At 32.6% G+C, this 40,519-nt stretch carries 40 protein-coding genes, 1 pseudogene and 1 riboswitch (1 of these 42 running past the window's edge); of the genes and pseudogenes, 11 read left to right on the forward strand and 30 right to left on the reverse strand.

The window, feature by feature from the left end; genetic code table 11:
* Window positions 1-147, reverse strand: partial view of a MerR family transcriptional regulator gene (locus tag ACODH8_RS05535; RefSeq protein WP_332466026.1) — the beginning only. Its footprint begins 339 nt before the window's first position; the window shows 147 of its 486 coding nt (coding positions 1-147); the start codon lies at window positions 145-147; its stop codon lies beyond the left edge, outside the window.
* A gap of 87 nt (window positions 148-234) precedes the next feature.
* Between ACODH8_RS05535 and ACODH8_RS05540 the strand changes: the two genes are divergently transcribed.
* A complete protein-coding gene (locus tag ACODH8_RS05540; protein WP_332466027.1) occupies window positions 235-969 on the forward strand; it encodes an SDR family oxidoreductase in 735 nt (244 codons plus the stop codon).
* A 37-nt stretch (window positions 970-1,006) separates the two neighbouring features.
* Here ACODH8_RS05540 and ACODH8_RS05545 read toward each other — a convergent pair whose 3' ends face one another.
* Both ACODH8_RS05545 and mgsA read right to left on the reverse strand, forming a co-directional pair.
* Entirely contained in the window at window positions 1,007-1,531 is a 525-nt protein-coding gene (locus ACODH8_RS05545) for a folate family ECF transporter S component (protein ID WP_332466028.1), read from the reverse strand.
* A gap of 39 nt (window positions 1,532-1,570) precedes the next feature.
* Window positions 1,571-1,675, reverse strand: a riboswitch (THF riboswitch).
* Window positions 1,676-1,736: 61 nt separating this feature from the next.
* Complete coding sequence (gene mgsA / locus ACODH8_RS05550; RefSeq protein ID WP_332466029.1) at window positions 1,737-2,114, reverse strand: methylglyoxal synthase; 378 nt, start codon at window positions 2,112-2,114, stop codon at window positions 1,737-1,739.
* A gap of 118 nt (window positions 2,115-2,232) precedes the next feature.
* On the opposite strand from mgsA, the gene ACODH8_RS05555 reads away from it, so the two are divergent.
* On the forward strand, window positions 2,233-3,339 hold the full coding sequence (locus ACODH8_RS05555; protein WP_420517614.1) for an ABC transporter ATP-binding protein: 1,107 nt from the start codon (window positions 2,233-2,235) through the stop codon (window positions 3,337-3,339).
* 72 nt (window positions 3,340-3,411) lie between these two features.
* Here the strand turns inward: ACODH8_RS05555 and ACODH8_RS05560 are convergent, their stop codons facing one another.
* The 6 genes from ACODH8_RS05560 to ACODH8_RS05585 all read right to left on the reverse strand — a co-directional run bounded on the left by ACODH8_RS05560 (window position 3,412) and on the right by ACODH8_RS05585 (window position 8,867).
* Window positions 3,412-3,981 (reverse strand): hypothetical protein, encoded by a 570-nt coding sequence (locus ACODH8_RS05560; protein ID WP_332466031.1) that lies wholly within the window; start codon window positions 3,979-3,981, stop codon window positions 3,412-3,414.
* Window positions 3,982-4,059: 78 nt separating this feature from the next.
* Complete coding sequence (rsmA, locus tag ACODH8_RS05565) at window positions 4,060-4,944, reverse strand: 16S rRNA (adenine(1518)-N(6)/adenine(1519)-N(6))-dimethyltransferase RsmA (protein WP_332466032.1); 885 nt, start codon at window positions 4,942-4,944, stop codon at window positions 4,060-4,062.
* The gene (gene rnmV / locus ACODH8_RS05570; RefSeq protein WP_332466033.1) at window positions 4,931-5,515 is read right to left on the reverse strand and encodes a ribonuclease M5; all 585 of its coding nucleotides are present in this window, start codon (window positions 5,513-5,515) and stop codon (window positions 4,931-4,933) included. The genes rsmA and rnmV overlap by 14 nt, the downstream gene beginning before the upstream one ends.
* A complete protein-coding gene (locus tag ACODH8_RS05575; RefSeq protein WP_332466034.1) occupies window positions 5,512-6,285 on the reverse strand; it encodes a TatD family hydrolase in 774 nt (257 codons plus the stop codon). Before ACODH8_RS05575 ends, rnmV begins: the two co-directional genes overlap by 4 nt.
* Before the next feature lie 77 nt (window positions 6,286-6,362).
* A complete protein-coding gene (metG, locus tag ACODH8_RS05580; RefSeq protein WP_332466035.1) occupies window positions 6,363-8,369 on the reverse strand; it encodes a methionine--tRNA ligase in 2,007 nt (668 codons plus the stop codon).
* A 228-nt stretch (window positions 8,370-8,597) separates the two neighbouring features.
* Window positions 8,598-8,867 (reverse strand): GNAT family N-acetyltransferase, encoded by a 270-nt coding sequence (locus ACODH8_RS05585; RefSeq protein WP_332466036.1) that lies wholly within the window; start codon window positions 8,865-8,867, stop codon window positions 8,598-8,600.
* A 142-nt stretch (window positions 8,868-9,009) separates the two neighbouring features.
* On the opposite strand from ACODH8_RS05585, the gene ACODH8_RS05590 reads away from it, so the two are divergent.
* From ACODH8_RS05590 to ACODH8_RS05600, 3 genes are all read left to right on the forward strand, one after another.
* Complete coding sequence (locus tag ACODH8_RS05590; protein ID WP_332466037.1) at window positions 9,010-10,356, forward strand: Nramp family divalent metal transporter; 1,347 nt, start codon at window positions 9,010-9,012, stop codon at window positions 10,354-10,356.
* Between the two features lie 95 nt (window positions 10,357-10,451).
* Window positions 10,452-10,988 (forward strand): hypothetical protein, encoded by a 537-nt coding sequence (locus tag ACODH8_RS05595; protein WP_332466038.1) that lies wholly within the window; start codon window positions 10,452-10,454, stop codon window positions 10,986-10,988.
* A 132-nt stretch (window positions 10,989-11,120) separates the two neighbouring features.
* The gene (locus ACODH8_RS05600) at window positions 11,121-11,972 is read left to right on the forward strand and encodes an AraC family transcriptional regulator (protein WP_332466039.1); all 852 of its coding nucleotides are present in this window, start codon (window positions 11,121-11,123) and stop codon (window positions 11,970-11,972) included.
* 55 nt (window positions 11,973-12,027) lie between these two features.
* Here the strand turns inward: ACODH8_RS05600 and ACODH8_RS05605 are convergent, their stop codons facing one another.
* The 8 genes and pseudogenes from ACODH8_RS05605 to treP all read right to left on the reverse strand — a co-directional run bounded on the left by ACODH8_RS05605 (window position 12,028) and on the right by treP (window position 21,530).
* Entirely contained in the window at window positions 12,028-12,873 is an 846-nt protein-coding gene (locus tag ACODH8_RS05605; protein WP_332466040.1) for a MurR/RpiR family transcriptional regulator, read from the reverse strand.
* A gap of 69 nt (window positions 12,874-12,942) precedes the next feature.
* Complete coding sequence (locus ACODH8_RS05610; RefSeq protein WP_332466041.1) at window positions 12,943-13,578, reverse strand: HAD family phosphatase; 636 nt, start codon at window positions 13,576-13,578, stop codon at window positions 12,943-12,945.
* A 2-nt stretch (window positions 13,579-13,580) separates the two neighbouring features.
* Window positions 13,581-15,011, reverse strand: a complete 1,431-nt coding sequence (locus tag ACODH8_RS05615) for a PTS transporter subunit EIIC (RefSeq protein ID WP_332466042.1) — start codon at window positions 15,009-15,011, stop codon at window positions 13,581-13,583.
* A 33-nt stretch (window positions 15,012-15,044) separates the two neighbouring features.
* Entirely contained in the window at window positions 15,045-15,932 is an 888-nt protein-coding gene (murQ, locus tag ACODH8_RS05620) for an N-acetylmuramic acid 6-phosphate etherase (protein WP_332466043.1), read from the reverse strand.
* Window positions 15,932-16,996 carry a DUF871 domain-containing protein gene (locus ACODH8_RS05625; RefSeq protein WP_332466044.1) on the reverse strand — a complete coding sequence of 355 codons (1,065 nt, stop codon included), beginning with the start codon at window positions 16,994-16,996 and terminating at the stop codon, window positions 15,932-15,934. Before ACODH8_RS05625 ends, murQ begins: the two co-directional genes overlap by 1 nt.
* A gap of 151 nt (window positions 16,997-17,147) precedes the next feature.
* Window positions 17,148-17,798: an HD domain-containing protein gene (locus ACODH8_RS05630; protein WP_332466045.1), complete on the reverse strand. Its 651-nt coding sequence runs from the start codon at window positions 17,796-17,798 to the stop codon at window positions 17,148-17,150.
* Between the two features lie 86 nt (window positions 17,799-17,884).
* Window positions 17,885-19,507 (reverse strand): alpha,alpha-phosphotrehalase, encoded by a 1,623-nt coding sequence (gene treC, locus ACODH8_RS05635; RefSeq protein WP_332466046.1) that lies wholly within the window; start codon window positions 19,505-19,507, stop codon window positions 17,885-17,887.
* A 55-nt stretch (window positions 19,508-19,562) separates the two neighbouring features.
* Window positions 19,563-21,530: pseudogene (gene treP / locus ACODH8_RS05640) on the reverse strand (PTS system trehalose-specific EIIBC component).
* Between the two features lie 182 nt (window positions 21,531-21,712).
* On the opposite strand from treP, the gene treR reads away from it, so the two are divergent.
* On the forward strand, window positions 21,713-22,429 hold the full coding sequence (treR, locus tag ACODH8_RS05645) for a trehalose operon repressor (protein WP_332466048.1): 717 nt from the start codon (window positions 21,713-21,715) through the stop codon (window positions 22,427-22,429).
* 100 nt (window positions 22,430-22,529) lie between these two features.
* Here the strand turns inward: treR and ACODH8_RS05650 are convergent, their stop codons facing one another.
* The 5 genes from ACODH8_RS05650 to ACODH8_RS05670 form a co-directional block, all read right to left on the reverse strand.
* On the reverse strand, window positions 22,530-24,284 hold the full coding sequence (locus ACODH8_RS05650; protein ID WP_332466049.1) for a flavocytochrome c: 1,755 nt from the start codon (window positions 24,282-24,284) through the stop codon (window positions 22,530-22,532).
* A 197-nt stretch (window positions 24,285-24,481) separates the two neighbouring features.
* Entirely contained in the window at window positions 24,482-25,450 is a 969-nt protein-coding gene (locus ACODH8_RS05655; RefSeq protein ID WP_332466050.1) for a siderophore ABC transporter substrate-binding protein, read from the reverse strand.
* Between the two features lie 19 nt (window positions 25,451-25,469).
* Window positions 25,470-26,225, reverse strand: a complete 756-nt coding sequence (locus ACODH8_RS05660; protein WP_332466051.1) for an ABC transporter ATP-binding protein — start codon at window positions 26,223-26,225, stop codon at window positions 25,470-25,472.
* The gene (locus tag ACODH8_RS05665) at window positions 26,225-27,184 is read right to left on the reverse strand and encodes an iron chelate uptake ABC transporter family permease subunit (protein ID WP_332466052.1); all 960 of its coding nucleotides are present in this window, start codon (window positions 27,182-27,184) and stop codon (window positions 26,225-26,227) included. Before ACODH8_RS05665 ends, ACODH8_RS05660 begins: the two co-directional genes overlap by 1 nt.
* Window positions 27,181-28,131 carry an ABC transporter permease gene (locus ACODH8_RS05670; RefSeq protein WP_332466053.1) on the reverse strand — a complete coding sequence of 317 codons (951 nt, stop codon included), beginning with the start codon at window positions 28,129-28,131 and terminating at the stop codon, window positions 27,181-27,183. Before ACODH8_RS05670 ends, ACODH8_RS05665 begins: the two co-directional genes overlap by 4 nt.
* A gap of 161 nt (window positions 28,132-28,292) precedes the next feature.
* Between ACODH8_RS05670 and ACODH8_RS05675 the strand changes: the two genes are divergently transcribed.
* From ACODH8_RS05675 to ACODH8_RS05685, 3 genes are all read left to right on the forward strand, one after another.
* Window positions 28,293-28,757 carry a YueI family protein gene (locus tag ACODH8_RS05675; RefSeq protein ID WP_332466054.1) on the forward strand — a complete coding sequence of 155 codons (465 nt, stop codon included), beginning with the start codon at window positions 28,293-28,295 and terminating at the stop codon, window positions 28,755-28,757.
* Between the two features lie 119 nt (window positions 28,758-28,876).
* Entirely contained in the window at window positions 28,877-29,857 is a 981-nt protein-coding gene (locus ACODH8_RS05680) for a serine hydrolase domain-containing protein (protein ID WP_332525819.1), read from the forward strand.
* Window positions 29,858-29,885: 28 nt separating this feature from the next.
* Window positions 29,886-30,269: a hypothetical protein gene (locus ACODH8_RS05685; RefSeq protein ID WP_332466056.1), complete on the forward strand. Its 384-nt coding sequence runs from the start codon at window positions 29,886-29,888 to the stop codon at window positions 30,267-30,269.
* Window positions 30,270-30,353: 84 nt separating this feature from the next.
* Here ACODH8_RS05685 and ACODH8_RS05690 read toward each other — a convergent pair whose 3' ends face one another.
* Window positions 30,354-30,947 (reverse strand): recombinase family protein, encoded by a 594-nt coding sequence (locus ACODH8_RS05690; RefSeq protein ID WP_332466057.1) that lies wholly within the window; start codon window positions 30,945-30,947, stop codon window positions 30,354-30,356.
* Between the two features lie 231 nt (window positions 30,948-31,178).
* On the opposite strand from ACODH8_RS05690, the gene ACODH8_RS05695 reads away from it, so the two are divergent.
* Window positions 31,179-32,666: a helix-turn-helix domain-containing protein gene (locus ACODH8_RS05695; protein ID WP_332466058.1), complete on the forward strand. Its 1,488-nt coding sequence runs from the start codon at window positions 31,179-31,181 to the stop codon at window positions 32,664-32,666.
* 116 nt (window positions 32,667-32,782) lie between these two features.
* On the opposite strand, the gene ACODH8_RS05700 is transcribed toward ACODH8_RS05695, so the two are convergent.
* The 7 genes from ACODH8_RS05700 to ACODH8_RS05730 form a co-directional block, all read right to left on the reverse strand.
* Complete coding sequence (locus ACODH8_RS05700) at window positions 32,783-33,337, reverse strand: hypothetical protein (protein ID WP_332466059.1); 555 nt, start codon at window positions 33,335-33,337, stop codon at window positions 32,783-32,785.
* The gene (locus ACODH8_RS05705) at window positions 33,309-34,385 is read right to left on the reverse strand and encodes a DUF916 and DUF3324 domain-containing protein (RefSeq protein ID WP_332466060.1); all 1,077 of its coding nucleotides are present in this window, start codon (window positions 34,383-34,385) and stop codon (window positions 33,309-33,311) included. Before ACODH8_RS05705 ends, ACODH8_RS05700 begins: the two co-directional genes overlap by 29 nt.
* A 69-nt stretch (window positions 34,386-34,454) precedes the next feature.
* Window positions 34,455-35,267: a WxL domain-containing protein gene (locus tag ACODH8_RS05710; RefSeq protein ID WP_332466061.1), complete on the reverse strand. Its 813-nt coding sequence runs from the start codon at window positions 35,265-35,267 to the stop codon at window positions 34,455-34,457.
* Between the two features lie 11 nt (window positions 35,268-35,278).
* Window positions 35,279-36,115 (reverse strand): WxL domain-containing protein, encoded by an 837-nt coding sequence (locus tag ACODH8_RS05715; protein WP_332466062.1) that lies wholly within the window; start codon window positions 36,113-36,115, stop codon window positions 35,279-35,281.
* Between the two features lie 19 nt (window positions 36,116-36,134).
* Window positions 36,135-36,389, reverse strand: a complete 255-nt coding sequence (locus ACODH8_RS05720) for a hypothetical protein (protein ID WP_332466063.1) — start codon at window positions 36,387-36,389, stop codon at window positions 36,135-36,137.
* A 22-nt stretch (window positions 36,390-36,411) separates the two neighbouring features.
* A complete protein-coding gene (locus ACODH8_RS05725) occupies window positions 36,412-38,601 on the reverse strand; it encodes a MucBP domain-containing protein (protein WP_420517616.1) in 2,190 nt (729 codons plus the stop codon).
* A 140-nt stretch (window positions 38,602-38,741) separates the two neighbouring features.
* A complete protein-coding gene (locus ACODH8_RS05730) occupies window positions 38,742-39,299 on the reverse strand; it encodes a recombinase family protein (protein ID WP_332466065.1) in 558 nt (185 codons plus the stop codon).
* A 345-nt stretch (window positions 39,300-39,644) separates the two neighbouring features.
* Between ACODH8_RS05730 and ACODH8_RS05735 the strand changes: the two genes are divergently transcribed.
* The gene (locus ACODH8_RS05735) at window positions 39,645-40,223 is read left to right on the forward strand and encodes a recombinase family protein (protein WP_332466066.1); all 579 of its coding nucleotides are present in this window, start codon (window positions 39,645-39,647) and stop codon (window positions 40,221-40,223) included.
* The last annotated feature ends 296 nt before the right edge of the window (window positions 40,224-40,519 follow it).

Raw genomic sequence — 40,519 nt, forward strand, 5'->3', positions numbered from 1 at the left:
TTCTAGATACTTCAAATCATTTTCACTAAAAATCCTATGACCAGACTGATTTCTTTTAACAAATGGCAACAAACCAATCTTATCATAATACCTTAGTGTATCTGTACTAATTTGCGTGATATTTGACACTTGACCAATTGTATACATTTTTTTCACTCTTTCTCTTGCCTTGGAGTTAACTCCAAGGTGTATGCTCTTAATAGTTTCTATTAAATATAAGGATGTGTCTAAAAAATGTCAACTAAACCATTAGTCGTTGTCACAGGAGCTAGTTCAGGTTTTGGAGCTAAAACTGCTGAAATTTTTAATCAAAAAGGATTCCCTCTATTACTAATCGCCCGCCGTGGTGAAAAAGTTAAGTCTTTGCCATTAGATTTTAACAATGTAATTGTTGAAGAAGTCGATGTTACTGATGCAAAAGGATTAAATACGGCTATTAAAAGGGCAGAATCTGTCTATGGACCTACTGATTTATTAATAAATAATGCCGGCGTTATGCTACTAGGTGATATTACTACTCAAGATGAGCTTGAATGGCAAACTATGCTTCAAACTAATATTATCGGTGTCTTAAATGGAATGAAAGCTGTCCTACCACAAATGAAACAAAGACAAGGTGGTACGATTATTAATGTATCATCCATTGCTGGATTTAAAGCATTTGTGGATCATGCAGCTTACGCTGCTACAAAATTTGGTGTGCATGGTTTGACTGAAACCATTCGTCAAGAAGTTGCCGATTCAAATGTACGTGTCTCTTTAATCTCACCTGGTGCTGCTGAAACAGAACTCTTAACCCATGTGACCAATGAAAAATCTTTAACTGATTATTTAGGTTGGAAAGAAAGTATGGGTGGATTAACACTTGATCCTATTAAAGTTGCTGAATCTATTGATTTCATTTACAGTATGCCTCAAGAAGTTACTATTAGAGAAATTGCAATTGCTGCAACTAAACAACAAGCTTAAAAAAACTCCGTTGGAAAATAAACCAACGGAGTTTTTATTATATTTCAAATTTTAATAATTGTGCCTGAAACGCACGGATATTAACCATAGAATAAGTAACAACTACTTGAATCACACACATAAGACTTGATGAAATAATACGAGCTGGTAAGTAAGCAAATACTGCATTACCTTGCATCATATACAGCCATAAAGTATTAAGAGGTAAACTAATAATAAACGTAACAATAACATTTACTAATATGATTCTCGAGATTGTTAACTCTTTTTTATGATAAAAAGCACCATAAATTGCTCCTGCTAATAAAGCAGTTAATGTGAATCCAGGAAAATAAGCTCCTCCTGCTGGAAATAGTAACGCTCCAAAAAAATCACACAAAGCATTCCCCATACCGGCAATTAGTGGACCAAATAATATAGCCATTAGTACGACTGGTATAAAGAAAAAGCTGATTTTTACAAACGGTGTTGTAATTGAAATAAACTGTGACAGTATAATTCTGAGAGCCATCAGCACCCCCATTAAAGCAATTGACTTAGCAGTAAAACGTTGTTTCTCCATTCTAGCATCTCCTTTAATTTAGAGTTGCTACATCCAATATGCAGCGAATGCAGAAATAATGTCGCAAGTGCTCCACTAGCACTTTTCGTCCAACGAGCAACATCCCATCCCGTTAGCACTTTACGCATCATTTCCTACTCTGTTTTTTTGTTTTACACTAAGACTATATCATATTTTTTTATAATTACAATAAAGAGTGTTCCCGTCAATTTTTCGCCAAATTTTCTAACTCTTTTAATAACCACTCCGCTGTTTTTTTATTGGTCGCTAGTGGCACTTCATAGACGTCGCTTAGACGAATCAAAGCGTTCACATCTGGCTCATGTGGTTGCGCTGTTAAAGGATCTCTTAAAAAGATAATTAAGTCCATTTCTCCTTCTGCTACTTTAGCTCCAATTTGTTGGTCACCACCAAGTGGACCTGACTTAAATAAATGAATATTTAAACCAGTTGCTTCCATAATTTTAGTACCTGTCGTTCCTGTTGCAAATAATTGATGCTTTAATAGAAGTTTTTCATAATTCTTAACTAGATTTACTAAACTTTCTTTCCTTTGATCGTGAGCAATTAAAGCAATTTTCATTCTAATCTCTCCTTTTTGGGCATAGTGACATAAATGATTGGGCACTTTTAACATTGTAAGCGCATTACATCTTCCATTATACTGTACTTATCAAAAGAGAAGAAAGAAGGATTTAATCATGGTAGAAATCGCACTAAAAAGTATCCATAAAAAATATGACGGTAACCCTAACTACTCAGTAACAGATTTTAATTTAGATATCCAAGATAAAGAATTTATCGTATTCGTTGGACCATCTGGTTGTGGTAAATCTACAACTTTACGTATGATTGCTGGTCTTGAAGATATTTCTGAAGGTGAATTATGGATTGGAGACCGCATCGTAAACGACGTGGCGCCTAAAGACCGTGATATCGCCATGGTATTCCAGAACTACGCTTTATACCCACATATGACAGTTTACGATAATATGGCATTTGGTCTAAAACTTCGTAAATATGATAAAGCTGAAATCAAACAACGTGTTGATAACGCTGCTGAAATTTTAGGATTAACTGAATACTTACAACGTAAACCAGCTGCTTTATCTGGTGGACAAAGACAACGTGTAGCTTTAGGTCGTGCTATTGTACGTGACGCTAAAGTATTCTTAATGGATGAGCCTTTATCAAACTTAGATGCTAAACTTCGTGTTGCCATGCGTGCTGAGATCGCTAAACTTCACCGTCGTTTAGAAACTACTACAATTTACGTTACCCATGACCAAACTGAAGCTATGACTATGGCTGACAGAATCGTTATTATGAAAGACGGTTTTGTTCAACAAATTGGTTCTCCAAAAGAAGTATATGACACACCAAATAATGTTTTCGTAGCAAGCTTTATTGGATCTCCTGCGATGAACTTATTCAACGTAACATTAGGTGAAGATGGTTACATCACTGATGGTGATCACATGAGATTAGAAGTTCCAGAAGGTAAATTCAAAGTCTTAAAAGAAAAAGGCTATGCTGGTAAAAAAGTTGTCTTTGGTATTCGTCCTGAAGATATTCATAGTGAGCCAATCGTTAAAGATACTTCTCCACACAGTGTTGTAGATTCAGAAGTAGTTGTATCTGAATTACTTGGAGCTGAAACAATGCTTTATACTCGTACTGGAGAAACTGAATTTATTTCTAAAGTTGACGCTCGTTCTTCATATGTTCCTGGTGAACAAATTGAATTAGCATTTAACTTAAATAAAGGACACTTCTTCGACTTTGAAACTGAAGAAGCAATCCGCTAAAACATATTCCCTCTTTTCACGTTAAGTGAAAATTAAAAGAGTCTGACACCATCCTGTCAGACTCTTTTTTATTTATTTTTGTTTATGTGCTGCTAAGTAAACTGGAAACTTAAATTTCCAACCAATTTTTTGAGCAATAGAAAAGGCAATAGTGTAATCTATCAAACTATGAATAAAGCCGCCAACACCAACTAAAAGGAAGACTGTTACAAAAAATCCTGATGTATAACTTTCTGCCGATAATTTCCCTGTCATAAAGAACACTGTCACAACTAATGTTTCGCATAAAGCATGAATTAATCCAATGACTACATTAAAAGCAATCATTTTTTTAGGTGAATCTACTAATTCTGGGCGTTTACTTAAATAGAAACCACCGATAAAAGCAAAAATCACATGAGATAAAGCACGCATTCCAATAATAAATGGTAAAGTTAGGAAGAAACCAAAAGCTGTTCCTAATGCTACTAATACTGCTACCATCGGTGAAACAAACATAGCTAAAAATACAGGTACATGACTTGCTAATGTAAATGAAGCTGGCCCAATAACGACTTTAACTGGCATAACCATTGGAATCATAATACCTAAAGCAATAAGTAATGACGTATACGTTAAGGACTGAACTGATCTGTTTTTCATTTTATTCATCTCCAACATCTTTTGAAACTATGATAACGAATGCACAGATTTTTGTCAACGGACATTATTTAACTTCTTTTATTTTTTGTTCGTTAACAATTCGTTTGACAAATCTCCAAACTCTTGAATGCTTAATGTTTCTCCACGTCTTTTAGGATCAATGTTCGTTTTTTCTAAGGCATTTAATAACCATGCTTTCGTTGCTTCATCTTTCCCAAAATGATTCATTAAATTATTCCACAACGTTTTACGACGTTGAGTAAATGCTGATTTGGTTAATTTAAAGAAAAAGTCTTCATCTAACACTTTTACAATTGGCTCGCTTCTTTTAGTTAACTTAATAATGGCTGAATCAACATTTGGTTGCGGTACAAAAGCTGTTTTTGGGACGATAAACTCAAGGTTAGCTTCCATATAGTACTGCACAGCGATTGATAATGACCCATATGCTTTAGTACTTGGTTTCGCTGTAATTCTATCAGCGACTTCTTTTTGCATCATAACAGTCATAGAAGCAATATCTAATCCAGACATTAATAGGTGCATCATAATAGGTGTCGTAATGTAGTAGGGTAAATTAGCGACTACTTTTACATCGCCTTCAGTTGAAAAAACTTCTCCAGCAATTGTTTTAACATCTGCTTTTAAGATATCTTCATTTACAACCGTCACATTAGGATAAATACTTAATGTATCATCTAATACTTCAATTAAACGTTGATCAATTTCAAAAGCCAGTACTTCACCATTTGAACGAGCTAGATGTTCTGTTAAGGCACCAATCCCTGGACCGATTTCAATAATACGATCCGATTCATTTAAGTCAGCAGCTGCTGCAATATTTCTTAAAATATTTGGTTCTGTTAAAAAATTTTGTCCTAAACTTTTTTTGAACGAAAAGCCGTATTTTTTTAATATTTCTTTCGTCCGACTAGGTGTTGCGATATCTTTATACTCTGTCATAGTCTTCATCCTCTAAAATTTCTTTCATTGCTTGGGTAAATTTATCTTTATCAATTTGGAACATTTTTAATCTTTTTTGTAGTTGTTTGCCATTAGTATAACCAATATTTAACTTCTCACCAATAAGTTCTCTTCTTCGTTTCGCATGAGTCCCAGCTATCAACCCAAATCGTATTAAATCTTCTTGGGTTATTTCAGATGTAAAATCTTCAGTTGTTGGTGTTGAAACGTTTTTCAAAGCCTCTAAAATAGTTTCTTTATCCGCATGTTCCACACCTAAACTTCCTCCAGCTTTTTTAGGAACACCATTTTTGCGAGAAATAAAGGCATGTTTGGCAGTAGGAACTACTTCAGTTACTTGTTTCCTTATTTTCTCACCTGAAAAATCTGGATCCGTAAAAATAATAACACCACGTACTTCTTCAGCATGACTGATTTTGTTTAATGTTTCATCACTTAACGCTGAACCATTCGTTTCAATAGTGTCACAATCAATAAATTGTTGAAGCCGTTTGGTGTCATCTTTTCCTTCAACAACGATGATTTCTTCTATTCGTATTTTTTCTTTCATTGTTCACCTATTCTAAATAATCTATGAGCATTTTCTTGGGTTATCTTAGCAACTTCTTCAAATGGCAAGTTTCGAAGCTCTGCTATTTTCTCTACTACATACCTCGTATACCCTGGTTCATTTCTCTTACCTCGATAGGGCATTGGAGCTAGATAAGGAGCATCTGTCTCTACTAACATTTTGTCTAGTGGAACAAAACTCGCTGCTTCATGAACCTCAAAGGCCTTCTTAAAAGTAACAACACCACTAAATGATATGTGCATTCCTAAGTCTAAAAATCTTTTTGCCCACTCAGCATCTCCGCTAAAACTATGCATAATCCCGCCAATATCATGGATTTTTTCTTCTTTTAATATTTTGTAAGTATCTTCAATCGCGTCTCTTGTATGGATACTTATTGGTAAATTCATTTCTTTAGCAATAGCTATTTGCCTTCTAAAAACCTTATCTTGGACTTCTTTAGGATCTTCCATCCAGTAATAATCTAAGCCAATCTCACCTAAAGCTACCACTCGTTTATCTTCTAACTGAGCCTGTAATCTCTTTTCAACTTCTGGTGTGTAACTACCTGCTTCAGTTGGATGCCATCCTATAATACTATAAATATTTTCATATGTATGACTAAGTTCCAAAGACTTTTCAATAGTTGGCGTATCAAAGCCTACAACAGCCATTTCACTAACACCAAGTTCTTCTGCTCTTGCCATTATTTCTGGTATTTCATCTTTAAATTGCTCTACATTTAAATGAGTATGTGTATCAAATATCATTACCCTCACTCCAATCATTCCTAGTTTAACATAAAAGAAAACGACTGAAAGAGAAAACTATCTCTTCCAATCGTTTTTTAAGCAATAATTGAGCCGTTTTCTGCTCCTTTTGGTGCTTCAACTAAGTAAAGTGTTCCATCAGCGTTTTCAGCTGATAAAATCATCCCTTGGCTAATGTGTCCACGTAACTTACGAGGTTTCAAATTAGCAACGATAATCACTTTTTTACCAACTAATTCAGTTGGATCTGGATAAAATTCAGCAATTCCAGAAAGAATTTGTCTATGACCTTTATCTCCTGCATCTAAACGGAACTGTAATAATTTATCAGCACCCTTTACTTTGTCACATCCAATAACTTCTGCTACTTTTAACTCTACTTTATCGAAATCTTCATATTTAATTTCTTTTTCTTTTGAAGATACTAATTCTGTTTCTTCTGGATTCCAAGCTTCTTCTTCTTTTGGTGAAGCTGATTGAGCCATTTGCTCTTTAATATAAGCAACTTCTTCTTCCATATCAAGACGAGGGAAGATTGGTTTCCCTTTACTAATCACTTTAGACCCTTTAGGGAAATCTCCAAAACGAATATCAAGCATTGATAATGATGATTCTCCTAAACCTAATTGACGTAAAATTTCTTTTGGCGTTTCAGTCATAACAGGTTGTAGAAGAATAGCTGAGATACGTAAACTTTCAGCTAAATGAACCATTACACTGTTTAATTCAGCTACTCTTGCTGGATCTTTTGCTAACACCCATGGTTGAGTTTCATCAATATATTTATTAGCACGTGAAATCAATTTCCACACTTCACCTAATGCAATATTAAATTCCATTTTTTCCATAGCTTTATTGTATTTACCAATAATGTCTGCAGCAGTAGTTGATAACTCACTATCAAATTCTGTTACTTGTGACGCATACTCAGGTACATTACCGTCACAATATTTATTAATCATCGCAATCGTTCTATTTAGTAAGTTTCCTAAATCGTTTGCTAAATCATAATTAACACGAGCCACAAAATCTTCTGGTGTAAACACACCGTCTGATCCAAATGGAATAGCACGCATCAAGTAGTAACGTAGAGCGTCTAACCCATAACGTTTCACTAACATCTCTGGGTAAACAACATTACCTTTTGATTTAGACATTTTCCCATCATTCATGACTAACCAACCATGAGCAAAAATTTGCTTCGGTAATGGTAAATCTAAAGCCATTAACATAATTGGCCAATAAATAGTATGGAAGCGGACAATCTCTTTACCAACCATATGAACATCGGCTGGCCAGTATTTCTTAAAGTTACTATCATCTTCACTACCATAGCCTAATGCTGAAATATAGTTAGACAAAGCATCAATCCAAACATATACAACATGTTTCGGATCAGCGTCTACTGGAATTCCCCATGAGAAAGACGTACGGCTTACTGCTAAGTCACCTAAACCTGGTTTGATAAAGTTATTCACCATCTCATTTTTACGTGAAACTGGCTCAATAAACGTTGGATTAGCTTCATAGTGAGCTAATAAACGATCAGCGTAATTGCTCATACGGAAGAAGTAACTTTGCTCTTTAACTAGTTCTACTTCATGTCCACTTGGAGCCTTACCACCAATTACTTTACCATCTACATCGCGGTAAACTTCAGCTAATTGATTTTCAGTAAAATATTCTTCATCAGATACAGAATACCAACCTTCATATTCTCCTAAGTAGATATCCCCTTGGTCTAATAATTGTTGGAAAATTTTCTTAACAGTTGTCATATGAGCTTCATCTGTTGTACGAATGAATTTATCATAATCAATGTCTAATAATTTCCATAATTTTTTTACATCCGCTGCCATATGATCCACATATTCTTTAGGAGCAATTCCTAATTCATCAGCTTTTTGTTCGATTTTTTGTCCATGCTCATCTAACCCTGTTAGATAGAACACATCAAATCCTTTTAATCTTTTATAACGAGCCATCGCATCACAAGCAATTGTTGTATACGAGCTACCGATGTGTAATTTTCCACTTGGGTAATAAATGGGGGTAGTGATATAAAATGTTTTTTTCTCCTCCACTTGGCAACCTCCTCTAATATTATAGGCAACTAGGCCTATTTTTACATATAGTCCCAAACATTATAGCATAGTTCCCTTGGCTTTTTTAGTCTTAAGCAAAAAAATCAGGGTGAGTCAAAAGTCGTTTTGTTCCAGTTATCGTGAGAGCAGACTTTTTATCCCCCGACTATTAAAATTTATTCGTATAAATAACAAAGAGGCTGACATTTAAGTCAGCCTCATACTTTTTTATTTTACTAATAAATCTGATACTTCTGGGTGATTTTCAAAATATTTAGCTACGTATGAGCAACTTGGAAGAATTTTGACATCTTCTTTTTTAGCTTTTTCAAGAACCTCAAGAACCAACTTTTCAGCTAAGCCTTTTCCTCTTTGACTTGGGTCAACAAATGTACCATTGACATCTAAGTCTTCATTAGCTAACACATTCCATTTGATTTCTGCTACTAATTGATTATCTTCTTCTAAAAAGAAACGCGTTTTTTCTTCTTTAAACATTTGACCACTCCTTATTTTTACGCTAATTTAATTACTACCTTAAATATAACGAATTTCAGCAGACAAAACAAACCTCTTGCATTTTTTATTTCTAGGAATATAATTTAGGTAGACCTAAATTAATAATAAGGAGTCTTTAAAAATGAATAAACATCAAAATGTTTTAACAGAAAAATTAAACGGGTTAAGCTTACCTGAAATAAATAATACTGTATCAATTCCTAAAAATGCCAGTTTCTTTAGAAAGCTACTAGCTTACTCAGGTCCTGGAGCTTTGGTGGCTGTTGGTTATATGGATCCTGGTAATTGGGTTACTTCAATTGCTGGTGGAGCTCAGTATGGTTATCTGTTACTTTCAGTTATTCTTATCTCTAGCATTATCGCCATGCTACTTCAATACATGTCAGCAAAACTAGGTATTGTGACAGGGCTTGATTTAGCTCAAGCAACACGTTTACATACAAAGAAAAAAACAGGCTATTTTTTATGGATTATGAATGAGTTAGCCATTATGGCGACAGATATCGCAGAGGTTATTGGTAGCGCAGTCGCTCTTAATTTACTTTTTGGTTTTCCTCTTCTTGTAGGTGTCTTCATTACTATTCTGGATGTTTTCCTACTGTTAATGTTAACTAAACTAGGATTTAGAAAAATTGAAGCCATTGTAATGACATTGATTGCTACTATCTTTATTATTTTTTCTTATGAAGTTTTTCTAGGTCAACCAAACGTACCTGATTTATTACAAGGTTTCGTTCCAAGAAAAGAAGTGATTACTGATAACGGTGCTTTACTACTTGCTTTAGGAATTGTTGGAGCAACTGTTATGCCCCATAATCTTTATTTACACTCATCGATTGTTCAATCTAGACAGTATGATAGAACTGATTCATCAGCTATTAAAGAAGCTATTCGTTTTGCTAAATGGGACTCAAACATTCAATTAATGTTTGCTTTTATTGTTAACTGTTTACTTCTAACTTTAGGAGCTACTTTATTTTTTGGACATGGTGAAACATTAACTACTCTAGGTTCTTTATATCATGCTTTAGCAGATTCAACTGTTGTGGGAGCAATTGCTTCTCCACTTTTAAGTGTTTTATTCGCAGTTGCTTTACTAGCTTCTGGACAAAATTCTACTATTACAGGAACTCTTTCTGGACAAATTATTATGGAAGGCTTTATCAAATTACAAATTCCAACATGGATGAGACGTTTAATCACTCGTTTTCTAGCTGTGATTCCAGTTGTTGTTGCGATTGTTTTATTTGGAGACTCTGAAGAGGTTGTTGAAAAATTACTTATCTATTCTCAAGTATTTCTCAGCGCAGCTTTACCTTTGTCTATTATTCCATTGACTATTTTTACAAGCCAAGAAAAATTAATGGGGCAATTTAAAAATCACTTAGCAGTGACTATTATCGCTTGGTTAATCACGATTATTTTAACTATTTTAAATATTTACCTAATTATTTCAACTTTCATCTAAATAAAACAGCTTTTTTTCGAATTAGTCTTGGTAATTCCTTTAGAACCCTATATAATAAAAGTATAAAATAATTATATTTTTTGGAGGATGAGCACATGTTTCAACAAAAAAAAGTATACAAAAGTTTAGAAAATCGTAATTTCACACCTGAAAGTTTATTAAAAGAATTAGAAGATTTAAAAGAATTTAAATTCGATGATGTTTCTTATACAGGGATTAGCTTAAACATTGATATGCTAATTACTCAATATTTAAGAAATGACCAATTTAGTTTAATTGAAGTTCAAGGAGGATTAGCTAAGAAAAATTATGCCACTTGGCATCAAGATTTAAGTCTTGCTATTAATATCTTTAATCACTTTGCTGAATATACTAAAGCGCATTTCAATGAGTATTTAGAAGAAGCTAAAAAATACCAAGCTGAAACTGGTCACAGTAATACATCGCCTGAATACAAAGCTTATTTCGAGCAAGGTAATTCTATGTATTTCCATGATGTTTTACACAGTGTATTTGATATCTCAAGAAAAATTGACTTAAGTGTTGAAGACTTTGAAGAAGCTCTGACAGCTGATAATGTTGATGCTTCAGAATATCCATTACCTGAAAAATTAGTATTTGAAGGTAAATAGCTAGTTCATTGAAAGAGACTACCAAATAATTTTGGTTAGTCTCTTTTTTTAACTGACAATCTTTGCCAAAGAATATCCATAAAAAGAAATAGAAACACTATATGATAGTCTCAAGAAGAGGAGAGATAATAAATGAATGAATTAGCAGCGGTAATCAACTATATTGAAGAACATTTAACAGATGATATAAACATGAAGGATATTGAAAGGTTAGCTCAACTTTCAGAATATAATTTTCAAAAAATCTTTTCTATTCTTTCTGGTTTAACTTTAGGAGACTACATTAGAAAGAGACGTCTTTCTCAGTCCTTGTATGATTTAAAAGAAACAGATGAAAAGATTCTCGACATTGCTATTAAGTATGGGTACAGTTCTTCAGAAAGTTATAGCCGTGCTTTTCAGCAACTTTTTAACCTCTCCCCTTCTAAAGCACGAAAAGAGCAAACAGAACTTAGTATTTTTCCTAAGCTGTCTATTCGCGTGCAAATAAAAGGAGGCATTCAAATGAATTATTCAATCATCAAAGAAAAAGAGTTACTTATTACAGGCGTAAGGGAAAGTTACTCTAATCTAGCAATAGGTCAAAAGAGTATTCCACAATTTTGGGATCGTTTTAACGATACTGATTTATTTGATACAGTTATCAATGAAAAATCTAGTGACTCGCCTAACACTGTTTTAGGTATCTGTCTACCTGGTGAAGGAGAAGCTTACGATTATTTTATTGGGGTTTATGCTGACAAAAAATCAACTTCAGAACATTTAGAAACCATTGTATTACCTGCTTCTGACTGGGCTGTTTTTAAAGCAGTTGGAAAAGTGCCTGATGCTATTCGTAACACTTATCAAAACATTTATGAATCTTTTTTCCCAAGTACAACTTATACACCTAAAAAAGCACCTGACTTCGAGTCTTATCCCTTAGATTTAGACCCAATGTCAGATGAGCATGTAACAGAGATTTGGATTCCGATTAATAAATAATTAATTAAAACACCTCCAACAGAAAATAATTTGTTGGAGGTGTTTATTTTTTTAGTTACCTTAGCGTTTCTACAATTTTTCTTGATACATTCAACTTATTTAGAGTTTCTTCATAGTTTCTTGAAGCGTATGTTGAAAACACAATATCCGCTGCAAACAATTGAACCATCATAGAGTTAGTAGCTGAGCTCCTAATTGGGGCTTCACTTGCTTTTGACGTTAATAATAAGACATCAGATAAACAAGCTAAACTTGAATCTAGAGAACTTGTTATAACAACAACAGACATTTTTTGATTTTTAGCTATTCTCGCTAGATGGATAACCTCTTGTTTTTCCCCTGAATTAGAGATGGCGATAAAAACTGAAGTTGATGAATTACTTATTAGTGACGTTGACATCAAATGATAATCTTTAGTAAAAAAGACGTTTTTTCCAACTCTAGAAAATTTTTGATATAGGTCTTCTGACACTAAACCAGATGCTCCAATCCCAAAAGTAAAAATGTTAGTACTAGCCTCAATGAGATCCACAGCTTTATTCAAAGCATCATCACTTAATAAATTAAAGGTTTCTTCAAAACTATTATTCAGATTAAATTTGAGTTTCTTCTTTATCTGATGAACATCTTCATCCTTAATAATATCAGTATGTAAATTCTCACGAATTTGCGGAAGATTTTTTGACAGTTGTAATTTTAAATCTGTAAAACCTTCTAATCCTAGAGAATGACATAATCTCACAATTGTCGCTGGACTTGAACTAGCTTCTTTTGATAAATCAGTTACCGTCATTTTAATCACTTGCTCTGGATACTCAATAATCCAATTAGCTAATTTTTTTTCAGAGTTTGATAACGTATTTAATTTTTCTTTCATAATATAAATAATATTATAGTTCATTATTTTAAACCCCTCACTTAAAATTAAAAGACATACCCCCTTCATTATATAAGGTGTATGTCTTAAATGCTACAACGATAACCAAGTAGGGATATCGTTTAAACTATTAATAATTTGTGTTGCTAATTGTTGATCCACCTCATAATTATTTGGTTTAAGAGCTAGACAATCTAATCCTGCCGAAACGGATGCTTGAATACCATGTTTCGAATCTTCCACTGCAACGCATTCACTTGGGGATAATCCAAGTTGCTTCACTGCTTCTAAATACACATCTGGTGCAGGTTTTGATTTAGGCATATCTGCTCCACTAACAACTACTTCAAAATAAGGTGCTAACATCGTTTCTTCAAGTATCCTCATTAAAATTGGATACTCACCAGATGAGGCTAAAGCAATTCGATAATTATTCTCTTTTAACCATCGTAATGTTTGTTCAATATCATCTGTTAAAATTTCTTTAAACTCAATATGATAATCTGTTTTAAACTCATTGTACTTATCTAAGTACTCCTTTTGTTTGTCTTTTGATTTTGGAAAAATCATAGCGAACATATCAACAGGATTAGAGCCAATTACATTTCTCTGAAATGTATCATCAACAATAATGCCATGTGCTTCGAAAAAGATATTTCTTCTTTTTTGATAAAGCATTTCTGATTGAATAATAACTCCGTCCATATCAAAAATTACGGCTTTTTTCATTATTATTGTCCTAAACGCATGTCATTTGTTGTTCCAAAGAAATAAGTTGCGAAGAATCCACCAGCGTAAGCCGCTAATAAACCAATAATATAATGAACAACATGACCACTATTAATTAAAGGAATTAACGCTACCCCACTTGGTCCAATAGATGTTGCTCCAACGTTACCGAATAAACCGATAACAGCACCACCGATACCACCACCGATACAAGCTGTAATAAATGGACGACCTAAAGGAAGTGTTACACCATAGATAAGAGGTTCTCCAATACCTAAAACACCTACTGGAAGAGCTCCTTTAATCATTTCTGTTAATTGTTTATTTTTACGACAACGTACCCATAAAGCAATTGCTGCTCCAACTTGACCAGCTCCAGCCATTGCTAAAATTGGTAATAATTGTGTATAACCATCTGCATTGATCATTTCTAAATGAATCGGAGTTAAAATTTGATGTAAACCAAACATAACCATTGGTAAGAATAATGAACCTAACATAAATCCAGCAAATGCTCCACCAACGCCTAAAATCCAATTAATAAATCCAACTAACCCTGCTGAGATAGCACCTGCTACTGGCATGATTAAGAAAATTGTTACCATTACCATGACTAATAAGGTTACTGTTGGTGTGACTATAATATCGATTGATTCCGGAACCACTTTATGTAATTTTTTCTCAATAAGAGCCATTAAAAATACTGCTAAAATAACACCAATAATACCACCTTGGTTCGGACTTAAATTGCCACCTGTTAAAATATTAGGTAACGGATTTTCTGGCGTTACCCCTGTTAACATAATAATACCACCGATTACACCACCTAAACTTGGAGAAGCTCCAAATTCACTAGCAGCATTAATACCTACATAAATATTTAAATAAGCAAAGACTCCACTTTGGACAATTTTTAAGATAGTTATCATGTTTGCCCAGTTGTCACCACTGATTTGTCCTGCTGTCATCATATTTCCTAATACAGAAGCAATACCACCAATAATACCCGCACCAACAAAGGCTGGAATCAGAGGAACAAAGATATTAGCAATTGATTTCAACGCTTTTGACCAAGGTTTTTGGTTTTTCTTTTTCACTTCTGCTTTAACTTGAGCTGCTTTAGCTTCAACAGCATCTTTACCAGATTTATTTGAAAGACTACTCATGTCATCTCCCAATTTTACGCCAGCCATCTCTACCATTGATTGAGCGACTTTATTAACAGTTCCTGGACCTACAACGACTTGTAAAGTATCATCCTCTACAACTCCCATAACTCCTTCTACTTTTTTCAATTGTTCTAAATCAACTTTACTGTAATCATCGATTTCCATTCTTACACGAGTCATACAGTGAACAATTTTGTTAACATTTCCCATACCACCAACATTATCATAAATGCCGTTAGCAATATTTTGAATACGATCTGTCATTTTAATTCCTCCATTGTTTTTTATTGTTAATATTTAAACACTCTTTTTGATGAAACCATTACCTTTTTCCAACCTTTTAACTGATGTTTCTTTATCATCACCTGTTAAAATCATAACGATCGCTAACTTAACATTTTCTTCGGCTTGAACAAAATAATCTTCAGCTGTTTTGTAATCGCAATCAGTTGCTTCCATAATAATTTTTTTAGATCTCTCAACAAGTTTTTCATTAGTTGCTCTAACGTCTACCATTAAGTTGTTATACACTTTTCCAATACCAATCATTGATACTGTTGATAACATGTTAAGGACTAATTTTTGACTTGTTCCAGCTTTTAACCTAGTTGAACCTGTTAAAATTTCTGGCCCTGGTTCAACTTCTATTGGATACTCAGCGTATTTACTGATTTCAGCTTCCTTATTACAAGAGATACTTGCTGTTGTTGCCCCTACACTTTTGGCATATTCCAAACCACCAATAACATATGGAGTTCTACCACTTGCTGCAATACCAATTACGATATCATCTTTACCTAAATTGATATTTTTTAAGTCTTCCATTGCTAATTCTTTAGAGTCTTCTGCTCCCTCAACTGCTACCATCATCGCTGAGTCTCCACCAGCAATTAGACCTTGAACCATTTCAGGTTCTGTTCCAAATGTTGGTACACATTCAGCAGCATCTAAGATACCTAGTCTTCCACTAGTTCCTGCTCCCATATAAATAAGGCGTCCATCATTGTTAAAAGATTTAACAATCTGCTTTATAACTTGATCAATTGCAGGTAGTTCCTTTTCAATCGCAAGTGGTACTTTTCTATCTTCCTCATTCATAATTTCCAAAATTTCTAAAGATGATAACTCATCTAAATTCATTGTTTTTGGATTTCTTGTTTCTGTTGCTAATTTTGTTAAATCCATCATTTTTCCTCCCTAATAAATTCATAAGATTGACCGGCTACAATCCATTTAATTAATTCCATATCTTGTTCACAAATTTGACCCATGACATTAACACGAGGATCAGCAACTAAATCATGTTTGGCTATTTGTAACTCACCTTGATAACGACCATATAAATGATTATCTAAAGTGATTGAACCTTGCTTTCTTTTAGTCGTATTGATTTGTTTAATGTGTGGTATTTCTTTAAACCTTGCTTCTTGACTACGAACAACATCTCTAGCAGCATCCATTCTATTAGTATGAACTCCTTCTAATAGATTTGAATAGTCTTCAGACAAGATGTGAGTATGTAGTTGTATTATTTTTTCATCAGCGTATGTTTTGAATTGATTAATCGTTTCAGATTTTATTTGTTCATCTCCAACATAAACTTCATCTACAAAGCAGTTATGAATTAAATCTAAACTTGCTGCTAAAGGATGAGAGTTTCTATGTTCTTCTAATGTTGGTAAGCCATTAAATAACGGTCCTCTTAACACATTATCACCTGGAACAAAAGCAACAACTTTTCCGCCTAACACTTTTAACCATTCATTTTTTTTAATAAAATCATTTTTCTCTAATCCTGTTTCTTCTCGTGGATAATAATTATGCCAAAATTCCATGTTTTCAAATTTAGCATGATTATCTTTTAACTCTCTAACATCTTTATCTGATAAGGTACTAGCATTCAATCCAATAGTTATTTCATGAGACGCTTTAGCTATTACTGACATAGATATACCATAGTCCATTCTTAAACCAGTAATGCCTAATAACTTAATTGAGCTGATATCTTTTTCTAAATCAAAGCCTAAAGTTGATAACCCTTTTGTAGAAATATCCACCATTAAACTTAAGTTATTCTCTTTTGCAAGTGTTCCCAATGCTGTTATACGTTCTTTGTATTTTGAAGAATCATCTTCTGGGATATGCATGGATGTAAAAATACCAGTAAAACCATTTTGACTCATAGTTTTAATATATTGGCTTGTTTCATCAGACATATTAGTACCTAAAAAAACTGAAAATCCAAACATCTAACTGAAAACCTCCTTCGTTAACTTTGAGTTAAGTATACCCTTTCAGAAATATTATTTCAACATAAATGAAATATAAAAAATAAAAAGAAATTTTATTCCTAGACTGTAAAACGTTATTATAAATAAAAAAGAGCCTAAAAAGGCTCTTTTATTCCAATTCTTCTATAAAAGAATTAACAAAATTTACCATTAAATCTTTTCTATCGTAGGCTAACTTCTTACCTGTTGTTGTTTGCATCAAATCTGGTAATTTAAATAATTTTTCATAAAAATGATTAATTACGGTTTGATTAATTCGGTAATCTTCTTTTGTCATATTATCTCTTGGTGGAATAGTTGAATCATACAAGGTATGGCCTTTTTTTCCACCATAATAAAAGGTGCGACCTATCCCAATAGCTCCAATAGCATCTAAGCGATCTGCATCTTGTACTATTTTGGCTTCTAAAGATAGTTTTGGTGGTTCTTTTTGTTCCAATTGATGGCTAAAAGACACGTTATCAATAATCTCAAAAAGGTGTTCTACAACTTTTTCTTCTAACTCCAAACTTATTAGTAACTTCTTTAGTTCTTCTCTAGCCTTTTGAGGATTTTCTACCAATTTATCATCCATCACATCATGTAAATAAGCTCCTGATAAAATTAAAAAGAGATCTCCTCCTTCTATTTCTTGGATGTTTCTTGCATTTTTAACAACACGATTAATGTGATCCATACTATGACCCGTTTGATCTTCTGATAAAACTTTAACAGCATAGGCTTCAATTTGAGTCATTCTCTCCAAGTCTCTTTTATCCACGATTTAATCATCCTCCTCATTTTTTACAGTATATCATTTCCTATTACTTTAAACGAAAACAAAAAACAGCCCCGAAAGGCTGTCATTTATATTAAGATAGCAAGAGTTTGATAAGGTTTTAGAAGTTGTTGTTTGCTTAATTCTGTTTCATCGTAATTATCTAATAAAATTTTTCCTGATAAAAATTCATTTGGAATTTCAACTATTGTTGACTCACTGTAAAAATTATTCAAACACAATAATTTATTCCCTTGCCACTCACGAATAAAACCATAAACAGCTTGATGATCTTTAGCGTAACCTTCATAGCTTCCTTCAGCAATAAGTGGCATCTCTTTTCTTAAGGCAATCAATTGTTGATAAAATGAAAAGATACTGCCTGTTTCTAGCTCTTTAACAACGTTTATGTCGGTATAATTATCTGCAATTTTTAACCACGGTGTTCCTTTCGTAAAACCACTATTTTCATTCTGATTCCACTGCATCGGTACTCTTGAATTATCACGAGATTTATCTTTAATAATGGTCATAACCTCATTCTCTGATAACCCTGATTGACTTAATTTATCAAAAGCATTTAAACTTTCCACATCAACATACTCTTTAATAGATTCAAATTCAGGATTCACCATTCCAATTTCTTCCCCCATATAAATAAAAGGAGTCCCTCGACTTAGATGAATGGCTGCGCCTAACATTTTTGCCCCAGTTTCTCTAAATTCTTTAACATCAACAAAACGATTTAAAGCCCTCGGTTGGTCATGATTATTCCAGAATAAAGCATTCCATCCTCCTGCTTGGCTCATTTCTTCTCCCCAAGTATGGAATAAATGTTTTAGTTCTTCAAAATCAAAATCCATAACTGTCCATTTTTCTTTATTTTTATAATCTACTTTCAAATGATGAAAGTTAAAGGTCATAGACAATTCATTTCGTTCTGGTTGCGTATATAAAATACAGCTTTCAATAGTTGTCGCACTCATCTCTCCAACTGTAATAGCATCATCATATTTACCAAACGTTCGCTCATTTAATTCTTGTAAATAATCATGGGTAATTGGTTTATCCGTATATTCTGATTTACCATCATTAATAGGATTATTTTTTAACACTTCATCTTTTCCAATCACATTAATGACATCAAAACGTAAACCTCTCACTCCTTTTTCAAGCCAAAAATTAACCACATTAGCTAATTCCTCACGAACTTCTGGATTACGCCAATTTAAATCAGCTTGAGTCTGGTCAAACAAATGGAGATAATACTTATCTGTCTCACCAAATTTAGACCATGCATTGCCACCGAACTTAGATTCCCAATCAGTTGGCTCATCTCTTAAGATAAAGTAATTTTGGTATTTAACGTCACCTGCTAGAGCTTTTTTAAACCAAACATGTTCCGTTGAGACGTGATTTAAAACCATATCAAACATAATTTCAATTTCATATTTTTTGGCTTCTCTTAGTAATAACTCAAAGTCTTCCATCGTTCCAAATAAGGGATCAATGCCAATATAATCTGAAATATCATAGCCATTATCTTTTTGGGGAGAAGGATAAATCGGATTAAGCCACAACATATCTACACCTAATTCATTTAAATAGGGTAGTTTTTCCACTATTCCTAATAAATCTCCTATACCGTTACCCGTTGTATCTAAAAAAGATTTCGGGTAAATTTGATAAATCACTTTATTTTTGAATGTCATATCAATATCCTCACTTATCAGTAAAAGGAGTAGCCTAAGAAGCTACTCCCATCATTTAATTTTTTGTTGCTTCTCCGATAGCTTCTTTAGCTAAACTCTCACCTTTTTTATCAAGTGTAAAATCTGCTAATACATCAGAGTTAGTTATGACAGTAATGATGTCAGTTTTTTTACCTGCTGACATTACTTCATCTAATTTCATAGTAGCCACTAGCGTATTTGCTGTCACTCTATCTCCTTCTTTTACATGAACTGTAAATGGAGCACCTTTTAATTCAACCGTATCTAATCCCATATGAAGTAACACTTCTAAACCACTATCAGTTAAAAAGCCAATCGCATGTTGTGTTTCAAAAACACTTGAAACGATTCCCTCAACAGGTGAATAGACGTCATTATTGTTGGGTTTTACAGCAAAACCTTCACCCATCATTTTAGTTCCAAATACTGGGTCTTCAACCTCATCAATAGCAATCACTTCTCCACTTGCTGGAGCAAACAGTAATTCTTTTTTAGAAGTTGATGGTGTTGATGCCGCTAAAGATTCATTAAGCACAACAGGTGATTGACCTGCTTCAGCTTCCATTACTTGTTCTACTTTATTAAAAATACCACGACGAGCAAAAAATACAGTTAATAAGAATGGAATGACGATAGCAATTAACATGGCAATACTATATGCAAGCCATCCTCCACCAATAGTTGAATTAATAGCTAAAATCCCAGGTAAACCTCCAACACCAATTGAGTTGGCACGTACCCCCATAATAGTTGAAAACATGGCAGCAAATCCTGAACCAATCATTGCAGCTACAAAAGGATACACATATTTTAAGTTAATCCCAAACATAGCTGGTTCTGTTACACCAAGATATGCAGAAATCATTGACGGAATCGAAACTTGCTCTTCGTCTTTATCTCCTCTATGTAAAAAGATAATAGCTAGTACCGCAGAACCTTGGGCAATATTAGACAAGGCAATCATTGGCCATAAATTAGTAGTTCCAAAATCCGCCACTAATTGTGTATCTATTGCATTACTCATGTGATGTAGTCCTGTAATAACTAAAGGTGAATACAAAGCACCAAACACACCTGCAAATAACCAGTTAAGTGAAGAAGTTAACCCTACATTAACGACTGTTGAAATCGCTGTTCCTATTTTCCAACCAATCGGGCCTAAAACTACATGAGCCGCTAAAATCGCAGGTAATAAAGATAAGAAAGGAACAAAAATCATAGAAATTGCTTCTGGAATTCGTTTACGCCAAAAAATTTCTAAATAAGCTAATAAGAATCCAGCTAACATAGCCGGAATAACTTGCGCTTGATAACCGATCATTTGAATTTGAGCAAAACCAAAATCCCAAACAGGAATATCAGCAGCTGCTGTAGAACCTACACCATAAGCATTTAATAATTGCGGAGACACTAATGTAATCCCTAAAATAATTCCTAATATTTGTGTAGTTCCCATTTTTTTAGCAATACTCCAAGTAATCCCAACTGGAAGAAAATGGAAAATAGCTTCACCAGGTAACCAAAGAAAAGCATTTACGCCACTCCAAAATTGTGATACTTCAACAATAGTTTGACCACCTAAACGAGCAAACTCAATTCCTTCTAATACATTTCTAAAACCTAAAATAAGTCCCCCAACAATAATAGCTGGAATAATCGGTGTAAAAATTTCGGCAAGAACTGAAATAGCCCGTTGTAGCGGATTTAAGTTTTGCTTAGCTAAGCTTTTCCCTTGCTCTTTTGAAACACCCTCAACACCTGAATAGGCACTAAATTCATTATAAAAAGTTGATACATCATTTCCAATAATTACTTGAAACTGACCAGCGTTTGTAAACATTCCTTTAACACTTGGAATTTTTTCAATTGCTTTTTCGTTTGCTTTTTTAGGATCATTTAAAACAAAACGCATACGAGTAGCTCAATGAGAGACACCTGAAATATTTTCTTTTCCACCAACAAATTCAAGCAACTGTTTCACATCATCTTGATATTTACCCATGAATAACTCCTCTTTCCTAACTTGACTATACAAGTTGTTTTTACAAATTTATAATAACGGTTTCATTTTTAAATTGCAAGCATTTTTTCTCTCATATTTGAGAGTTGATAAAAAAAAGAGTGGCCTTTATAATGAAAGAGCTAATAGAAACAGTGATAACATCAAAGAAAGAGTGAATACTTTTGAATAAGTTCCATGAAATTTTTTTAGATTTAGAAAAAAAAATATTAAATAATACATACCCTTCAAAAAGTCTTCTACCTAGTGAAAATCAACTAATGAAAATTTACGGTGTTTCTCGTGAGACGATTCGAAAAGCCTTAAATTTATTAACCAATGCTGGTTATATTCAAAAAAAACAAGGAAAAGGTTCCTTTGTTTTAGATTTTAGACGTTTTGATTTTCCTTTATCAGGTTTAACTAGTTTTAAAGAACTTCAAGAAACTCAGCAAATTGATAACAAAACAATTGTGACCACTTTAGAAAAAGAACTGATTTCTCCTGAATTAAGTCAGTTAACAGGATGGAAAAAAGATGCTTCCATTTGGAATCTCGTTCGACAACGTCAAATTGATGGTGAAGTGGTTATTTTAGACAAGGATTTTCTATTAACAGATATTATTGAAGACTTACCTTTGGATAAAGCTGAGAATTCAATTTATGACTACTTTGAAAATGATCTAGGCCTAGAAATTGCTTATGCTAAAAAGGAAATTGAAGTGGATCCTATTACAGAAGAAATTGCAAAATTAATGGATTTAAGACCTGAAGATACTCATGTTATTGCCATTAAGAGTTTGGTCTTTTTAGAAGATACTCGTTGTTTTGAATACACTGAATCTTATCATCGTTTAGACAAATTTAAATTTGTAGAATTCGCTAGAAGAAGAAAAATTTAGTCACTATTCTCATCTTTAAGCATTAACAAAAACGAAGTGATTTCTTGTAAAAAAATAAAGGTCGAGACATTTTTTCATGTCTCGACCTTTTTCTTTAAATTTATTTAACAACACCATTTCCAGCAATTCGTCCAAAGACAATAATATCTGCAATGGCATCTGAGCCTAAGCGGTTAGTCCCATGAATATCTCCTGTTACTTCCCCTGCTGCATAAACATTAGGTATCGGCTTTTTATCGCCATCTAATAGTTGCGCTTTTGTATTAATGGTTAAGCCTCCCATTGTATGATGTACTGCTGGAATAGATTTCATTATATAGTATGGTCCTTCTCCAAAAGCAACTAACTCACCACGCTTATTAAACTCTAAATCTTTTCCGTCTTTCGCATATTTATTATAATTATCAATCGTTGTTTGTAGTTCTTTAGAATCAATGTCAAAATGTTTTGCTGCTTCTTCAACTGTATCAGCTTTTATTAAAAGACCTCGTTCTATTAAACTCTCATACTCTTTTTTATGAGTTTTATCTACTTTTGAAGCATCCATTGCAGACTTGTCCCAGAACATATAAGAATGACCATCAGATTGTTTAGTCACAGCTTTAGAAATAACATCGCGACGTTCTAATTCTTCTACAAAACGTTTCCCTTCTTTGTTAACTAAAATAGAACGTCCTTCCATTCTAACATCACCTACATAAAGTAAACGACCTGTTTCTGGATCACAGGTTGGATAGGTTTGGATATACTCCATATCCGTGGTACCAGCACCAACTGCCTCACCGATTAAAATACCATCTCCCATACTACCAGCACTAGTTGTTGCTAATATTTTTTCATCCATGTCTTTATTGTATTCTTTTCGCATGTCTAGATTAGAACCAAATCCACCTGAAGCAATAACAATACCTTCTTTAGCTGTAAATGTAATATCTTTATCATTTACTTTAGCTTCTACTTGGTCAAATTCTTTTCCATTTGATGCACTAATTTTTTTAGCATCTGCTTCTGTCAAAATAGTCACTTTAGACTCTTTAGCTTTTTTCTCTAATTTTTTGATTAACTCAGCTCCTGAAGCATCTTTGGGTACTAAACTTCTTTTCACTGAATGCCCACCAAAGAATAATAAGTAATCTTCAAACTCTACCTTAACATCATCTCGTAACCACTCAGCGCCAGATAAAGCATTATCTGCTAATACTCGAACTAATTCGGGATCATTTTCAGCGTCTCCACCTTTAATGATATCTTCGTAGAATTGATCTTTACTATCTTTGATCCCTTCTTTTTCTTGTAGCCAATTTCCAGGAGCTGCCATTTCACCACCAGAAATCATTGTATTCCCACCAAGAACTGGTAATTTTTCAAGTAAAACAACATCTGCTCCTTTTTCTGCTGCGGTAATAGCTGCTGTTAATCCAGCTCCGCCACCACCAATAACAACTACATCATAGTCTGTTTTACTTACTTCTTTAGCTTTTGGTAAACTTGCTTTAACTTTAGCTAAGGCAGCTACATCTACACTTGATTTACCTAAAGCATCTTTAACAGCATCTACGATAGCGTTACTTGTCGATGATGCTCCACTAACTACATCCACATCAAGCCCTTGATCCTTAACAATAGCTTCTGGTATTTGTTTTAATGCTAAATCTGAAACACCATCTGTTTCGCTACTTTCAATGACTTCAATTTTATTAATTTTATCGCCATCTACTGTCACAGAAACTTTGATTGGACCATTAGCTCCTTTGGCTTCCCCTTCAAAACTCTCTACTTTGCTACTTCCTGTTGAACAACCAACTAATAAGAACATAAGTAGCCCTACAAATAAACTTTTTAAAACTTTCTTCACTACTAACTTCCCCCTTTATTTATCACTTACACAGTATAAGTTATCTTTTTCACAATAACAACTGTAATAATAACAGGTTATTTGTAAAACAATACATTTAATTTGTTAACTAAATCACTTTTATATTAGAATAATCAGCCATATGGTCTTCTTTTAAATAAAAAAAGACTTGAGATTTTTTTCTCAAGTCTTAAAAATTATTTAAATGCTTTTAATACATCTTTAATCATTAACTCAGTCGATTCAATTCCCCCACCTGATAAATACCACACATCTGGTGTTAGTGAAATAACTTTTCCATCTTTCCCAGCATTTGTTTGTTTCACTAGTTCATTGTCAGCGACATTATTTTTACTATCATCTCCACCAATAGCTTTAGTACGGTCAATAACAAATAAAATATCAGGATTTGTTTCTAAAACATATTCATATGATACTTCTTGTCCATGAGTTGAAGCTTCAATCTTGTCATCTGCTAAGGCAACACCAAATGTATCATGAATAATACCAAAACGAGAACCTTCACCATAAGCAGATAAAGAACCTTCATTTACTAAAGTCACTAAACCTTTTTCTTTACTTGCTTCTGCTGCTTCTTTTACTTCACTAATTTGTGTTTCTAAAGAAGCAATTTTTTCTTCAGCTTCTTTTTCTTTACCAAAAATAGTTCCTAATGTTTCAATGTTAGCTTTAGTTGATTCCCATGTTTTAGTACTATCAACACCTAGATAAAGAGTTGGTGCAATTTTTTCTAAGTCTTTTTGAGAGTCTTGTTGACGTCCTGAAATAACAATTAACTCAGGTTGTAAAGAATTAATTTTTTCTAAATCAGGTTCTTTAATTCCCCCTGCTGATTCAACTGAACTAAATGTTTCTAAATATTTTGGTAATGTTTTTAAAGGTGCTGCAATAACACTTTCACCAGCGCCTAATTGATTAATAGTATCTAATGATCCCATATCAAAAACAACTACTTTTTTAGGATTTTTAGGAACTTCTACGTTGTTGCCTTCACTGTCTTTTACTGTTAATGTGTTACTTTCTGAAACACTACTACTTGATGATGTTTCTTTTGTATCTGCTTGTTTATCGTTATTTCCACAAGCTCCTAAAAATAACATTCCTACTGCTAAAACGCCTACTAAACTAACTAATTTTTTCTTCATTCTCTATTCCTTATCTCCTTTAATTAAAATATAAACAAAATCTTTTGCCTTCTAACTCGCAAACACGAATACTCATATCATAAAGTTCATCTAATACTTCCTTCACAATAATGTCATCTGTTGCTCCCGTTTTGAAAATTTCACCATTTTTCATAGCAACAATTTCATCTGCGTAGCTTGCTGCAAAGTTAATATCATGAAGTACAATAATAACTGTTTTACCTTTTTCATCAACTAGTTGACGAATTGTTTTCATTAATTGTACGGCATGATTCATATCTAAATTATTGAGCGGCTCATCTAAAAAGATATACTCTGTATCTTGAGCTAGAACCATCGCAATATAAGCACGTTGTAATTGCCCTCCTGAAAGGGTATCAATCGTTGTTTCAGCTAAATCAAGTAACCCTAAAAAAGTTAAGGCTTCATTAATCTTTTCACGGTCTAAAGATGTTAATCGTCCCTTACTATGTGGAAACCGACCAAACGCGACTAACTCACTAACAGTTAGTTTTAACTGAATGCCATTAGCTTGCTTTAAAATGGATAGTTTCTTGGCTAATTCTTGTTGATTCCAAGCTTTAACTTCTTCACCATCTAAATAAATCGCCCCTTTATCTTTATCAATCAAGCGGCTCATCATTGAAAGAAGCGTACTTTTCCCAGCACCATTCGGTCCAATAAAAGCTGTTAATTTACCTTTTTTCACTTGATAATCAACATCTTTTACCACACTTTTAGAACCGTACTGTTTCGTTACTTGATTTATCTCCATTAAATTTGACCTCCTTTCTGTTTCATTAGTTTCCATACAAAGTAAAGACCACCACTAAATTCAATGACCACACTTAATGTTGTGTTCATTTTAAAGACTTGTTCCACTAAAAATTGCCCTGCAACAAGAAATAGGATACTTAATAAAGCTCCTGATAAAAATAAATATTTATGTTGATAGGTATTCATCCATTGATAAGTAACGTTTGCCACGATGAAACCTAAAAAAGTAATTGGACCGATCAAAGCTGTCGCTAAAGCTACTGCTATACTTACAAGTAACAACATATATTTTCTAAAACGATTCACATTAATTCCCAAATTGATGGCTTGCTCATTTCCTAAATGAAGAACATCCAACTTCGGACTAGCTTGTAAAAATAAGATAACTAGTACAATAACAATTGGGATAACTAACACTAAGAGAGATACATCGACATTACTAAAACTAGCAAATAGTTTACCTTGTAATTTATCGTATTCATTTGGATCCATTAGAACTTGTAAAAAAGTACTTAGACTTCTAAATAAAGTGCCTAAAATCATCCCTATCATAAGCAGCAAGAACAAATCTTGTTTTTCTTTTTTTAATAGAGCTGAAAATAAAGTCACACTAAGTAAGACCATTAAAAAAACATTTATGATGAATAGACGAGGATCTCCTTGAAGACTTTGCCCAAATATAAAAAATAAAACTGTTTGAATTAACACATATAAGGAATCAAACCCTAAAATACTAGGTGTTAAAAAATGATTCTCAGAAATCGTTTGAAAAGTTATCGTTGAAAAACTTGTTAACAAACCAACGATAACAAAAGCCAATAGCTTTCTACCTCTTAGTGACAGAGCAAAAGACCAATTGCCATAAGTGTTATAAGTTAAAAACAAGAAAATCATCAGCAACGTTACTATCGCTAATAGGAATAAACTAACATTTTGATGTTTTTTTAAAAAGGTCATGCTTTTTTACCTCCCTTAAGAAGTAAGAAGATAAAAATAATACTTCCAATGACTCCTACAATTAAACTAACAGGTACTTCATATGGCGCATTAATAACCCGAGATAAAATATCACACATCACTAAGAATAAACTACCTGAAACAGCCGTTATCCAGAGTGTTCCTTTTAATTGATCTCCGTAAAACTGAGAAACAATATTAGGAATAATCACTCCAATAAATGGCAGGCCTCCAATAGTCACTAAAGTCACACTACTTGCCACAGCAATTAACAATAATCCTATTAATTGTGTTTTCTCGTAGTTCAGTCCTATGTTAGTTGCCATATCTTCTCCCATTCCCACTATGGTAAAGCGATAAGCAAATAAATAACAAACAATTAAAACAGGGACAGATAAGTAGATTAACTCATAATCTCCTTTGGTAACTGTTGAAAAGCTACCTTGTAACCAGGAAGTCATATTTTGAATTAACTGAAATTGATAGGCAAAAAAAGTAACCACAGACCCAATGATATTTCCAAACATCACTCCTACTAAAGGAATCATGATTTGATTCTTCGCAGGAATTCTTTTTATTATTTGTAAAAATAAATAAGTACCTAAAAAAGCAAAAATAAAGGCAACAAAAGAACGCGTTAATATGGAACTAGTTGGGAAAAATAACATCGCTACTAACATTCCTAATCTAGCACTGTCCATTGTTCCAGCTGTTGTAGGTGAAACAAACTTATTTTGTGTTAAATGTTGCATGATTAAACCGCAAACACTACTTGTAGCTCCTGCTATAATCAAGCTAGTCGTACGAGGAACTCTCGTGTTCCAAAAAACTAATTTTTCAATATCATCAAAGTTAAATAAGTGAGAAAAAGGAATACTTTGTACACCTACGAACAATGACAAACAAGAAAAAAAGATTAATAAACTAATCGGAATTGTTTTTTTCATAAGTCACCTTTTGTTATTTATAATCATTCTAATTGACAATGATTCTCATTACCAACTAAGTTTAACCAATGTATTTTTAAAATGCAACTCTTTTATGGAATCTACTTTTATCATACCTGTGTTATACTTAAACTATGTAAGATTAGGAAAGGACGTTGCTTATGTCTTCAAAAAATGTTCAAGATTATTTAGACAACGCTTTATATGGAACACCCGAAATAAAACCCGACGAAAAAAGAAAATACTTAGGTACTTTTAGAGAACGAGTTGTTTTCGTCATGACTTTGTCAGAAGCTGAGCAAACAAGTTTCAAACAATTTTGCTTAGACAAATTTAAAGAATACCCTAATGGTACGCTACTAATTAATGCCAATATTCCAATGGCTATACAAAATAGAATCATGAAAATAGCACAACAAGTTAATATTGGATTTAGAATGGTCGATACAGATATATCTACTGTATCAAAAGAAGAAATTGTTATTGTTTTTGCAGTGGACACTGCCATAAATATAGATGATATCTCGGTAAAAAAAGACCAAATAAAACAAAAAATAGCATCATCTCAAAATGATTCGAATACTGACAAGAAAAAAACAGGCTTTTTACAGCGCCTGTTTCAGTAAACGCCTATGACAAAGAAAAAATCAAAAAAAAAGAAAAAGGTTACCTCTAGAAAATCAAATAAAAAATTTATTGTAACAACACTTTTTTTCTCATTGGCCTTATTTTTTTAATCAATGGAGTGACCTGGATAGAGAAAAGAGCCTTTATTTCAAAGAGTCATAAGGAAAAAATAGAGATTATCTCTCATTCATTTAAGGACTCTAATCTTTTAGGTTCAGTCATTCTTGTTAAAGATGGCAAAACTCTTTTAACAGAAAGTTATGGACTTTCTGACCACAATAAAGAAATAAAAAATACTAATGATACGCTCTATCCTGTTGCTTCATTGCAAAAGAAAATGACCGCAGTTATTATCGGACAATTAGTTAGTGAAGGAAAACTCACTTATGAGACAACTGTTAATACTTTTTTCACTGATTTAGAGCATGGTGAAGAAATTACTATTCGAGATTTATTAAATCATACAAGTGGCTATGTCACACCTGAAGTTCCTAATGACCATGTGTTAACATCTGAAAAAGAACAGCTAGAAAATGTGTTAGATACTAGTGTTTTTCTAGAATATGGTGAACCTTACTACTCCAATGGTAATTATAGTTTATTAGCTGCTATTATTAGTCAAATAGAAGAACGGAGTTACAAGGACGTCCTTCAAGATAGAATTTTTATTCCACTAAATATGGAAAATACCTATTTATGGGATGATGTTCCTGATGAGGCTTCAACACCAAAAGAGTACTTTTATGTTAACGGTAGGTCTTATCAAGTTGATTACAGAACTTATTCGAAAGAATTAATGAGTACCTTGCTTGGTGCTGGTAATGTCTACTCGACAGTTAGTGATATGGCACTATTTTTCTCCGCGTTAAACAACGATACTTTATTGAGCGAAGACGAATATAATCTTTTATTTAATTTTCACGAGCCTATTATGTTATCAGGAAATATTTCTGAGGACGGGGCAATGGGTGGTTATAGTAGTTATTTTTATGGCGATATCACCAATCAAACTTTTATTATTTTTCTAGCTAACCAATCCACAGATAGTTATCCAGACCAGTTATTAATTCAAGTCTATCAACAGTTATTACTGTTTTAATAGAGATATTTAATAAGGAGGATGTATTATGAATCAAGAAAAATTAATTAAACAAGAATTAGCTGAAGCTTTACATGCACACATTTTATTATTAAAAGACATTGAAATGATTGACCAAAAAGCAACAAATGCGTTACCTTTTATCATGAAAAGTTTAGGTTTTATGTTAGAAAGAATACCTGAAGCTTTAATTTCTGAAGATGAAGAGGATTTATATTTCGCAGCATTTCAGTACTATAATTTATTAGCTGAACTAAAAAGCAATCTTGCTTTATCTTTTCCACATATTACATCTATTGATTTATCAGCTTTCCCACATGAACATGTTCTTTTATTAAATCAGTGGTGGGAAGAAAAAACTGGATTAAAAGTCGATACACCAACTAAACAAACGATTACAGTAATAAATTAAATAACCAAAAAACTAAGATACCTATTTAAAATAGTGCGCTCTTAGTTTTTTTATTTGGTTTCTCTAAAACTAAAAATGTGTTTATTAAAACTTATTGTCCTTCTTTGAAGTTTTACTTCTTAATGGAATACCTTGTTTTTTTAAATGTATATATAATGTCGCTTTAGAAATAGCACTCTCTTCAATAATTTGGTGTATCTCCATTTCTGTATTTCTATAAAGATGAATAGCTCTATCAATTTCTATGGTCAAAGATGGGCGCCCAAGCTGAATACCTTTTGATTTTGCTGCAGCAATTCCTGAAGTTATTCGCTCACGTATAAGTTCAGCTTCCATTTCAGCAAACGCACTCATAATGGTAAAAATCAGTTTCCCCATAGGCGTTGAAGTATCAATTTGATTACTAATACTAACAAAATTAACTCCTTTTTTTTGAAATAATTCAAGCATCTTTAACATGTGCTGAGTTCCTCTAGCGAGACGATCTAATTTATAAATAACAATCGTATCTCCTTGTTTAAGTTTCTTTAGCAACTTGTTTAATACTTTGCGATCCTTTATCCTTCCACTTTCACACTCTGTATAAATTTTATCAACACCATAGTTATTAAGTGCCTCTAGCTGTGAATCAAATTTCTGATGGCTTGTACTTACTCTAGCATAACCAATGATAGCCATTATATTCCTCCTAAGTAATACTTGATAAAAATGATTGAAATATCTAAATCATTTACTCCAATAGATTAACACGATAAATTTATGATAATTTCCTTATTTTTGACTAAAAAAATAGTTTTTTTATAGAAAACAAATGATAAAAAAACTAATTTCGACTGTAAAAAAGATATTTTTATGTAGTATAATCATTTAAACACTTACTTTTATTCCACAGCAAGGATGATTTCACATATGTTTTTAACATCTAAACATTCCATTAAACTGGATATTTTTAAATCTTTACTTTTTTCAGATGAAAGTCTGTCTATAATTTCATTGGCAAATGATTTTAATGTTTCACGTAAGACTCTTATCCGCTACTTAGACGAACTGATAACTGACATCAATAATTATTTTCCAGAATTCAATTTAATTTTTGAAGTAAATCGAGGGAAAATAGTCACATTTGACATAGAAAAAGAAACTGCACTCTATTTATTAAGTTATCTCAACCTCTCTTACACTGAAGAAACAAAAGAATTCCAAATGATTCATTTGCTTCTTCAAAAAAAAATCAAAAATGTAAATGAACTAGCTGAAGAACTTCATCAAAGTTTATCTACCACTTATCTTACTTTAGATCGAGTTTTATACTTACTCAAACACTTTGACATTCAACTAAATCTTTCATCACAAAATCATATATCTAATTTTGTTTATGAAGAAAAAAAATTACGCTTATTTGGTTATTACTTTTATTGGTTAACTTATCGTGGGATTAAATTACCCAATAATTGGAAAGAGAACTCTTGGATACAACCTACTTTCAACAAAAATCAAGAAAATTTTATTTCTCAACTGTTACCTTCAAAACAAAATCAAATTCTCTACATCGGTATTATTTGGTATCGCCGACTACTTTTACGACAGAAAACACTTCAATTCCCTGAACCATTTAAAAGTATTCTGTTGATAATGACTAATATTCACGATGTGACAAAAACATACCTCTCTGTTCCTTTAGGTATCAATTCTTGTTCTATCGAAGATGAAACACTCTTTATTAATCTATTTATTCGACATTTAATTAGTGATATTGATTCAGACAGTCAGAAATTCTTCATGATGACAGAATTAAAAAAGCTTGATAATCCTATTATTCATTTATCAAATTCTCTTTTAGATAGATTGATTAGTAATTTCAATTTACTTATCTCAGATAAAAATAAAGCTTTCTTTTATTATTATTTCGTTCTTTTTTTTATGTATACTCAATATTTTGACATTAAAATTCCTATCAGTTTTTTTAATCGTACTACCTTTAAAAATAATAATAACTATGAGCTTAACAATAAGATAAGTCGATTCCTAAAAAATTTTATTAAAACAGAGCCATTAGTAAAAAAAGTAAAGATAGATGATTTTTATTTTCAACTACTCGTTTCACAAATTTATGTTTATCTAGATATGTTATCTCAATCCCCCTTAAAAATAGCTTCTCAATTTTCAAAAAATATTATGGGAGAAGAATTAATTAAACATCGATTAACAAAAATTTATACATCTAAGGCTCTGATATTTACCTCAAATTATCAAGAAGCTGATTTAGTCATTTCAGAAAGTTACGAAGGTTTAAAAAAAGAGAAATACTATTTTTATATCGACTCACTAACAGATGAAGAGGCATGGGTACGATTATTTAATTATGTTCAAGAACAGATTTTAGCTCGCAATTTTTAATGCCCAAAAAGAATCTAAAAAACAGATAAAAATGAGTTTATTAAAACTTATTTTTATCTGTTTCCTAATTTTTCTACGTTGAAAACATAATAATTAACAATATAGAGAAATCGTCGTTACCTTTTTACAAATGGTAAACGCTCTTCACCAAAAAGTGGACTATTAAGATACATTATCTCCTTACCTAAAAATGGTATTCCTTCTAATTTAAAATGAAAATAAGTATCAATGTTTTGTTTTCCAAATAATGTATCCATTCCTTTATTTGTATACATAACTACAAGTTTTTCTTTATTATTAGTAACCACATTAAATAAATTATTTCCTACGAATAAATTATCAATCATCTTTGAATCGAATTTATTACGATCAATCTCGACTCCAGCCATGACCTTATAACCATCATAAATATTCATAAACGCTGGATTCCATTCGCCATTATAAAATAGCGTATAGCCTTCCATTCCTTCATAATTTTGTATTGATATTTTCCATTTATTCTTTTCACTTCTCAAAATTATATTTTTTTCTTTATGTTGCCAATCTCCTGAAACTTTCCCAGTAAAAGGCCATATTATCCATGTCATAAATAATAACAAAATACTAATTAACATAATGCTTATCATCATTTTTTTAGTACTATCATACTTTTTTTTTCCGTCTGTTTCCATGTGCACCTTTCTTAATAACTTGTTCTTTATTATTCTTTTTTCTTTTAAGAATCAATGCGATAACTAAAATGAGTAAAACAATCACTAACGCTAAAAAAATTAATAGTATGTATGATGAATAGTCTTTTTCAACATCTACAGCTTGTTCGTTTAAAGTTTTAGCCTCTTTATTAGAAATAGTAAACTCTTGATCAAACTTCCATTCTTTTCCAGTTTCTTCTGACCTAGCTTTTAATACATATCGGTAAGTTCCAGCCTTAAACTCTTGATTATCCCAACTAACAGGAAAATCAAAATGAGTATTAGGTGCTATTCTGTAACCGTCTACCTTATTTTCATGTAATACTTTATCTTGCCCTTTTTTCATTACTTGACCATGATAACTAACTTTATCAATAATAGTAGGTGTTGGATTCTGGAGTGTTGCTTTAATCGAGTTTCTTCCAACAATCTGACTGGCTTGAACACTCTTTAAAAACAATTCAGATGTAGGAAGCTTATCATTTTCTTGTAATCTAATTGCAATCGTATAGGCAAAAGAATTACTAACACTGAAACCGTTAGCTTCTTCTTTTTCCTTGTTCTCACTATCCGATATACTACTAATCCGTATCCCACCTAAAATAATCCCCTCAAAAGGCTTTTTAGGTATTTTTAATTTAATAATAACTCTTCCTGATCCCTTGGCTGGAATACTAATAGTATCGACCGTTGAAGCAATATCTGATATTGACAATTTCATAGATTCATCTCTGTCTGAATCCTTTAATGTATAAATAAATCCGCCATTTTCTCCTGTCGCTGCGGGATTAATTTCGAATTTAGTTGTTATAGCTTGATCACTTTTATTATGAACAATTAGATTTAACTCTTGTTCAGTTCCTGGTAATACTTTCAAATCGTAGAAACCGGAATTAGATGCAACTTGATTTTCTGGAAATTCTGGCTTAACTGTAAAATCAACTTCTTCAGCGTGAGCAATTGGACTAAAAAATATCATTAATCCGAAAACTAGTTTTAAATAATTGATTACTTTACGTTTATTCATTATTTGGCGACTCCTTTATTAATAAATAGAGAAAATTCTCGAATAAATATTCGAGAATTTTCAATTGTTCTATGGTCCAACGGTCAATGTCCAAGTTAGATTAGTACTGTACGCTTTTGCATGAGCTGTATCAGTATTTGGTACATGTAATTTAACATCTGTGTTTTTATCTGTTAACGCTGGTACATTGGTTGCTTCTGATCCATAATCATTTTCTAAGTAATTTTTTCTAAAAACAACAGATGATATGGTTCCATGAGTTGAACCAGTATCCTCTTGACTGGCTTTAGATGTTAAAATCGGAAGACTTCCTCCATCTTTACCTTTTACTGGTATCGAAATGTAGCCACTACTAGGAATAATAGGACCTGTAAGTAAAGCTGAGACATCTTTCAAATTATTAGTCAAAGTACTATTATGAATCTGAATTCTTGATAATTTTAATTCATGTCCTTGCTCTGTTGGTGCTTTGAACAAACTATCTTGTTCTACATTCACTTGCCACTTTGTTCCTGTATCTGCCGAAAAATCACCTACTTGAACAAAATGTGGAATGGCATATGATGTCGTATCACTTGATTTTTCTTTATAGTTTTCATAAATGGCATCAAAATATCCTCCATTTGCTTTTAAGGCATTTTGACCAAAATTAAAGTTTGGGGCATGTAACAATTGAACTCCATCAATTTGTGTTTGATCTCCATCAATCATGATATCATTATCTGTTCCAGGTTTAATAACGCTACCAATATCAGTTGGCACTGTAAACGAAGTACTTCCTTTTGTTTTAATATCTGCTGTTGCTGCATTTGTTGAGGTTGCAAAAAGTAAACTTAAAACAACTGCACATCCACCCATTAAGAACATCTCATTTTTTTTCATCTTAATTCTCCTTACGGTTCAACAGTTAGTGTCCATGTTAAATTAGCCACATAAGCTTTAGCTTGAGATTTATCATTAGCTGGTACGTTTAATCTAACACCTTCATATTTAACAGCATTTGGCGTTTTTGCCGCTGTGTAATCGTCAGTAATATATCCTTCTTTAAATACTGCCGAACTAAATGAATTCAATGTAAAACCAGGTGTTTTGTTAGCTAAAACGGTTAAAGAATCTTTCCCTACTGGAATCTCCGAATATGAACCAAATGTATCTACACTTCCCAAAGCTAAACCAGACAATTTACCTGCCAATTCATCTGAACTATAAGCACTGCTTGTAAAGGTATTTCCATAAATTCTAATTCTTGAGTTTGTTAATATCTTAGAAGTCTCACCCACTGTTTTAAAAGCTTCATCTTGAGTTACTGATAAATTCCAAGTCGTTAAATCATTTCCTGAAACATCAGCAACTTGAACAGAATGTGGCATATAGAAAATTTCTGTACCTTTGTTCTTTGTTCTTTTTTCTAGTAATGCTTGATATTCTGCTGTTCTTAATTCTGTTTTGTTATCTGAACCAAAAGAGAAGTTTGGTAAATGAGTAACATAAACGCCATTAGATTCTGGTAAAGGTTTTGGTTTGGACGGATCCTTCGGGTCTGGATCTGGATCAACTAATTCAGGGTCTTTAGGTCCTTCTTCTGGTTTCCCCGGATCTGGTCTTAGTCCTGTTATAAATTCTGCATCTGCACTGGTACTTCCCTTGCTTTCAGCTGCTTGAGTTGTTATTCCTATTGCTCCTAAAACTACTGCACTTATTGTTAGACTTGTTAATAATTTTGTTTTCATTTGTCTTCCTTCTTTCTTACTAATTATTTTGTTCTTTATTTAATTTTTGATACATAAATATAACGCTTATAGCTATAATTGAATATCCTATTAATTTGTATTCTTTTTCTTGTTCATTTGTTTTGGGAAGTTTCATTGAATCTTGACTTTCTCTTTCAACCCCTTGAATAAAACCTATATCTGCTTGTGTTTGCCCTTCTATCTCCACGGCTAAAACTGGTGAACTGAACAGGCAAAACAGCAACAATACATAAAAAAGTATTTTTTTTCGCACATTACATATCTCCCTCTATGTTCTATGGTCCTTGAACCAGTTCCCAGGTAACTTCTGCATAGTATCCCCCTTGAATAACACCACTACCTTTTGGTACTTCCAAACGTAATTCTTTTTCAGCTTCATTAGACAATGTAATTTCATAAGCCTTCTCTGAACGAGCTGTTGAACTTCTATAGATTTCATTACCCACTGGTGATATTTCTCGCTCCATCTCCCCATCAAAATAGACCAACTTAGCATTAAGTAATTTCTTTCCATTAGAGTGTTCGAAAGGTTTGGATAAAACTCCACTAATTTGAAACTGGCCTCGCTTAAATCCCTCGCTAGGTTTCATTTTTCCTCTAGTGTCTTCAACATTTAAAACAAATGGCTGCGCTCCCTCATAATGTAGTCTTTGATCAATAGGTATTATTGCACCAGACTCAAAATTCATCTCTTTGGTAACACTCACTAGACTAACTTTTCCTTTAAAAATAAAATTTAAAGTGGTTTCATTATTTTCGATTAATATGTCATCTACCGGTCGACTTATTAATTCGTAACCTTGATTTTTTATTGCTGCTAAAATTATTTGTAACTCAGAAATTTCAGTTAAATTAATTTTCTCATTAATATTCACTGGTATTTTTAAAGATTCAGCAAGTTCTGTCCCATCTTCATCTTGGAAATTTAACTGTAAATTAGCTTTACTCTCTGGCGTCAAAGTCAATATTTCTTCCGGTGAAGTTAATCCTTCAGCATCACCTGCATAGAATTTAATTGAGTGATTACCAATAGGTATCTCAGTTGCTGGAATTGTATATGAAAACTCTTGCCAAACACCTTTGTCTAAATTGGAGTTATAACTGATCAATTTCGTCGGTTTATCGTTAATTTGATACATAAGTAGTACTACTAAACTGTCATCATCCTTCCAAATACCTCTAACTGTAAAATCTTTTCCATCTGAAATCCCTTCTTTTTGAGCTAATTTAATAACTGGAGCTTTATTACCTACTTCTGGCTCTTCAATAGTAGAGTCTCTTTCATAGATAAAAATAATATCCAAATTATCATGAGCAAATAATCCTATTTTATTCGTAGGTTCTTTAAATAGTTTATAACCAGAAATCGTCTTTGAGTGAGCTTGATACAAACTATTTATCGTCCCAGTTAAAATTTCCATAGGTGCAACTTCTCTTCCTTCTAAATCTGTATATAACACTCTCACAGAAACTATTTCTTCATTAGGTTTGTTTGGATCGTCAATTTTCTCATAAATATAAGTTACACTAGGCGTTTGAGCAGAAAATATCCCAATAGCATTATTAGGTGTTTCTTTCAGTTTATAACCTGGAATCGTTTTCGATTGTGATTGATAAAGAGAACCCACTACTCCTTGTAGTTGCTCTTTTACCGCAATTTCTTCTCCTAACTCATTTTTATGAAGAATATCTACCGTCGCTAACCCAGCAGGAGGATCAACCTCTTCTACATAGTCAAATTCTTCAAATTCATGTTCTCCAAATAGTAATCCTGTTTGAGCACATGAATATGTTAGTAAAAGATAATTAGCATTTTCATAAGATACTGATACCCATGCTCGACGATCAGACTCAGCTACGTCAGCTGAATTTTGTGCACGTATTATTGTTTTCTCTGAGTTGGAATTACTATCCGTATTAAGAATAGTATTATCCATTGAATAAATGCTATCTATACTACCACCAACAGATTCAATCACCATTGTTTCACCATTATCAATATCTCCAATAGTTAAGTTTCCTGACATCACAACAGGTTGCTTACTGATTGAATCTATAAACTCTAATTTAAATTGCGGGTCTGCACTACGAGTATCAGACACAGTCAGCAATGACTCTTTTGGTGTCGGTTTATTTTTATCCAATCCAACAAAAAAGGTTGAAGGATATGCTGATACAAGAGAGAATTTAACATCTATTGACCTACCATTCATTACCCCCATGTTTGTTGCGATGATATAAGGTGGATTTGTGGTAATCATTTCTTTATCTAACATAATTTTTTTACCATCGTGAGGTACTTCTCTACCATTTTTATAGACACTTACTTTGGTTTGAGCTGTTGCTTTTGGTTGAAATGAAAACTTACTAGAGATAGGCGTTTTTATTCCATTATAAATCGGCTTGTATAATGGTGAGCTTGTTAAAGGTACTGTAGCGCGATTTTCGATATTTAATACTTTCATCGACTCCTCCACAAACTCCGAATCAATATCATTTTCCGCATATCCCCTAGTAATAAGTGAACTAGTAAAGAAAAGACAACTTAAAAACAAAGCAAAAAGGATATTTTTTATTTTCATATCGCTATTCCCCCCTACCATCTTCACTCAACACTACTATCTGTTTGCTTAACCATACTTACATACTTGTATACAGTACCTAAAGAGACTTCACATTTATCAGCAATCCCTCTTAGAGACATCGCTTCATGAATATAAAGATATTGAATCTTTTTAACCACATTTGGATCAATTTTCGGTCTCCCAATTTTTTTTCCCATTTTTCTGGCTTTAGTTAAACTTTTTCGAATCAAATAACTAGCATTTTTTTCATCAGTGCTTAATAGAATTTGACAGATTTCAAAAAAATTATGAACAACCTCTGTATCAATATTATCTTTCATACTTTGTAGATGTAGATCATGTTGCTGGAGGTATAACAAAAATAGTTTTAATTTCTTCAACCCAGTACCGAAAACTTGTAGGTTATAAATAACTATTTTATCTCCAGTAGACATTCTTTTCATTAATCTTGTTAATTTTTCATACGTTGTTGTCCCACCATTTTCAATTACAACTTCATCGCAGTCTGTCTTAAATATTTCCTTTAATTGAATGCTTTCACTGACTGGGTAACCTTCCCTAACATAGCCGTATAACACTATACATCCTCCTCCCTCCTTTTTAGTCAGAACAGATTTTTTCTGAAGTCTAAAAATCTAAAGTTTGTTAGAACAGTAAAATAATCTGCTTTAATAATGATAATAATAAAAGAAAACCCTAATTAATAAGGACTTTCTTTTTAAGGAAAACGTTTATTTATGTACAAAAGTGAAGTAAAAAAATCATTAGTATATTTGACTTGTTATGGTTTGTCAACTTTTTTTTAATATAGGTTAAAAAATTGTCAAAAAACTGAAACATAGGGATTTTTTTCTTTTATATAGACTGTAACGGTTAAAAAAAAGAGAGTTTAATTTTATTAATAATGAAATGGAGCAATAATTATGACGACTATAGGTTATATGCGAGTTAGTACACCACATCAAAAATTTGATTCACAAAAAAAAGCGCTTGAAAGTTATGGGGTCGATGTTATCTTTAAAGAATATGAAAGCGGGCGAAAACAAGAACGTAATCAATTAAATAAAGCTTTGGATACTTTAAAATCCGGTGATACATTCGTTATTTATAAACTAGATAGACTGGCAAGAAATACTAAGCAATTACTTCAACTATCAGAATTTTTTGAAAAGAGTAACGTCAACTTTGTCAGCATAGATAATAATATTGATACATCAACAGCTATGGGAAGATTTTTTTTCACAGTTATGGGAGCTTTTGCTGAGATGGAAGCGGAATTAATTAGAGAGAGGGTTATTGCAGGCTTAGATGCAGCTCGAGAAAACGGTAAGACTCTCGGTAGACCAACTCGTACTAAATCTATTGACAAGGCTATTAGACTGTATCAAGAAACCAACTTACCCGTTTATTTGATAGCTCGAAAATGTCATTTGTCTATCCCCACAATCTATAATCATTTAGAGAAACGAAAAATTCCTAAGAGAAATAAAATAAATAATTAACCTTTTGATGCCTCTATATTTAATGGATTAAGACATAAAACAATACGATTTTCATAGTTAAAAAACACCAGAAAAATTACTCGTATACAAGAATAGAGACGGAACCTTGAGTTAGTCTCATCAAACTTCTTTATTTGTTCGAAATTATTTATTCAAATCAAATTAAAAAGAGGCTGTGACATAAGTCTCTGAATAAAACAAAAAAGCAATCAAATTTATGAGTAAAATTCATTTATTTGATTGCTTTTTTTAGTTAAAATAAAAACGTACAGGTGGCCCCCTGTACGTTAAGTCAT

Source organism: Vagococcus fluvialis, assembly GCF_048815235.1.
Classification (GTDB): domain Bacteria; phylum Bacillota; class Bacilli; order Lactobacillales; family Vagococcaceae; genus Vagococcus.

Coding starts and splice junctions, on each gene's coding strand:
- ACODH8_RS05695 (WP_332466058.1), top strand. CDS start 31,179: ATGTTTTTAACATCTAAACATTCCATTAAACTGGATATTTTTAAATCT.
- ACODH8_RS05600 (WP_332466039.1), top strand. CDS start 11,121: ATGAATGAATTAGCAGCGGTAATCAACTATATTGAAGAACATTTAACA.
- ACODH8_RS05660 (WP_332466051.1), bottom strand. CDS start 26,225: ATGGAGATAAATCAAGTAACGAAACAGTACGGTTCTAAAAGTGTGGTA.
- ACODH8_RS05610 (WP_332466041.1), bottom strand. CDS start 13,578: ATGAAAAAAGCCGTAATTTTTGATATGGACGGAGTTATTATTCAATCA.
- ACODH8_RS05555 (WP_420517614.1), top strand. CDS start 2,233: ATGGTAGAAATCGCACTAAAAAGTATCCATAAAAAATATGACGGTAAC.
- ACODH8_RS05700 (WP_332466059.1), bottom strand. CDS start 33,337: ATGGAAACAGACGGAAAAAAAAAGTATGATAGTACTAAAAAAATGATG.
- ACODH8_RS05725 (WP_420517616.1), bottom strand. CDS start 38,601: ATGAAAGTATTAAATATCGAAAATCGCGCTACAGTACCTTTAACAAGC.
- ACODH8_RS05625 (WP_332466044.1), bottom strand. CDS start 16,996: ATGTTTGGATTTTCAGTTTTTTTAGGTACTAATATGTCTGATGAAACA.
- treC (WP_332466046.1), bottom strand. CDS start 19,507: ATGACATTCAAAAATAAAGTGATTTATCAAATTTACCCGAAATCTTTT.
- ACODH8_RS05545 (WP_332466028.1), bottom strand. CDS start 1,531: ATGGAGAAACAACGTTTTACTGCTAAGTCAATTGCTTTAATGGGGGTG.
- ACODH8_RS05595 (WP_332466038.1), top strand. CDS start 10,452: ATGTTTCAACAAAAAAAAGTATACAAAAGTTTAGAAAATCGTAATTTC.
- ACODH8_RS05710 (WP_332466061.1), bottom strand. CDS start 35,267: ATGAAAAAAAATGAGATGTTCTTAATGGGTGGATGTGCAGTTGTTTTA.
- murQ (WP_332466043.1), bottom strand. CDS start 15,932: ATGGATTTAACAAAATTAGCAACAGAAACAAGAAATCCAAAAACAATG.
- ACODH8_RS05585 (WP_332466036.1), bottom strand. CDS start 8,867: ATGTTTAAAGAAGAAAAAACGCGTTTCTTTTTAGAAGAAGATAATCAA.
- ACODH8_RS05735 (WP_332466066.1), top strand. CDS start 39,645: ATGACGACTATAGGTTATATGCGAGTTAGTACACCACATCAAAAATTT.
- ACODH8_RS05540 (WP_332466027.1), top strand. CDS start 235: ATGTCAACTAAACCATTAGTCGTTGTCACAGGAGCTAGTTCAGGTTTT.
- ACODH8_RS05655 (WP_332466050.1), bottom strand. CDS start 25,450: ATGAAGAAAAAATTAGTTAGTTTAGTAGGCGTTTTAGCAGTAGGAATG.
- ACODH8_RS05665 (WP_332466052.1), bottom strand. CDS start 27,184: ATGACCTTTTTAAAAAAACATCAAAATGTTAGTTTATTCCTATTAGCG.
- rsmA (WP_332466032.1), bottom strand. CDS start 4,944: ATGACAGAGTATAAAGATATCGCAACACCTAGTCGGACGAAAGAAATA.
- ACODH8_RS05615 (WP_332466042.1), bottom strand. CDS start 15,011: ATGACAGATCGTATTCAAAATATTGCTAACGGCATTTATGATAATGTT.
- ACODH8_RS05705 (WP_332466060.1), bottom strand. CDS start 34,385: ATGAATAAACGTAAAGTAATCAATTATTTAAAACTAGTTTTCGGATTA.
- rnmV (WP_332466033.1), bottom strand. CDS start 5,515: ATGAAAGAAAAAATACGAATAGAAGAAATCATCGTTGTTGAAGGAAAA.
- ACODH8_RS05670 (WP_332466053.1), bottom strand. CDS start 28,131: ATGAAAAAAACAATTCCGATTAGTTTATTAATCTTTTTTTCTTGTTTG.
- ACODH8_RS05575 (WP_332466034.1), bottom strand. CDS start 6,285: ATGATATTTGATACACATACTCATTTAAATGTAGAGCAATTTAAAGAT.
- ACODH8_RS05675 (WP_332466054.1), top strand. CDS start 28,293: ATGTCTTCAAAAAATGTTCAAGATTATTTAGACAACGCTTTATATGGA.
- mgsA (WP_332466029.1), bottom strand. CDS start 2,114: ATGAAAATTGCTTTAATTGCTCACGATCAAAGGAAAGAAAGTTTAGTA.
- ACODH8_RS05560 (WP_332466031.1), bottom strand. CDS start 3,981: ATGAAAAACAGATCAGTTCAGTCCTTAACGTATACGTCATTACTTATT.
- ACODH8_RS05590 (WP_332466037.1), top strand. CDS start 9,010: ATGAATAAACATCAAAATGTTTTAACAGAAAAATTAAACGGGTTAAGC.
- ACODH8_RS05715 (WP_332466062.1), bottom strand. CDS start 36,115: ATGAAAACAAAATTATTAACAAGTCTAACAATAAGTGCAGTAGTTTTA.
- ACODH8_RS05685 (WP_332466056.1), top strand. CDS start 29,886: ATGAATCAAGAAAAATTAATTAAACAAGAATTAGCTGAAGCTTTACAT.
- ACODH8_RS05690 (WP_332466057.1), bottom strand. CDS start 30,947: ATGGCTATCATTGGTTATGCTAGAGTAAGTACAAGCCATCAGAAATTT.
- ACODH8_RS05605 (WP_332466040.1), bottom strand. CDS start 12,873: ATGAACTATAATATTATTTATATTATGAAAGAAAAATTAAATACGTTA.